This is a genomic window from Parasedimentitalea psychrophila (assembly GCF_030285785.1).
Classification (GTDB): domain Bacteria; phylum Pseudomonadota; class Alphaproteobacteria; order Rhodobacterales; family Rhodobacteraceae; genus Parasedimentitalea; species Parasedimentitalea psychrophila.
The window spans coordinates 2,155,062-2,212,732 of the sequence record NZ_CP127247.1 but is presented as its reverse complement, the minus strand read 5'-3'; the positions used below and the strand labels follow the sequence as shown (position 1 = coordinate 2,212,732).

Annotated in this window: 46 protein-coding genes, 5 tRNA genes, 3 rRNA genes and 6 pseudogenes (1 of these 60 only partly in view); 33 read left to right on the top strand and 27 right to left on the bottom strand. The window is 57.4% G+C overall.

Annotated elements, in window-relative coordinates; translation table 11 throughout:
- Window positions 1-208 precede the first annotated feature (208 nt).
- A complete protein-coding gene (locus QPJ95_RS10740; protein WP_270920512.1) occupies window positions 209-415 on the top strand; it encodes a cold-shock protein in 207 nt (68 codons plus the stop codon).
- Window positions 416-770: 355 nt separating this feature from the next.
- Window positions 771-1,298: a porin family protein gene (locus QPJ95_RS10735; RefSeq protein ID WP_270920513.1), complete on the top strand. Its 528-nt coding sequence runs from the start codon at window positions 771-773 to the stop codon at window positions 1,296-1,298.
- A gap of 774 nt (window positions 1,299-2,072) precedes the next feature.
- Here the strand turns inward: QPJ95_RS10735 and QPJ95_RS10730 are convergent.
- Entirely contained in the window at window positions 2,073-3,137 is a 1,065-nt protein-coding gene (locus QPJ95_RS10730; RefSeq protein ID WP_270920514.1) for a hypothetical protein, read from the bottom strand.
- A gap of 685 nt (window positions 3,138-3,822) precedes the next feature.
- On the opposite strand from QPJ95_RS10730, the pseudogene QPJ95_RS10725 reads away from it, so the two are divergent.
- The 8 genes and pseudogenes from QPJ95_RS10725 to QPJ95_RS10690 all read left to right on the top strand — a co-directional run bounded on the left by QPJ95_RS10725 (window position 3,823) and on the right by QPJ95_RS10690 (window position 9,719).
- Window positions 3,823-4,625, top strand: a pseudogene (locus QPJ95_RS10725) (integrase arm-type DNA-binding domain-containing protein).
- Between the two features lie 163 nt (window positions 4,626-4,788).
- Complete coding sequence (locus QPJ95_RS10720) at window positions 4,789-5,502, top strand: hypothetical protein (protein ID WP_270921286.1); 714 nt, start codon at window positions 4,789-4,791, stop codon at window positions 5,500-5,502.
- Between the two features lie 82 nt (window positions 5,503-5,584).
- Window positions 5,585-5,824, top strand: coding sequence for a helix-turn-helix transcriptional regulator (locus QPJ95_RS10715; protein ID WP_313851748.1), 240 nt, complete (start codon window positions 5,585-5,587; stop codon window positions 5,822-5,824).
- 136 nt (window positions 5,825-5,960) lie between these two features.
- Entirely contained in the window at window positions 5,961-6,182 is a 222-nt protein-coding gene (locus QPJ95_RS10710) for a hypothetical protein (RefSeq protein ID WP_270921285.1), read from the top strand.
- 175 nt (window positions 6,183-6,357) lie between these two features.
- Window positions 6,358-6,513 (top strand): hypothetical protein, encoded by a 156-nt coding sequence (locus QPJ95_RS10705; RefSeq protein ID WP_286018262.1) that lies wholly within the window; start codon window positions 6,358-6,360, stop codon window positions 6,511-6,513.
- On the top strand, window positions 6,510-7,505 hold the full coding sequence (locus QPJ95_RS10700) for a hypothetical protein (RefSeq protein WP_286018261.1): 996 nt from the start codon (window positions 6,510-6,512) through the stop codon (window positions 7,503-7,505). Before QPJ95_RS10705 ends, QPJ95_RS10700 begins: the two co-directional genes overlap by 4 nt.
- A 401-nt stretch (window positions 7,506-7,906) precedes the next feature.
- Window positions 7,907-9,336, top strand: a pseudogene (locus tag QPJ95_RS10695) (IS3 family transposase).
- Window positions 9,337-9,470: 134 nt separating this feature from the next.
- Window positions 9,471-9,719 (top strand): tyrosine-type recombinase/integrase, encoded by a 249-nt coding sequence (locus tag QPJ95_RS10690; RefSeq protein WP_286018260.1) that lies wholly within the window; start codon window positions 9,471-9,473, stop codon window positions 9,717-9,719.
- Between the two features lie 261 nt (window positions 9,720-9,980).
- On the opposite strand, the gene QPJ95_RS10685 is transcribed toward QPJ95_RS10690, so the two are convergent.
- On the bottom strand, window positions 9,981-11,402 hold the full coding sequence (locus tag QPJ95_RS10685) for a tetratricopeptide repeat protein (RefSeq protein WP_270921250.1): 1,422 nt from the start codon (window positions 11,400-11,402) through the stop codon (window positions 9,981-9,983).
- 3 nt (window positions 11,403-11,405) lie between these two features.
- The gene (locus tag QPJ95_RS10680; protein ID WP_270921251.1) at window positions 11,406-12,197 is read right to left on the bottom strand and encodes a thymidylate synthase; all 792 of its coding nucleotides are present in this window, start codon (window positions 12,195-12,197) and stop codon (window positions 11,406-11,408) included.
- Between the two features lie 628 nt (window positions 12,198-12,825).
- On the opposite strand from QPJ95_RS10680, the pseudogene QPJ95_RS10675 reads away from it, so the two are divergent.
- From QPJ95_RS10675 to QPJ95_RS10650, 7 genes and pseudogenes are all read left to right on the top strand, one after another.
- Window positions 12,826-14,023 (top strand): annotated as a pseudogene (locus tag QPJ95_RS10675) (IS30 family transposase).
- Window positions 14,024-14,106: 83 nt separating this feature from the next.
- A complete protein-coding gene (locus QPJ95_RS10670; RefSeq protein WP_270921275.1) occupies window positions 14,107-14,895 on the top strand; it encodes a hypothetical protein in 789 nt (262 codons plus the stop codon).
- A gap of 125 nt (window positions 14,896-15,020) precedes the next feature.
- Window positions 15,021-15,140 (top strand): annotated as a pseudogene (locus QPJ95_RS24180) (hypothetical protein); the annotation flags it as partial.
- A 91-nt stretch (window positions 15,141-15,231) separates the two neighbouring features.
- On the top strand, window positions 15,232-15,369 hold the full coding sequence (locus QPJ95_RS10665) for a hypothetical protein (RefSeq protein ID WP_270921276.1): 138 nt from the start codon (window positions 15,232-15,234) through the stop codon (window positions 15,367-15,369).
- A 394-nt stretch (window positions 15,370-15,763) separates the two neighbouring features.
- Window positions 15,764-16,210, top strand: coding sequence for a hypothetical protein (locus tag QPJ95_RS10660; RefSeq protein WP_286018259.1), 447 nt, complete (start codon window positions 15,764-15,766; stop codon window positions 16,208-16,210).
- A 49-nt stretch (window positions 16,211-16,259) separates the two neighbouring features.
- A protein-coding gene (locus QPJ95_RS10655) for an IS3 family transposase (RefSeq protein ID WP_286018159.1) occupies window positions 16,260-17,347 on the top strand; the annotation gives its coding sequence in 2 pieces (ribosomal slippage) (window positions 16,260-16,521 and window positions 16,521-17,347; 1,089 coding nt in all).
- Between the two features lie 41 nt (window positions 17,348-17,388).
- Window positions 17,389-18,413 (top strand): annotated as a pseudogene (locus QPJ95_RS10650) (IS3 family transposase); the annotation flags it as partial.
- Window positions 18,414-18,644: 231 nt separating this feature from the next.
- On the opposite strand, the gene QPJ95_RS10645 reads toward QPJ95_RS10650, so the two are convergent.
- From QPJ95_RS10645 to QPJ95_RS10615, 7 genes are all read right to left on the bottom strand, one after another.
- Window positions 18,645-18,721 (bottom strand) — tRNA-Met (locus tag QPJ95_RS10645).
- Window positions 18,722-18,857: 136 nt separating this feature from the next.
- Window positions 18,858-18,972, bottom strand: a 5S ribosomal RNA gene (gene rrf / locus QPJ95_RS10640).
- A 273-nt stretch (window positions 18,973-19,245) separates the two neighbouring features.
- Window positions 19,246-22,142, bottom strand: a 23S ribosomal RNA gene (locus QPJ95_RS10635).
- A 442-nt stretch (window positions 22,143-22,584) separates the two neighbouring features.
- Window positions 22,585-22,660, bottom strand: a tRNA-Ala gene (locus QPJ95_RS10630).
- Between the two features lie 201 nt (window positions 22,661-22,861).
- A tRNA-Ile gene (locus QPJ95_RS10625) sits at window positions 22,862-22,938 on the bottom strand.
- Window positions 22,939-23,205: 267 nt separating this feature from the next.
- A 16S ribosomal RNA gene (locus QPJ95_RS10620) occupies window positions 23,206-24,672 on the bottom strand.
- The 16S, 23S and 5S rRNA genes sit together here with 3 tRNA genes alongside, the layout of an rRNA operon.
- 646 nt (window positions 24,673-25,318) lie before the next feature.
- Window positions 25,319-25,525 (bottom strand): hypothetical protein, encoded by a 207-nt coding sequence (locus tag QPJ95_RS10615; RefSeq protein WP_270920072.1) that lies wholly within the window; start codon window positions 25,523-25,525, stop codon window positions 25,319-25,321.
- A gap of 225 nt (window positions 25,526-25,750) precedes the next feature.
- On the opposite strand from QPJ95_RS10615, the gene eda reads away from it, so the two are divergent.
- Window positions 25,751-26,434 (top strand): bifunctional 4-hydroxy-2-oxoglutarate aldolase/2-dehydro-3-deoxy-phosphogluconate aldolase, encoded by a 684-nt coding sequence (gene eda, locus QPJ95_RS10610; RefSeq protein WP_270920071.1) that lies wholly within the window; start codon window positions 25,751-25,753, stop codon window positions 26,432-26,434.
- A gap of 37 nt (window positions 26,435-26,471) precedes the next feature.
- Here the strand turns inward: eda and QPJ95_RS10605 are convergent, their stop codons facing one another.
- From QPJ95_RS10605 to QPJ95_RS10570, 8 genes are all read right to left on the bottom strand, one after another.
- Window positions 26,472-26,876 carry a (R)-mandelonitrile lyase gene (locus QPJ95_RS10605; protein ID WP_270920070.1) on the bottom strand — a complete coding sequence of 135 codons (405 nt, stop codon included), beginning with the start codon at window positions 26,874-26,876 and terminating at the stop codon, window positions 26,472-26,474.
- Window positions 26,877-27,177: 301 nt separating this feature from the next.
- Window positions 27,178-30,390, bottom strand: a complete 3,213-nt coding sequence (locus QPJ95_RS10600) for a 4Fe-4S dicluster domain-containing protein (protein ID WP_270920069.1) — start codon at window positions 30,388-30,390, stop codon at window positions 27,178-27,180.
- A gap of 255 nt (window positions 30,391-30,645) precedes the next feature.
- Window positions 30,646-31,419, bottom strand: coding sequence for a LamB/YcsF family protein (locus tag QPJ95_RS10595; RefSeq protein ID WP_270920068.1), 774 nt, complete (start codon window positions 31,417-31,419; stop codon window positions 30,646-30,648).
- A complete protein-coding gene (locus QPJ95_RS10590) occupies window positions 31,416-32,447 on the bottom strand; it encodes a 5-oxoprolinase subunit C family protein (RefSeq protein ID WP_270920067.1) in 1,032 nt (343 codons plus the stop codon). Before QPJ95_RS10590 ends, QPJ95_RS10595 begins: the two co-directional genes overlap by 4 nt.
- Entirely contained in the window at window positions 32,444-33,196 is a 753-nt protein-coding gene (locus QPJ95_RS10585) for a 5-oxoprolinase subunit B family protein (RefSeq protein ID WP_270920074.1), read from the bottom strand. Before QPJ95_RS10585 ends, QPJ95_RS10590 begins: the two co-directional genes overlap by 4 nt.
- Window positions 33,197-33,304: 108 nt before the next feature.
- Window positions 33,305-33,381: transfer RNA gene (locus QPJ95_RS10580), tRNA-Arg, on the bottom strand.
- A 145-nt stretch (window positions 33,382-33,526) separates the two neighbouring features.
- Window positions 33,527-34,501, bottom strand: a complete 975-nt coding sequence (denD, locus tag QPJ95_RS10575; RefSeq protein WP_270920066.1) for a D-erythronate dehydrogenase — start codon at window positions 34,499-34,501, stop codon at window positions 33,527-33,529.
- Window positions 34,498-35,391, bottom strand: coding sequence for an NAD(P)-dependent oxidoreductase (locus QPJ95_RS10570; RefSeq protein ID WP_270920065.1), 894 nt, complete (start codon window positions 35,389-35,391; stop codon window positions 34,498-34,500). Before QPJ95_RS10570 ends, denD begins: the two co-directional genes overlap by 4 nt.
- A gap of 328 nt (window positions 35,392-35,719) precedes the next feature.
- On the opposite strand from QPJ95_RS10570, the gene QPJ95_RS10565 reads away from it, so the two are divergent.
- The 3 genes from QPJ95_RS10565 to QPJ95_RS10555 all read left to right on the top strand — a co-directional run bounded on the left by QPJ95_RS10565 (window position 35,720) and on the right by QPJ95_RS10555 (window position 39,765).
- Window positions 35,720-37,507 (top strand): IlvD/Edd family dehydratase, encoded by a 1,788-nt coding sequence (locus tag QPJ95_RS10565; protein ID WP_270920064.1) that lies wholly within the window; start codon window positions 35,720-35,722, stop codon window positions 37,505-37,507.
- 71 nt (window positions 37,508-37,578) lie between these two features.
- The gene (locus tag QPJ95_RS10560; RefSeq protein ID WP_270920063.1) at window positions 37,579-38,319 is read left to right on the top strand and encodes a GntR family transcriptional regulator; all 741 of its coding nucleotides are present in this window, start codon (window positions 37,579-37,581) and stop codon (window positions 38,317-38,319) included.
- Window positions 38,320-38,547: 228 nt separating this feature from the next.
- Window positions 38,548-39,765: a hypothetical protein gene (locus tag QPJ95_RS10555; protein ID WP_270920062.1), complete on the top strand. Its 1,218-nt coding sequence runs from the start codon at window positions 38,548-38,550 to the stop codon at window positions 39,763-39,765.
- A gap of 66 nt (window positions 39,766-39,831) precedes the next feature.
- Here the strand turns inward: QPJ95_RS10555 and QPJ95_RS10550 are convergent.
- From QPJ95_RS10550 to QPJ95_RS10535, 4 genes are all read right to left on the bottom strand, one after another.
- Window positions 39,832-39,908, bottom strand: a tRNA-Arg gene (locus tag QPJ95_RS10550).
- 54 nt (window positions 39,909-39,962) lie between these two features.
- Window positions 39,963-41,348 (bottom strand): sensor histidine kinase, encoded by a 1,386-nt coding sequence (locus tag QPJ95_RS10545; protein ID WP_270920061.1) that lies wholly within the window; start codon window positions 41,346-41,348, stop codon window positions 39,963-39,965.
- Window positions 41,349-41,363: 15 nt separating this feature from the next.
- Window positions 41,364-42,782: a dihydrolipoyl dehydrogenase family protein gene (locus QPJ95_RS10540; protein ID WP_270920060.1), complete on the bottom strand. Its 1,419-nt coding sequence runs from the start codon at window positions 42,780-42,782 to the stop codon at window positions 41,364-41,366.
- Complete coding sequence (locus QPJ95_RS10535; RefSeq protein WP_270920059.1) at window positions 42,779-43,516, bottom strand: TVP38/TMEM64 family protein; 738 nt, start codon at window positions 43,514-43,516, stop codon at window positions 42,779-42,781. Before QPJ95_RS10535 ends, QPJ95_RS10540 begins: the two co-directional genes overlap by 4 nt.
- Window positions 43,517-43,845: 329 nt before the next feature.
- On the opposite strand from QPJ95_RS10535, the gene rpmH reads away from it, so the two are divergent.
- The 3 genes and pseudogenes from rpmH (at window position 43,846) to yidD (ending at window position 44,738) form a co-directional block, all read left to right on the top strand.
- Window positions 43,846-43,980 carry a 50S ribosomal protein L34 gene (rpmH, locus tag QPJ95_RS10530; RefSeq protein WP_127747158.1) on the top strand — a complete coding sequence of 45 codons (135 nt, stop codon included), beginning with the start codon at window positions 43,846-43,848 and terminating at the stop codon, window positions 43,978-43,980.
- A gap of 16 nt (window positions 43,981-43,996) precedes the next feature.
- A pseudogene (gene rnpA, locus QPJ95_RS10525) lies at window positions 43,997-44,438 on the top strand (ribonuclease P protein component).
- A gap of 60 nt (window positions 44,439-44,498) precedes the next feature.
- Window positions 44,499-44,738: a membrane protein insertion efficiency factor YidD gene (gene yidD, locus QPJ95_RS10520; protein ID WP_270920057.1), complete on the top strand. Its 240-nt coding sequence runs from the start codon at window positions 44,499-44,501 to the stop codon at window positions 44,736-44,738.
- Window positions 44,739-44,768: 30 nt separating this feature from the next.
- Here the strand turns inward: yidD and QPJ95_RS10515 are convergent, their stop codons facing one another.
- Window positions 44,769-45,260: a plastocyanin/azurin family copper-binding protein gene (locus tag QPJ95_RS10515; RefSeq protein WP_270920056.1), complete on the bottom strand. Its 492-nt coding sequence runs from the start codon at window positions 45,258-45,260 to the stop codon at window positions 44,769-44,771.
- 192 nt (window positions 45,261-45,452) lie between these two features.
- Between QPJ95_RS10515 and ttcA the strand changes: the two genes are divergently transcribed.
- The 5 genes from ttcA to yihA all read left to right on the top strand — a co-directional run bounded on the left by ttcA (window position 45,453) and on the right by yihA (window position 51,304).
- Entirely contained in the window at window positions 45,453-46,349 is an 897-nt protein-coding gene (ttcA, locus tag QPJ95_RS10510) for a tRNA 2-thiocytidine(32) synthetase TtcA (protein WP_270920055.1), read from the top strand.
- A 97-nt stretch (window positions 46,350-46,446) separates the two neighbouring features.
- The gene (locus QPJ95_RS10505) at window positions 46,447-47,964 is read left to right on the top strand and encodes a putative bifunctional diguanylate cyclase/phosphodiesterase (protein WP_270920054.1); all 1,518 of its coding nucleotides are present in this window, start codon (window positions 46,447-46,449) and stop codon (window positions 47,962-47,964) included.
- Between the two features lie 123 nt (window positions 47,965-48,087).
- Window positions 48,088-49,905: a membrane protein insertase YidC gene (gene yidC, locus QPJ95_RS10500; RefSeq protein ID WP_270920053.1), complete on the top strand. Its 1,818-nt coding sequence runs from the start codon at window positions 48,088-48,090 to the stop codon at window positions 49,903-49,905.
- Window positions 49,902-50,654, top strand: a complete 753-nt coding sequence (locus QPJ95_RS10495; protein ID WP_270920052.1) for an MOSC domain-containing protein — start codon at window positions 49,902-49,904, stop codon at window positions 50,652-50,654. Before yidC ends, QPJ95_RS10495 begins: the two co-directional genes overlap by 4 nt.
- Window positions 50,654-51,304 (top strand): ribosome biogenesis GTP-binding protein YihA/YsxC, encoded by a 651-nt coding sequence (gene yihA / locus QPJ95_RS10490; RefSeq protein ID WP_270920051.1) that lies wholly within the window; start codon window positions 50,654-50,656, stop codon window positions 51,302-51,304. The genes QPJ95_RS10495 and yihA overlap by 1 nt, the downstream gene beginning before the upstream one ends.
- Before the next feature lie 100 nt (window positions 51,305-51,404).
- Here yihA and QPJ95_RS10485 read toward each other — a convergent pair whose 3' ends face one another.
- Complete coding sequence (locus tag QPJ95_RS10485; protein ID WP_270920050.1) at window positions 51,405-52,133, bottom strand: SDR family NAD(P)-dependent oxidoreductase; 729 nt, start codon at window positions 52,131-52,133, stop codon at window positions 51,405-51,407.
- A gap of 119 nt (window positions 52,134-52,252) precedes the next feature.
- On the opposite strand from QPJ95_RS10485, the gene argB reads away from it, so the two are divergent.
- From argB to QPJ95_RS10465, 4 genes are all read left to right on the top strand, one after another.
- Window positions 52,253-53,116: an acetylglutamate kinase gene (gene argB / locus QPJ95_RS10480; RefSeq protein WP_270920049.1), complete on the top strand. Its 864-nt coding sequence runs from the start codon at window positions 52,253-52,255 to the stop codon at window positions 53,114-53,116.
- 100 nt (window positions 53,117-53,216) lie between these two features.
- The gene (locus tag QPJ95_RS10475; protein WP_270920048.1) at window positions 53,217-54,011 is read left to right on the top strand and encodes a sterol desaturase family protein; all 795 of its coding nucleotides are present in this window, start codon (window positions 53,217-53,219) and stop codon (window positions 54,009-54,011) included.
- A complete protein-coding gene (locus tag QPJ95_RS10470) occupies window positions 54,008-54,667 on the top strand; it encodes a ferredoxin (protein WP_270920047.1) in 660 nt (219 codons plus the stop codon). Before QPJ95_RS10475 ends, QPJ95_RS10470 begins: the two co-directional genes overlap by 4 nt.
- Window positions 54,664-55,161: a SixA phosphatase family protein gene (locus QPJ95_RS10465; protein ID WP_270920046.1), complete on the top strand. Its 498-nt coding sequence runs from the start codon at window positions 54,664-54,666 to the stop codon at window positions 55,159-55,161. The genes QPJ95_RS10470 and QPJ95_RS10465 overlap by 4 nt, the downstream gene beginning before the upstream one ends.
- Window positions 55,162-55,371: 210 nt before the next feature.
- Here the strand turns inward: QPJ95_RS10465 and QPJ95_RS10460 are convergent, their stop codons facing one another.
- The 3 genes in view from QPJ95_RS10460 to QPJ95_RS10450 are tightly spaced (at most 12 nt apart) and all read right to left on the bottom strand, a layout consistent with a single transcriptional unit that may run on beyond the window.
- Window positions 55,372-56,163, bottom strand: coding sequence for an amino acid ABC transporter ATP-binding protein (locus QPJ95_RS10460; protein WP_270920045.1), 792 nt, complete (start codon window positions 56,161-56,163; stop codon window positions 55,372-55,374).
- Between the two features lie 12 nt (window positions 56,164-56,175).
- Window positions 56,176-57,663, bottom strand: a complete 1,488-nt coding sequence (locus QPJ95_RS10455) for an amino acid ABC transporter permease (protein WP_270920044.1) — start codon at window positions 57,661-57,663, stop codon at window positions 56,176-56,178.
- 1 nt (window position 57,664) lies between these two features.
- Window positions 57,665-57,671: the 3' portion of an amino acid ABC transporter permease gene (locus QPJ95_RS10450; protein WP_270920043.1), read on the bottom strand. Its footprint extends 1,262 nt past the window's final position; the window shows 7 of its 1,269 coding nt (coding positions 1,263-1,269); its start codon lies beyond the right edge, outside the window; it ends in the stop codon at window positions 57,665-57,667.

Below are 57,671 nucleotides of genomic sequence, written 5' to 3'. Positions count from 1 at the left end.
TAGCAGCGTTTTCAGGCCTAAGCCGATCTGCGCCGACCGTTAATTAAATCCTTGAAAACTGCGCCGCCACCGCCCAAAATCACTCGGGCTAGCGTTTTTCTTTTTCGACCTACTGTCTCCCGTTCTTCGGCGTTCAGTCCTTCGATTCAGACCTGACACGCCGGGCTGCCGCACTCGCGCGGGCAGCAATCAAATGGAGACTACGGATATGGCCAGTGGCACCGTAAAATGGTTCAACTCTACTAAAGGCTTCGGCTTTATCGCACCCGATGGCGGCAGCAACGATGTATTCGTTCACATTTCCGCTGTTGAGCGTTCTGGCCTGACCGGCCTGGCCGACAACCAGAAAGTGACGTTTGACATCGAGCCCGGCCGTGACGGTCGTGAGTCCGCTGTGAACCTCGCACTGGCATAAGCCTTTACGACAATAGAGTTATTGAAACGCGGCCTCTGTTCTTGGGGCCGCGTTTCGCCTTTCTGACACAGTGTTCGGCCCGCTTTGCTGCCCTGGAAACACGCTAAAAATTGATCGTTACGTTGGCACCTAGAAGCGGCTGAGTTGTGCAACAGAGCCCATCAGCGCGCCAAATTATTATCAAGCCGACGTGAATAAATGCGCCACCATGCTACCCTTCTGAGATGAGCAAAGTGATATTCATGCCACAAAATCCTCAATTCTGCCCTTACAGCGCTGAGTCGAGGCAAACCGCATCATTAACGTGCCATATTTCTCTGGAATTTTGACATTTATAAATGATTGGATGTGAAAAATGAAAAGTATCGCAACAATAGTTTTGGCTACTACAATTCTGGGATTGCCAACTCTGGCGATCGCTGGCGAAGGGTGGACTGGGTTTTACCTGGGCGCTCATGTAGGCCCCACCGATGCCGAAGTCACCTTCGTTGGCAGCACGGAAAGCGATAGCTCAACAGCTTACGGCTTGCAGGCTGGCTACAATCACAGCCTGTCCAACAATTGGGTCATTGGTGGCGAACTAAGCTATGGCACCGCAAAACACTCCATTGGTGGTGATCCTCCATGGGACAGTGACTCTATTCGTTTGAAATTTAAAACGGGGTATGATCTGGGAACGACATTGGTTTACGGCATATTGGGCTATGTAAACATTGATGACGGGCTAGACAGCGAAGATGGCACGACGTTCGGCATAGGTATCAACTACAAAGCGACTGACACCATCATTCTTGGTGGGGAGATACTTCGTGATTCTGTCAATTTTTTCGGTTCTGACCTAGATGTGACGTCACTTCTCTTCAGCGTAGCGTATCAATTCTAGTTTTTTCAGAATAACACTGAATGAAACTTGAAATATTTATTCGCAGGCCAATAATCAGAGAAGTTTTGCGTCACTGGTTTAGTTTCCTCCAAGGCAATCCTAAACGATCAATGATCGGCGCTTCCCCATTTACCACTTTATTTTGGGATTTTCGGGGTGACACGCGTTGGGAAATGGCTGAATTTCTTTTTTCACGTGCAGCGAATGGCCGCAAAGCCAACATGGAAGACCCTGGGTGCGCTCAACCGCAACGTTGCCAAGGCCAAGCCGTCCATTCTGGGCGCTTTGCTAGATGCCTTGTTCTGCGACCTGGGGCGGACTGTCTCTGTGACGCTCACAGACGTCCCGAAAATGGCAGACTTCGCAAAATGGGTAGTGGTGAGCTGAGGGGCATTGCTGGACTCCCACGCGGCAGATCGAGCCCACAGCGACCAAGCCGCCATCGAGGCCCGCTTTGGCGCGGCCCTGCGCCGGGTCCAACCCGTGCTCAGGCGTCTGGGGCTAAACATAGGGTTCAGCCGCGAGGGAAAGGCAGGAATGCGGATGATCGAGTGGACAAGAAGTTAACGGCCAAACATCGGCACTACATTGCTGGGAATGCTCAAGCGCTCGACCTGCCAGGGTCGGGCGCTTTTCGTCTGCACCGTCCCGATTGGCTGACAGTTCTGACAGTGCTGTCATTAGTTGCTTGTACGAACTTTCATGCGTGGGCCGCTATCAGCTGAGTACAGGAACGTTGTTCGAAATTCGGTTCACTTCACACACCGGAAATGATCACTCCGGTAATAGTTCCGGAATTGAAGCCTCGCTCAGGCCCAGCAAGCCGTGCAATTCGGTAAGAGATTCTTCCGTCAAATCTCGGATGTCATGCGGTGCATAGGCTTCCGCCAATGCAATAGTTTGAGCATATTTTGACACGTCCAGATCATGTTCAACTTCCGCGATATTCGCTGCCAGCGCAGCCTGTTCGTCTTGCGCGGCAACTGTGCTGCCAATGCTCTCGGCCGTAGCCGCCAGGGCATCTTCATCATCGGGGTTTGTTGGGTCCAATCCGGTCATGGCAGCCGCAATCTCATCCACGTTTGCTTGATAATCGGCGGACTCCGGATCCAGCGCGTCGATCGCATCTGCAATTTCCTGCTCAGTCGCCGTTGCATCCTCGGTTATGTTCTCACCTACGAATTCTGAAGTGGAGGGAACTGTGTCATCGACTAGATCCAGAAGTTCTGAGAGCGTGTCGGTTAGCCCAATCACGTCAAGCGCCGCCTGTTCATAGCTTGCAATCTTGCCAACGCGACTGTTTGGGTCTGCGTTCAGGCGTGCCGTGGTGCTTGCATGGGCAGCGTTTAATCCCTTCAGGTTACTCGAAATCACACCTTGTTGGTTTGCAGAGACCTTGGCCGTCGGGCTATTGTTTTTTCGGCTTGGCCTTCGCTTGTTGCCAGAAAATACAGCATTGAATGCCTTTGAGATCGAAGACGCTGACAAACCATTTCGGTCTTTGCTATTGCCATTTCCAGCGTTGGCTGAGGCCCCTCGGCTATTGCCATTTCCACCGTTACCCTCGCCATTGCCTGCGCTGTTGCCGCTGCTGTTGCCATTGCCTCCGCTGTTGCCATTGCCTCCGCTGTTGCCATTGCCGCCACTGTTACCATTGCCGCCACCGTTGCCATTGCCGCCGCCGTTGCCATTGCCGCCGCCGCCGTTACCCTCGCCATTTTTGGCATAAGCAGCATCGGCCATAGCGGAGAGAACAAAAGTAGCTGTCGCTACTGGAGTGACACTTAAAGCAGTCGCAACCAGTGCGCAGGAAAGCGATGAAGAAACACCTCTAGACATAATCACCTCTCAGCAAGTTTTGGCGGCCAAAATATTTTGGTAGGTAGGCTCACGGATCAAGTATAAGCTCACAACTTAGCCCAGATATGTCCAAGTCCAGCCCCCAAGGAAATTCAGTCAGTGCAAGACGGGTGATGTTGTCGCATCGTCGAATATTCTGATCTGAAATTCCATTGGTACACGGGCAAATACGCGCGCATACATTCCGTAAAGACAGCAGAGTCGACGCAGTGCTATCTTCGCGGTGCCAATTGGGCCAGTAACAGTGAACGCGGCAAGGTCCGCAACCTGGTCTCCTGTGGTCCATGCCGAGAAGGTCCGCGATCCGCCCGAGGTGACTTGTCTCCACGGTGCTGTTGTTTGCTGCACGGTGCAGCATCGGCGTCGCACCGCGCGGGACAGCACAAACGCAGATGGCCACCCGAAGGTGGCGTTAAGTGTCTGTGTTTCTAGTATAAGTTTATGGTTGCGGGAGTAGGATTTGAACCTACGACCTTCAGGTTATGAGATAGCTTACAGGGAGTCGCACCAGCCACTCTATATTACGCCACCCTACCCTATCTTATTGTTTTTACTTATTTAGTCCTAACGAAACACGCGCTCCTTTTCTTCGTCTTACGCTGTGACTTGCTTCCAGCTGCTTCCACGGATGCGCCATGAGAACAAAGATAGACCGGAGAACACGATGCCAAAACTGACCAAACGCGTGGTAGATGCGCTGCAATCTGAGGCCAAGGACTACTTCGTCTGGGACAGCCAGATCGCCGGGTTTGGGCTGCGGGTGATGCCGTCCGGGGCCAAGACCTATCAGGCACAATATCGCAAAGGCGGGCGCACGCGGCGTGTGTCAGTTGGGCGGCACTGAAAAATCACTGTGGACGAGGCCCGCAAGCTTGCGAAAGAAATCATGGGACAGGTCGCCAAAGGCGAGAACCCAGCCGAGGATATCTCACTGCACCGTAAAGCCCCAACTGTTGCCGCACTCTGCGAACGCGTCTTTGAGGAACAGGCAAAACAGCGCTGCAAGCCAAGCACTCAAGGCGAGTATCGCCGCGCCATTGATCTGTTCATCAATCCCGCAATTGGCAGCTTCAAAACCGTCGACGAGGAGCGTCGTGACATTGCCGAGCTGCACCAAAAGTTCCGCGACAAACCCTATCAGGCAAACCATACGTTATTGCGGGCAAACTCCCTGGCCAATATGCCACCGACTTGCAGCACCCGTGGCGGCGCATTCGGGAACCGGCCGGTATACCCGACGTACGCATTCATGATTTGCGCCACACCTATGCGTCAAATGCAGTCTCATCGGGCATGCCAATTCAAATGGTGGGACGGCTTCTGGGCCATACGCAAATTCAGACCACCATGCGCTACGCGCATTTGGCAAACGATCCGGTAAACCGGGCAGCCGAAGAAAATGCGGAACGGTTGAATGCTCTAGTTGGTACACCGACCACCGAACGCGTCTTGCGTGTCGTTCGGTGAGATCAATAGGTGCTGGATATCTCCTACCCCGTGTATACCTGGGGTATAGGCAGCCTGCGGATAGCTCTACCCGGGGCATACCCCGCCCCACGTTTACTCTAACCAGAGCAAAAAGCGTCTTTGAGATGAGATGGCCAAAGAGAGGTTTTGTGTCTTGGACACTATGAATATTTGGAAGCGTTCTATTTGGCTCGAAAATTCCGCACGTACATTTGCCAAGCACTTTTACAAAGATGAATGGCAAGCCGCGTTGACGCAAAGGCGAGATAAGTCTTGGCCTGAAGTTGTTAAGGAAGCAGCAGCCCAAGGCAAGGAAGATGGCCATGAAGGCATGGAACTGTTCGCTTACAGTGTTCTCGAAGTAGGTAAACTTGATCGTCAAAAGAATGAGATCCTGGAAAGAGCCACCAAGGAAATCCTTCAAAGATTGCAGGACGGTAGATTTCGGGCTTTTGGCTTCGATCATCCGAGGACTATGGACACGATACCAGTTCAAATTCCACGAGATGCTTGGTGCGACAACACGAAGCTCGACAGTGACAAGCTCAGCTACCAATCCATGACACTTGTCGATGTACGCATTCGCATGGCACCGGAAAGCGTTGATACGGAGCCGAAAAAACAGCTTCGTGCGCAGCCAAAGAAAACCGGTCGTCCAACGATTAAGGACGATGTAGAGGCAGCTTTCCGTGCCCTGAATGCTCTTGGAGAAATTAACGTCAACCTGTCGGCGAAGGCGCATTTTGATTTAGTTAGGCAGCAACTGCACAACACCCATCCCCAAAAATATCCCGAGGACGGGAAGCCCGGAAACGAAGGCATTCGTCCACATTTTACTCTCCTTTTCAATGAATTGAAGGAAAACAGTAAACAGTAAACTCCAGCGGGATTTACTGATATTTTTACTGTTTTTGATTTGAGCCAGAACCAAAGCATCGAAGCGTAACTGGAGCAAACCGATGCACGAAATGGTTCAAAACCAAAAAACAAACCAAGCCGCCCTAGACTATCTGGACGGCTTTATTGACGAAACACGGGCCGCAGACTTTCTCTGCCAAAGTGTCCGGACACTGCAAAAATGGCGTGTCACCGGCTTTGGCCCCTCCTTCTACAAACCGGGGCGTTCCGTGCGGTATCGCCGCCGTGATCTGCGGGACTGGGCCGAGAGCCGTCGCCGGAAAAGTACTTCTCAACACTGAGTTTTGCCCGTGCGGGCTTGGCAGCACCGTACGGGATTTTGGGGCCGGATGGCTTCACTAAGGCGCGGGATCAAATGGTACTCCGCGCCTTTCCCACATTCAAATTCAACTTACCGATCAATCTAGGAGACAGACCATGCCCAATCTTCCTGCCCATAAAATCAAACTGGGCCTGACCACCGCAGCCATCTGGAAAAATGACGGATCATACTCGGTCGACATCACCCGGTCTTACAAAACCTGTGAAGGCGATTGGAAAAACACATCCGGTTTTTTCCATTCTGACCTTCTGAACATCGCCAAATGTGCGAAGCGGGCTGAAATCTGGATCAGTCGACAGCTTAGCACCCAGCAATAACACCCAAGCCGGGCACCAGCCCGGCCCCAAAACCTAAAGCTGCCCCGCCGGAGGCACCACTTACGGCGGGCAACACCCAATCAAACACTCCAAAAACCGCATCGCCACAACGGCGCAATTAAGGGGGGTCTTGTAACACCCCCCTCCACGAATACCAAAGCGAAGGACAGCGCAAATGAACGCGGAGATTCTGCATTCAGGCTTTGACGGGCTGAAATTCACCCTGCAAACCGACATCCCACCAAAGCTGCGCGCGGAACTGGCATCGGCCAAGGCCCACTCAAAAAAACCTACAGCGATTGCCTGGTTGATTTTGGATCTGTCACTTTGAGCGTCACCAACAAAGGCGCGCGGGGTTTTACTGCCCATACCGGTGATCATGGCGCATATTGGCTGTTTCAGGACCCAGAAGACCGCATTGCCAACAACCCCGGCATCACTGTTGATTTCCGGGCTTTCGGACTTGCGACCGGTGGCCTTGAAGGTGCTGAGCGGCATTTCAGAGACTGCATGGACGCCTTCGGGATAAACTACGCTGAAACCCAACTACGGATCGCGCGGGCAGATTTCGCGGTAGATTTTCTAGCCCCTTGGTTTGAGCCTGATCGCGACGCATTGGTGGTGCCACCAGGCACCAATGTCACCGAATATGCTGGCGTTGATGAAACCACGACCAATGCCATCGGCGCGCGCGTGAATGGTCTACGCGCAGGGGCGCTCGGCAACCGGCAGTTGGGGATTTATGACAAGCGGGCCGAAGTGATCCAAACAAACAAAATGGGGTGGCTGACAATCTGGAATGCCGCCCTCGTCGAAAAAGGAAAACCACAGCTTGATCTAAGCGACCGCGACCAAAGCCAAGTCTGGCGCTTTGAAATGCGTCTAGGCTCAAAACAGCTTCGCAATCGGTTTGAGATGCGTAACTGGCAGGATGTACATGACATCATCGGAGACGCCTTCACAGACGCGCTAGGCCGTATCCACTACACGGTCCCCACAACAGACCGCAATCGCGCCCGTTGGCCCGCCCATGGACTCTGGCAGCAATTTGAAGCCGTGATCAGCAATGATCTCCTGCAAAACTGCGCCGGGGTTCTACCCAGCGACGTGATTGAGGCGAACCGGGCCGCCAAAATGCGGGATTTGGACGCACTGCTTGTCGGGATATTCATCACCCGCGCGGCAATATCTGACGTATCAGGCGACGACTTCGACGACTTCATGGACAACCATGTGGAAGCGCTAATGCGGCAGGCGAAAGAGCATCCAGTTCCGGTCGAGGATCGGATTGGTAAAGCACGGGGGAAATACAGGTTGACTTGAGATAGTCATGAGAGGCGGAAAAATCCTTAGCTTATACTGCCGAGAAAATTCTAGTTTTCAACACAACCTTTTTTCGGGGGGATTACCCACCTTTTTAGAAAACTAAGGCTGATCGGTTGGCAACGCTTCCCACAGTAGCGGCAGAGTTTCATATGGACCGCACAATCACCCACAATATTTTGGACGCGCGTCCCGGCTAGACGAGTTGATGCCTTGGAATTATTAGTCAGAAACGCAGGTGATGGACGCTCTCACAAATACGAACGGACCGCACCGTTTTGCGCCGCTACCAGCCTGTAGCAAAATATAAAAAGGTGTCTGACGTCAGCGCCTATGGGTCCAAATAGCGTTATTTGATAAGAGAGTGTTTCTGGCTCATCGCAACCACTGAGGAGTGGAACATGAGACATACAACTGGAACAGGCAAAAGCCCTGGCGAGAAGATCGTCAAAGATATCAAGCGGGCCACCCCTGCCCGGCAGCACATGCGCAGCATGTGTGAGAGGGGCGCAAGCATTACTCATCCGAAGAGAAGATCAGGATCGTCCTGGATGGCCTTCGTGGCGAAGACAGCATTGCTGAGCTGTGCCGTCGTGAGGGCATTTCCCAAGGCATCTACTACAAATGGTCGAAAGACTTCATGGAAGCTGGCAAGAAGCGGCTGGCTGGCGATACTGCACGCGCTGCAAACACCGACGAAGTGAAGGATCTGCGCCGTGAAGCGCGTGATCTGAAGGAAGTTGTGGCGGAACAAACGCTCGAACTCCGTTTGCTTAAAAAAAGCATGTTCGACGGTGGGGACGGCCGCGAATGAGATACCTGTCACCCGGCAGGCGATTGCGTAGCAATCTGCCGAAAGGGGGCATCTGAGAAGTTAGAGATCATCAGGCTGGTTGAGGGATCGCATCTGTCGGCCCGCCTGACATTGGCCAAGTTGGGCATCCCACGCACCACTTTCTATCGTTGGTATGATAGGTATTTGCAGCGCGGCGAAGCTGGACTGCAGGATCAATCGCCGAAGCCCAAACTCGTCTGGAACCGTATTCCGGACGCGATACGGCGCAAGGTCGTGAAGTTGGCGCTGAACGAGACCGAGTTGTCGCCACGTGAACTGGCAGTGACGTTCACGGATCGAGAAAGCTATTTCGTATCAGAGGCTTCGACGTATCGGATCTTGAAGGCGCACGATCTGATCACCAGCCCCGCCTTCATCGTTATAAAGGCGGCGAGCGAGTTCAAAGACAAAACCACAGCCATCAACCAGTTGTGGCAGACGGACTTCACATATCTGAAGATCATCGGCTGGGGTTGGTTTTATCTCAGCACGATCTTGGACGATTACAGCCGGTACATCATCTCATGGAAGCTTTGCACGAACATGAGAACACAAGACGTCACTGATACGTTGGACTTGGCTTTGGAAGCATCGGGATGTGACCAAGTTCATGTCGTCCACAAGCCACGCCTGCTGAGTGATAACGGTTCCAGCTACGTCTCAGGGGAACTGGCGGAATGGCTGCAAGACAAGGGCATGAAGCACAGCCGTGGCGCGCCGTATCACCCGCAAACCCAAGGTAAGATCGAGCGGTGGCATCAAACCTTGAAGAACCGCATCTTGTTAGAGCACTACTTCCTGCCCGGTGATCTCGAAGCCCAGATCGAAGCCTTCGTCGATCACTACAATCATCACCGCTACCACGAGAGCCTGAACAACGTCACACCCGCCGACGTCTACTTCGGACGCGACAAAGCCATTCTACAACAAAGGGAAAGGATCAAACGTAAGACGCTCGAAACGCGGCGCTTGCATCACAGACAACGCGCCGCATAATGAAGCCAACCAGATGAGCCGAACTCTCTAGTAGTTTAACCTGCCATTGGTTCCAAAAACCCTGACGACGGACAGAGCGAAAACTGAATTCAGACAGCCCCTATGTGTTTGAAGGTACGGGAAAGAGCGGTCATTTGGCGGACCCCAAGAAGGCTTGGACTCGCATTTTGCAGGAAGCTGAAATTGAGAACCTACGCATCCACGACCTGCGTCGCACCTTGGGCAGCTATCAGGCGGCGACTGGAGCCAATGGATACATTATCGGAAAATCTCTGGGGCACCGCTCGCAGCAGTCCACAGCGATCTATGCACGGCTAAATCTTGATCCCGTCAGAGAGAGTGTGAACAAGGCAACGGAGTTGATGTTTTCGAAGGCAACATAGGGCGTATTCTGTTGAAAAACTCGGTGTTTGGCCAATTGAGTGCATTCCATCGGAACACTGCCCCGCTGGCGCACCATTCTGAGAATATTGTTTGCCAGAGGCGCGCTCACAAAACACTTGTTCTAATTAGTGGCAGCGTTTTTCCGGCAGGGGAGTTTTTCAACAGAATAGGCGGATTGCGGCCATTCGCTGCAGACAGATGCTATGGCAGCTATTCACGGAAACCTGATTTTGCAAAGGCGGAGGCTAGGGGAAATAGTTTCAAAATTTTGACTCAATCCCAAGAGAGAGTGAGAACTCCTTGGTCTCAAAGCGACTGTGGTTGGAGAATTTTCGGCCTGCTCTGAGTCGCAGTACAGGTGCGAAACCCGCATAATCATATCGTTCGAAAAGCATATTCACATCAGCATAGATTGACTTGTCTTGGCGCCCGTTAGTCAGAGGTGTGACGGGGAAGCCCGCCAAATATACTGGATAGTCGGAATATCCCAAGATCAATCCAGTGCTAAATCGGACGGAGCCCAAACTCTTGCCAAAATCATAGCCCAGCCGCACCGAAGCAGCACTGTGGCTTGAGTTTACATGGCCAGAGTCTGCGTCCCGAAGGCCCAATGTCAGCTTTAGCTTGTCGCCATTCTCCAGCCTGTGGCTTAGGCTGGTACCGAAACCTAGAATAGTGGCTTTGTAGGAAAGGCTGCGAGCATCAAAACGCTCTTCGACCATACCGTCTATCACTAGGCCAGTGTCAGGAGACAATTGCCAGCTGCGGCTGCCAGTGAACTTGGCTAAATTATAGTTCTCTTGCTCACCGTACCACGAGGTTCCGGTGGTCAAAGCGACCGAGGCAGCCCCCCTCTTTTGCGCTGGCCCAACTGCAAAGGCATGTCTCACAGAGAGTTCGGCATAGGTGGAGCCGAATTCCGAGTTTTCGGGCACCGTAGTGCCAGAAGCAGCAGCCAGAGCTGCGGCCAGATCCTTGGCACTGGAGGAGAGCGCTACCCGTTGGATATAGATACGTCCGCTCATACTGGTCAGGCTGCGCTGGCTCTGGCGTAGGCGTCGACTGGCAGTCAGATCGACTGTGCCTATCACACCAGAAAGCGCTACCGAACGCGGCCCGAACCGGCTGCCCAGGCTGGGGGTGCCATCGATGATTTCCAGCGTCGTGTCCGAACCGTTGTTGACATTGCTCGAGGGCTTCAGCTCGGTGCGGATGCGGAAAGCCCAGTGGTTAATCAGGCGCAGCGTCTGATAATCCTTGGCGATCAGCTCTTTTGAGTTCTCGTCTGGCGCGTGGATGGCAGTGCGACGCAGCCAGACCTGCGACAAGGTAGGGCTGCCACTGGCCAGCGCCAGGCGCGAGACCATCTGCGCGGCCTGGAATTTGTCACTGCCGGAGGTGGAAAAACGATAGGCCAGAACGGCGGATTTGCGGGCCTCTCTGGCATCATTCAGTTTGGCATGGGCGGCGGCCTGCAACAGATAGGCAAGGGGATCTTTGGGATCAGCCTGCAACAACGCCTTGGATAGCTGCAGCGTCAACTGCGGCTTACCGGTTTTCAGCGCATGCAGTGCCAGTGTCCGGCCCTGGTCCAATGTCAGATGCTGCTCGGCCTCGTCGGCGGCTGGCGCCGAGGCAAATATGTTGAGCACCAGAGCGAAGACGGCAAAGGCCGCCCGCATGGTTTAGGGCACCGGTTGATTGCAGAGCGGGTCGCTATTGGCGCCGCCGCATTGGCCAAGGACAAAGATGCCGTATTCCTCGATGTCCGGGATAGCGATGTGATCTTTGACATGAATGGAGCCGGCCACAGCCACAGCGTCGGTGCCTGAAAATATACCTCCGTATTCACCCACAGGGACGAGGCCGACGGAGGTGACGCCTTCAAAGGTGCCTGCCTCGGCAATGTCAGTGGGCTTCAGGCGCAGCGTTTCCACAATGGTCGTCGGATAATCCGTTATCTCGCGATCGTAGATTGTACCGTTGATCCGATTATCGGCAAAATCGGCGTTGATCAGAACTTGACCGGTGATTTCGGCGGCTTGAACCGGCAGAACATCGCCGGGGGTGCCCGGGGTGACGGGCAGCAAGTCACCGCCGTCGCCCGCTATGTTGAGTAGGCCGACATAAGTGCCGGCATAACTGACGATACCGCCCGAGAGTTGATCTGTGGTCGGCGCTGTATAGGCATCGGTGCGGCCGAAATTGGTCCCCGCCATGTAATAGCTGAACTGGCCACCGGTGGCGACGGCCACAGCAAAGGCCCCTTCAATCTGGCGCACATAGGCTGTTGTGTGACGATCCAGCGAGCTATCTTGAACAGTGTAGGCCTCGTATCCAGCTCGATCCAGCGCCGCATTGCGGATGTATGAAGCCTCGTAGGGGGTTTCATCCAACCCGACACCGGAGATGGTCAGAGTCTGGCTGGCACTATCGTAGCTGACACTATCCACGTCACTGGCCAATGCAGTCGGCACAACATTGCTAGGTGTGCCAGAACCTGTGCTAGGGCCAGAGCCTGTGCTGGGGGGAGTGTGGCCTCCGCCGCAGCCCGCAAGAGCGGCTAACGCCGCGAGTCCAAGCCAAAATCGCCTCATACACCCTAACCTCGCTATTTATTGTGAATTATCCCACTGCCAATTTGTTGTTGATTAATGTTATTTTAACCTTACTCAGGAGCTTGTAATAAAGTCAATTAAATTGACCGATAGACACCGTAGCCGAGGCCATTGCCTGAGCTTTGTTGGCATGTCTGCCTGTTGGGTCTATGTCCTGTATCCGGTGTGTTGGCCGAGACGCGCGAGCAGACCGATTCACAATAATTGCAAGACAAGGAACTGACCGTGGTATAGTGAGATGCTGAGGCGGTAGGGCATCGCTGATGATCTGATTTTGATCAAAGCCACAAACTCTTGCCGGTTGCCATTTCTAATCTCGTCAAGGTCTTCTGCTTCACTGTTAGAAGACATTCATTGCAATTCAGAAAATCGAAGATTTGTCTCTTTCCGTCCGTTCGCTGCGAACCGTTCGAAGGTCCTGTATGGGCGGCGGTTTCAACGGGTCGGCGCAACACTTTAGTCTTTATGGAAAGACGGAGTGTAAATCATGGCCTATCGCCGCAGACATTTTTTTACAGATAAACAGAAGTCAGAGATCTGGGATCGTTGGCAACGCGGAGAGTCGATGAGTTCGATTGGACGTGGTTTTGATCGCGCATCATCGTCGATTTATCCGCTGCTGGCGCGCACCGCTGGTATCCGTCCGCCAGATCGCATGAGGTCCCGTTTGGCTCTGAGTCTGGCTGAACGCGAGGAGATATCACGAGGCCTGACTGCGCAACTATCTGTGCGATCAATTGCGAGATCCTTGAAACGGTCTGCGTCGACCATCTGCCGCGAGATCCGGCGCAACGGTGGCGCCAAACTTTACCGTGCGGCTCAATCAGATGCAGCGGCATGGGCTCGCGCCCATCGCCCAAAGCCCTGCAAACTGGCAGGCAATATCTATCTATGTCCACTGCCCGGCAGTCGATACGAAGTATCGATGAGAGGGGGCGATATCGGCCAAGCTGGCCCGCAAATGGTCCCCGCAACAAATCGCAGGTTGGCTGATGCGCGCACATCCCGATGAGGAAGACAAACGGGTCTCTCACGAGACGATCTACCGAAGCCTATTTATCCAGGCACGCAATGTACTTAAGAAAGAGTTACTGTCGCACTTGCGGGCGACGCGATCCATTCGTCGCTCTCGCCACGCCACCATGAAGCGCAGCGGCCTTTGCCAAATCAAGGACACTATATCGATCCGACAAAGGCCGGCGGATGTGGAAGACCGTGCCGTTCCAGGACACTGGGAAGGCGATTTGATCGCCGGTTCTGGCAACAGCTTCATTGCCACGTTGGTCGAGCGACATACGCGTTATGTGATGCTGGCCAAGGTTGGCAGCAAAGACAGTCACAGCGTTGTTCAGGCGCTGATCAAGCAAGCTCACAAGTTACCAAAAGAACTCTACCGTTCACTGACATGGGATCGTGGAAGCGAGATGGCGGGGCACAAAAATTTTACCTTGGCGACTGATATCGACGTCTATTTCTGTGATCCACGATCACCGTGGCAACGCGGCACGAACGAAAATACCAACCGTTTGCAGCGACAGTACTTCCCAAGGGGCACAGATTTGTCGATACATAGTCAAGCAAAGCTGAGTGCCGTCGCAAGACAGCTCACTGAACGACCTCGAAAAACGCTAGGATATGAGACACCAGCCGAGCGTTTCAATGCATGTGTTGCGTCGACCCGTTGAAACCGCCGCCGAAAGCCACCAAGTATCACTGACAGCACTGTCAGCCTCTAGTATTTGAGCGTTAAATCCAGAACAAAGAGCGGATGACATTACAAGATTTGCCATCCGCTACCGCTTCCTGGCAGGTTTTACGCGACAGCCCGCACTTCCTAGAAAATCTGAGCCGCCTGTTTGACGAGGCGTTTTTGAATGATCTGGAACTGATTGCGGGTCCGCATGCCAACCGCAACGATTTACGCAAAGGGACAATCGCCGCAACTCGCGCATATTTGTTGGAAAGGCAGCACATGGAAGGGCGCAAACCCGGACAGCGCGAGTTTGCCCGAATGCAAAGCCTGAAGAAGAAATTGGGCAAACTCTCTAGAGAGCTAGAGCGCATTCATGCCTCCCCCATTTGTCGCGGCAAATTCGCCGATGCCATCGACCAACAACGGACGGCAAACTCGGGCAATCCCCCTAGCCTATCAAGCGTACTTGATACGCGTTTTGGTGGCGGCAACCCAGTGGCGCATATTGCCAGCTTCATCGACACTTTGCACCAAGCGGCAATTGCAGCCGCGCCCCAAGAAACAGATCACCTCGGGAATTGGCAGGTTGCCGACATGGCAGACGCAACACGCGAGCACGAGTTGCAGCAATGGGCTAAGCAACCAAAGAAACGGGAAAGTTCCCCACTGATGGCGCTCTCTAGGGCGTTTCACCCCTACTGGCTACGCAATTCACGACACCCTTTTACGGCGGGCAAGTACAGCAAAAAGACCAAGCAAAACGAATCCTATGCCGTTGAGGCAATTCTCCTGATCGCTCAAAAACGAGATCAAAGCACTACACGCGCAAATATTGTCACCGTCTTGGGTAAAGTTCCGCCATAGTTTTGCCTTAATTGGCCGCAGAAATCGACACTCATTCCCTACGTAGGAAATGGTTTTCGGTCTTTGCCTTTTCTGCAACTTCTTGCGGTTTCTTGTCCTAGCTTTCCCTTCATCGATCTAACTTGATGGAGGAAACCATGATCGCAAAACAGGCACATAGCCTACTCACCCCACAGGACATGGCCGAACGTCTTGGCGTATCAGTCACCACGCTTGCCACCTGGCGCTGCACCAAGCGCTATCCGCTGGCCTACGTCAAAGTTGGCCGGTTGGTCCGCTACCGTATGGGCGACGTTGAAGCATTTGAGATTTCGCGCCTTCAGGGGGTGGTTGCAAATGACTGGGAACTGGAAACCCATCGCGTTTGCCGCAATTGCGGAAGCCAGCCGAGTCAGCCTGTTTGCCTACCTGAACGGGTTGGGCCAAGGTCAGGCCGCACGCATTCTGGCACAGCGGTTTGGGGTGGCAGCATGAACGCCCTGCGAGACTTGCGGCCCCCAACAGCGGGCGCGGCTGATATCCAGCATATCTACCGCAACAAAACGGGTGCGCCCCCACTGATCGACCCATCATTTGGGTTGAGGGTGAGAAGTGTGCAGATGCGCTCACCGCTCTGGGGTATCTGGCATCCACCAGCTTTGGCGGCAGCAATGCCCTGGCAAAGACGGACCTTTCCCCGCTGGCAGGACGCTATGCCATCATCTGGCCGGATCACGATGAACTAGGGCAAGGCTATGCCGCCAAGCTGGCCGAACAGCTCGTTACCTTACATAGCGCAACACCACTTATCCTTCCGATCACAGATGCCTTAGTTAAGGCGCATAATCACCAGGGCGCGCTTCCTAACTATTTACCTAAAGGCTGGGACGTGGCGGATGCCATTGCCGCTGGCTGGAGGTGCTGTGAGATCGACGCCTTGGTTAATAGGATGGCTTACAACTTGCCGGATGCCACCGCCGCTTACTTAGTTAGTAAGGCGGGACCCGCCGCGAATGACACACAGGCCCCGGCTAGTAGAATTACCCCCACCGAGGGCGCGTCCCTACCTATACGTGAAGATGCAGCCGTCAGCGCCGGAATTGTCGACGGATTTGAGGCTTGGAAAACACCACAGGGCGAGCCCTATATTACACTACGTAGGAAAGGGCATTTTGAGCACTGGGCAACCGGGGCCAAAACCTTCCGCGATTATCTGGCCTATCAACACTACGTAAGCGAAGGTAAAGCGCCCTCAAATTCTGCCCTGGATGACAAGCGGCGGATGTTCGAAGGCGTCGCCAAGTTTGAAGGGGAGGGTAATCCCCCCCGAAACTAAGGGGATGTGGAAGTAGAATTTTCTCGGCAGAATGCATGAGGAGATTTTGATGAAGATGACGAGATATAGCGAACCCCAAATTCTTGCGATCCTACGCCAAGCCGAAGGCGGTGTGCCTGTAACGGAGCTGTGCCGCGAGCACGGGATGAGCAACGCGTCGTTCTACAAATGGCGATCAAAATACGGTGGTATGGACGCGTCGATGATCAGCCAAATGAAGGCGCTTGAAGACGAGAACCGGCGGCTGAAAAAGATGTATGCCGAGATGAGCATGCAAGCAGAATTACTGAAGGAAGCCCTGGGAAAAAAGTGATCCGGCCAGCCTTACGACGGGGTCTGGCCGAGAAAGCGGTGGCGCGCCACGGTATCAGCATTGCGCTGGCCTGCCGCACGTTTGATGTCAGTGAGACGTGCTATCGTTACAGCCCGCTCTTGAGCGATGAGAACGAAGAGATTGCCGATCTGCTGGTTGGGCTGACGGCCGCACGGAAGACTTGGGGGTTTGGGCTATGTTTCCTGCATCTACGTAACGTGCAAGGTCATTCGTGGAACCACAAAAGGGTTTACCGGATTTACTGCGAACTGGAACTGAACTTGCGGATCAAACCTCGGAAACGGTTAAAGCGGGACAAACCCGATGCGCTGGCAGTGCCGGACGCCCCGAACATGACCTGGTCGATGGACTTCATGGCGGATCGCCTCGGGGATGGTCGGGCGTTTCGGCTCTTGAACGTGCTGGATGATTTTAACCGCGAGGGTTTGGGCATCGAGGTCGATTTTTCTTTGCCAGCCGAACGGGTTATTCGCAGCCTTAATCGGATCATTGAATGGCGTGGGAAACCAGGAACCATTCGGGTCGATAATGGGCCGGAGTACATCAGTGGTAAGCTGCTGGAATGGGCTGAGAAACAAGGTATTATCATCCAGTACATTCAACCCGGAAAGCCGCAGCAGAACGCTTACATCGAGCGCTATAATCGCACCGTCAGGCATGAATGGTTGGACCAACATATCATCGAAAACATAGAGGAGGCACAGGACTTTGCCACACAATGGCTATGGACTTACAATAATGACCGCCCGAATATGGGCCTCGGCGGCATCACACCCGCAATGAAACTGAAAATGGCCGCGTAAATTCTACGACCGCCCCCTGTTAAAAATGGGGGGATTACCGTGTGCCTGTAACGGAGCTGTGCCGCGAGCACGGGATGAGCAACGCGTCGTTCTACAAATGGCGATCAAAATACGGTGGTATGGACGCGTCGATGATCAGCCAAATGAAGGCGCTTGAAGACGAGAACCGGCGGCTGAAAAAGATGTATGCCGAGATGAGCATGCAAGCAGAATTACTGAAGGAAGCCCTGGGAAAAAAGTGATCCGGCCAGCCTTACGACGGGGTCTGGCCGAGAAAGCGGTGGCGCGCCACGGTATCAGCATTGCGCTGGCCTGCCGCACGTTTGATGTCAGTGAGACGTGCTATCGTTACAGCCCGCTCTTGAGCGATGAGAACGAAGAGATTGCCGATCTGCTGGTTGGGCTGACGGCCGCACGGAAGACTTGGGGGTTTGGGCTATGTTTCCTGCATCTACGTAACGTGCAAGGTCATTCGTGGAACCACAAAAGGGTTTACCGGATTTACTGCGAACTGGAACTGAACTTGCGGATCAAACCTCGGAAACGGTTAAAGCGGGACAAACCCGATGCGCTGGCAGTGCCGGACGCCCCGAACATGACCTGGTCGATGGACTTCATGGCGGATCGCCTCGGGGATGGTCGGGCGTTTCGGCTCTTGAACGTGCTGGATGATTTTAACCGCGAGGGTTTGGGCATCGAGGTCGATTTTTCTTTGCCAGCCGAACGGGTTATTCGCAGCCTTAATCGGATCATTGAATGGCGTGGGAAACCAGGAACCATTCGGGTCGATAATGGGCCGGAGTACATCAGTGGTAAGCTGCTGGAATGGGCTGAGAAACAAGGTATTATCATCCAGTACATTCAACCCGGAAAGCCGCAGCAGAACGCTTACATCGAGCGCTATAATCGCACCGTCAGGCATGAATGGTTGGACCAACATATCATCGAAAACATAGAGGAGGCACAGGACTTTGCCACACAATGGCTATGGACTTACAATAATGACCGCCCGAATATGGGCCTCGGCGGCATCACACCCGCAATGAAACTGAAAATGGCCGCGTAAATTCTACGACCGCCCCCTGTTAAAAATGGGGGGATTACCCTGGGAGCTGCCGTTAGACGTGATTGGCACGAATGGCCGCTGATGGGCCGTTAACCCCTTACCCGCCTGTTTGCACCTGTTGCACGGTAGCCACGCTTCGAACTGGCTCCGCATGCTTCCACACGCGAAACCTAAACGCAAACAACCCCGCCGAAGCGGGGTGTAACGTGTTGTAATTTGTCTGTGTTATATTGGTTGCGGGAGTAGGATTTGAACCTACGACCTTCAGGTTATGAGCCTGACGAGCTACCGGGCTGCTCCATCCCGCGACAGTTTTGTTTGGGCTACCGCTTACGCTGCTTGAGCCCAGGTCAGTCTCTCTTGCGATGTGCGGCGAGACTGTGGTGCTTCAGGACGATGGTTTGTTCTGAAGGTATTGTTTGTTATCGTTGGGGATTTTTCTAGGTTTGGCGGTGCCCTACTCTCCCACACCTTAAGATGCAGTACCATCGGCGCAACAGTGCTTAACTTCCGGGTTCGGGATGGGACCGGGTGTTTCACTTGCGCTATGACCACCAAACCGAGGAAAATCCCCGCTTTGGAGAGATATACGGCGAGCTTGCAGAGCAAGCGCGCCGAGCAGGAGACAGTGTCTTTGCGAAGCAAAGGCGCGTTCCTGCATCAACTCCGGAGTGTTTGCCGACGGCAAGTCACTCCGTTTTGTCCAAGTCTTGTATAGTCTGATACGTGTCTTGCCGCCAGTTATGGCGACCTTAAGACACGGTTGGAATGTATGCTTTGATTGTCGTTCACAGAGTTTTTGTTATTGCTAACAGTCTGTCTATTACTGGATCAAATCAAGCCTATCGGGCAATTAGTACCAGTCAACTGAACGTGTTACCACGCTTACATCTCTGGCCTATCGACGAGGTGGTCTACCTCGGCCCTCAGGGATACCTTGTTTTGAGGGGGGCTTCCCGCTTAGATGCCTTCAGCGGTTATCCTGTCCGAACATAGCTACCCAGCACTGCCGTTGGCACGACAACTGGTCCACCAGTGGTTCGTTCACCCCGGTCCTCTCGTACTAGGGGCAACTCCTCTCAAGTATCCTACACCCACGGCAGATAGGGACCGAACTGTCTCACGACGTTCTAAACCCAGCTCACGTACCTCTTTAAACGGCGAACAGCCGTACCCTTGGGACCTGCTCCAGCCCCAGGATGAGATGAGCCGACATCGAGGTGCCAAACACTGCCGTCGATATGGACTCTTGGGCAGTATCAGCCTGTTATCCCCGGCGTACCTTTTATCCGTTGAGCGATGGCCCTTCCACTCGGGACCACCGGATCACTATGACCGACTTTCGTCTCTGCTCGACTTGTCAGTCTCGCAGTCAGGCTGGCTTCTGCCATTGCACTCAACGACCGATTTCCGACCGGTCTGAGCCAACCTTCGCGCGCCTCCGTTACGCTTTAGGAGGCGACCGCCCCAGTCAAACTACCCGCCACACAGGGTCCCGGATCCGGATAACGGACCGCGGTTAGACATCAAGCAGAGCAAGGGTGGTATCTCAAGGGAGGCTCCACCAAAACTAGCGTTTTGGTTTCGAAGCCCACCACCTATCCTGCACATGCTCGGCCTAATGCCAATGTGAAGCTGTAGTAAAGGTGCACGGGGTCTTTCCGTCTAACCGCGGGAAGCCTGCATCTTGACAGGCAATTCAATTTCGCTGAGTCTATGTTGGAGACAGCGGGGAAGTCGTTACGCCATTCGTGCAGGTCGGAACTTACCCGACAAGGAATTTCGCTACCTTAGGACCGTTATAGTTACGGCCGCCGTTTACCTGGGCTTCAATTCAGAGCTCTCACCCCTCCTTTTAACCTTCAGGCACCGGGCAGGCGTCAGACCCTATACGTCGTCTTACGACTTCGCAGAGCCCTGTGTTTTTAATAAACAGTCGCCACCCCCTGGTTTGTGCCCCCAGCTTCCACTTGCGTAGAAACCGGGCCTCCTTCTCGCGAACTTACGGAGGTATTTTGCCGAGTTCCTTCAACATAGTTCTCTCAAGCGCCTTGGTATTCTCTACCTATCCACCTGTGTCGGTTTAGGGTACGATCTCATGGAAGGGCTATTTCCAGGGACCTCTCAGCAGCCCATTCAATCCGATAAGGATGAACTACCTCTGAGATCCGTCACCACTTCCTGGCCCAGGAATATTAACCTGGTTCCCATCGACTACGCCTTTCGGCCTCGCCTTAGGGGTCGGCTTACCCTGCTCAGATTAGCTTTAAGCAGGAACCCTTGGATTTTCGGCGAGAGTGTCTCTCACACTCTTTGTCGCTACTCATGTCATCATTCTCACTAGTGATCTCTCCACCGGATGGCTTACGCCCCGGCTTCATCGAAAGATCCGGTCCTCCAAAATGCCCCGAAGGACACTAAAGAGGATAGGATCTATGTCACACTACGCTCTGCTACCATGCACTTACGTGCATCCTCGGCTTCGGCTCATGGCTTGAGCCCCGTTACATCTTCGCCGCAGGACAACTTATTTAGACCAGTGAGCTGTTACGCTATCTTTAAAGGATGGCTGCTTCTAAGCCAACCTCCTGGTTGTTTTGGTCGTCCCACCTGCTTTCCCACTTAGCCATGAATTAGGGGCCTTAGCCGGAGGTCAGGGTTGTTTCCCTCTTCACTACGGACGTTAGCATCCGCAGTGTGTCTGCCATCTAGTACTCCTCGGTATTCGGAGTTTGGTTAGGGTCAGTAAGGCTGTATGCCCCCATTGCCCATCCAGTGCTCTACCCCCGAGGGTATTCGGATGACGCTCTACCTAAATAGATTTCGCAGAGAACCAGCTATCTCCGAGTTTGATTGGCCTTTCACCCCTTGGCACAGCTCATCCCGATCTTTTTCAACAGATGTGGGTTCGGTCCTCCAGTGCATGTTACTGCACCTTCAACCTGGCCATGCCAAGATCACTCGGTTTCGGGTCTGATCCCACAAACTCATGCGCCCTATTAAGACTCGCTTTCGCTGCGCCTACACCTAACGGCTTAAGCTTGCTTGTGAGACCAAGTCGATGACCCATTATACAAAAGGTACGCTGTCAGGCCTCCGGATCCGAAGATCATTGGGGCCCTCCAACTGATTGTAGGCGTTCGGTTTCAGGTACTGTTTCACTCCCCTCGTCGGGGTGCTTTTCACCTTTCCCTCACGGTACTGGTTCACTATCGGTCAGTAAGGAGTACTTAGCCTTCGAAGGTGGTCCTCCGATCTTCAGACAGAATTTCACGTGTTCCGCCCTACTTAATACGTCCATCAGAGCTTAGAATACGGGACTATCACCCGCTATGGTCATGCTTCCCAACATGTTCTTCTCACTCATCTGGCTCGGCTGGTCCCCGTTCGCTCGCCGCTACTAGGGGAGTATCATATTGATTTCCTTTCCTCCGGGTACTTAGATGTTTCAGTTCCCCGGGTTTGCCTTTTTAACCCTATGTATTCAGGTTAAAAATACCTGGTTTACCAACTTATTTTGCCCTACCGCGCGGAGCGCTACTTGAGGGCGAACCCTTTCGTAGTCTCAACAAAGTAGTATAAATAAGAAAGTATCAGGTGGGTTGCCCCATTCAGAAATTCATGGATCAAAGCTTATTCTCAGCTCCCCATGACTTATCGCAGAGTATCACGTCTTTCATCGCCTCTTACTGCCAAGGCATTCACCAAACGCCCTTTTCGCGCTTGATTTGATCCAGAAATAGAAAGACTTGCGTCAATCAGAGAACAGAAGCTGGTAAGAAACTGTTCCCATATATCTCTGATATCAAAAGCATACTTTCCCGCTCGCACCATAGTAATGATGCGAACAATTTGAGCACGTCCCGTATGCAATCACCATCCGTGCGGGAGGTGACTGAAGAACGTACTCGGGTTAGTTTACTTGACTTGGACAACACCGTCGTTTCAGTCCGGCATACCCATAAACATCCGAGGAAACAGATGTCGTACAGGCTTGCATCACGCCCCCGAAGGGAAGATCAGCACCAATCTGAGGTCTCTCCCTTACTCGGGCGACCAACAGTATTGTTGATTATATCTCTCTAAACGATGTCAAGGCTTCTTGCGAAGCCACGTCCGATTGGACGTTCAAACATTCAAAGGAATGCTTGAAGATCTAATCAAAGTAAATTGGTGGAGCCTAGGAGGATCGAACTCCTGACCTCCTGAATGCAAATCAGGCGCTCTCCCAGCTGAGCTAAGGCCCCAGTTAATTTGCGCCGCAAATTGACTGGGCGTGCTGGCAGCCGACTTTCAGGGAAAGTCTGCGAGAAGCACTCAGTCATGTTCTGCGAGGCAGGGTGTAATCCTGAGACCCGCTGTCGGGACAGTCCACTGCGTAGACTACCCTGTCGCTTGTCACCAAGAGGACCTGTTATTCCCACTTGTCCGCGAAGCGGAAAGTGGGGTGGTGGGTCGAGGAGGACTTGAACCTCCGACCTCACGCTTATCAGGCGTGCGCTCTAACCACCTGAGCTACCGACCCGATTTTCATTCTGCATAAGCAAAACAAAACCAGTGTGCGAGCAGCACTCAGTGGTTATGTCACCGAACAGCTGCCGATAACGGCTGCTGCCGCGTGTTTCTGAAGAGATATGAGGACGGCCTGGCTCTGTCTGAGATCTTGCGATCCCAAACTGAGACTTGCGTCTCTATGATCATACACCCATTTCGGGCGCCGCTTCGTGAGAAGCGGAGATCTGCTAAGTGTTTCACGAGATCAGCAAGCTGATCTGGCTAGAAACATCCTTAGAAAGGAGGTGATCCAGCCGCAGGTTCCCCTACGGCTACCTTGTTACGACTTCACCCCAGTCGCTGAACCCACCGTGGTCCGCTGCCTCCTGTTGCCAGGTTGGCGCACGGCCTTCGGGTAGACCCAACTCCCATGGTGTGACGGGCGGTGTGTACAAGGCCCGGGAACGTATTCACCGCGTCATGCTGTTACGCGATTACTAGCGATTCCGACTTCATGGGGTCGAGTTGCAGACCCCAATCCGAACTGAGACAGTTTTTTGGGATTAACCCATTGTCACTGCCATTGTAGCACGTGTGTAGCCCAACCCGTAAGGGCCATGAGGACTTGACGTCATCCACACCTTCCTCCCGCTTATCACGGGCAGTTTCTCTAGAGTGCCCAGCTTAACCTGCTGGCAACTAAAGATGTGGGTTGCGCTCGTTGCCGGACTTAACCGAACATCTCACGACACGAGCTGACGACAGCCATGCAGCACCTGTCACTATGTCCCGAAGGAAGGCTCCATCTCTGGAGTTGTCATAGGATGTCAAGGGTTGGTAAGGTTCTGCGCGTTGCTTCGAATTAAACCACATGCTCCACCGCTTGTGCGGGCCCCCGTCAATTCCTTTGAGTTTTAATCTTGCGACCGTACTCCCCAGGCGGAATGCTTAATCCGTTAGGTGTGTCACCGAATAGCATGCTACCCGACGACTGGCATTCATCGTTTACGGTGTGGACTACCAGGGTATCTAATCCTGTTTGCTCCCCACACTTTCGTACCTCAGCGTCAGTATCGAGCCAGTGAGCCGCCTTCGCCACTGGTGTTCCTCCGAATATCTACGAATTTCACCTCTACACTCGGAATTCCACTCACCTCTCTCGAACTCTAGACCAGGAGTTTATGAGGCAGTTCCAGGGTTGAGCCCTGGGATTTCACCCCATACTTTCTGATCCGCCTACGTACGCTTTACGCCCAGTAATTCCGAACAACGCTAGTCCCCTCCGTATTACCGCGGCTGCTGGCACGGAGTTAGCCGGGACTTCTTTACTAGATACTGTCATTATCATCTCTAGCGAAAGTGCTTTACGACCCTAAGGCCTTCATCACACACGCGGCATGGCTGGATCAGGCTTGCGCCCATTGTCCAAGATTCCCCACTGCTGCCTCCCGTAGGAGTCTGGGCCGTGTCTCAGTCCCAGTGTTGCTGATCATCCTCTAAAACCAGCTAAAGATCGTAGACTTGGTAGGCCATTACCCCACCAACTATCTAATCTTACGCGGGCTGATCCTTCTCCGATAAATCTTTCCCCAAAAGGGCGTATACGGTATTACTCTCAGTTTCCCGAGGCTATTCCGTAGAGAAGGGTACATTCCCACGCGTTACTAACCCGTCCGCCGCTCGATCCCGAAGGATTGCGCTCGACTTGCATGTGTTAGGCCTGCCGCCAGCGTTCGTTCTGAGCCAGGATCAAACTCTCAAGTTGAAACGATCTTGCGATCGTGTCCTTGACGTCGAACCTCTGCACATATCGTCCCATTGTTCAAATGGGACAGTTTAACCGTTTGGTTGTGCTTCAGTTTCAAAAGAAACCGAAACCCTCCAAACAGTGAAGCTGACACTGGTCATCGGTTCGTATGCATATACGACCCTACCAGCGTTGATATATGCACAGGTTGATCCATCGAATGAACCAAACCGCCCACATATCTCTTCAGATATATAAATTTTCAAAGAGCAACAGACCAAAGGTCCTAGGCCCGTAAGCCCCAGAGACCAAAATCAAACCGATGCGCCAATCTCTCAGCACGCCCGCTTCAACCCCAATCTCCATCCCCCGTCTCTCCGAAGCGTCCCCGGTAGCACATCTGCGCCGCCGGTAGGGGGGGTTCTAGGGTTATCGCACCCAGCCCGCAACAGCTAAATTACGCAAACAGCATCTTTTTTCCAAACGAGTGAATAAATTCATGAAATCAATCAACTACAGAGACTTCCTCCGTATTTTGACCGCGTTATCGCAGGGGAAAACCTGGCCTGAAACGGGCCCACCCCCATCGGACCACCAGATCTTGTGGAAAGCGTCAGCGCAGCCACTAGAAACCCGCAACTGAGCCGCGCCGTTTCATCACCATTCAGGCAAAACCGAGACCCTGCGGATCGCTCAGTGTCGCCGTCGCTGAAGTCACCCGCATGCGAATCGCCCCCTGTCCGGCCTCGCAAGCGCCGCCACCGGCGAACCGACTGCCGGTCTGAGCGGCGCTGCCAGGCCGCCGGATGATCGGGGCTCGTCGGCACTGCCGGGCCATTTGATCGCCTCTCACCCAAAGCTCATCAGGCATTTACCTTTTGCCCACATGCCCTAGCTCCTGACTCGAAGGTGGGCATGGACATGACGCAGACATGATGCAATCGGCGCTGACAGCAGAGGCACCGAATTTGGCGTGCCTAAACGGGGCCATGGCTGCGCAGGGCAGCAGGCTTTGTGCGCCATTGATCGCTTTGGTCCATGCAACGACATCGGCGCGAACGCATCCCCAACCAACCGCAACTGTCGGGGCCCGCTGATGACCCGAGCCATCGCACAAAACAAAACCCGGCCAACGCCCTCCATGCATATGCTCTGCCATCAGGCCCCGGTGATCCCGGTGCTGGTGATCAAGGACTTGGCCCATGCGGTGCCGCTGGCCGAAGCCCTGGTTGCAGGCGGATTGCCGGTGCTGGAGGTGACTCTGCGCAGCGCGGTGGCGCTGCAGGCGATATCCCTGATGGTCCGGGTGCCCGGAGCCACGATCGGGGCGGGCACCGTGCTGAACCCAAAACAGGCCCGCGAGGCCAAGCAGGCCGGCGCCACATTTGCGGTCTCCCCCGGCGCCACCCCTCCTGTGATCGACTGCTGCGAAGACCTGGACCTGCCGCTGCTGCCGGGCGCCGCAAGTGCCACCGAGGTCATGCACCTGCTGGATCGTGGCTTTGATCTGATGAAATTCTTCCCCGCCGCTGCCGCCGGAGGTCTGGCCGCCCTGCGCGCCTTTGGGGCGCCGCTGCCACAGGTTCATTTTTGCCCGGCTGGAGGTCTCTCGCAGGAGAACGCCCGGGACTATCTGGCGCTGGCAAATGTGGCCTGTGTTGGCGGCAGCTGGGTGGCTCCAGCCCAGATGATCATAGAGGAGCGCTGGGGTGAAATCCGCCAATTGGCCCATCAGGCACGACAGCTGGGAAACCACCGGGCGGGCCGACGCTCACTCTGAGCTGCGTCGCCGCTGGCGCTCGGGCTCATGCTCAGGCTCATCTTGGGGGCGCCAGATAGTCCTCATCGGGCACATGCTCCATCCAGGTGGTCACAAAACCACTTTCGGCTTCCTGTATGGCAATTTGCTGCAATCCTGAGCCTGGCGCGGCCCCATGCCAGTGCTCTTGCCCCGGAGCGATCCAAACCGTATCTCCGGCACCCAGAACCTGTGGTGGCGCGTCACGACGGCCGATCAATCCAGCCCCCGAGATCACATAGACAGTTTGACCCAACGGATGACTGTGCCAGGCGGTGCGGGCGCCCGGCTCAAAGGTGACCCGGACAGATCGGTTTCTGGATGGCGCCGGTGCGGCGAGGATCGGCTCCAGCCAAACCTGACCTAAAAACCAATCTGGATCGCCGCGCTTGGACGGTCGCGAACCGGTGGGAAATAATTCCATGCTTCTCTCAAAATATATTGGTGGCAAAATAAAGTCTGCCGCGGGATGCCAAGACTGTCCCTGCGGCGGCATGGCCTGTCAAGTCAGGTATATCCGCCCTTTGTACACCCGCCCGAATACCCCCCTGCCCTTTGTGGCCCCGCCCAAGCACCCTGCCCGAGCACCCTGCACAAATTGATCTCAAAACGACCCCCAAGCGCTGCGCCGCGCCAAGCCCCGCTTGGCGCCCGGCCCAACGGCGGACCGGGCATCTTTGATGCAGGGGGCCGCGGGCGGGAGCCGTTGGTCGCTTCGCCAAGAGCTATAGGTCGACAACAATCACCCCATCCCGATCAGCGGCGCGCGACTGACACAGCACCACTTCGGTCTGCTGCTGGGCTTTGGACAGGACAAAATCCCGGTGCTCAACCGCACCAGAGACCAGCCCACATTTGCAAACGCCGCAGATACCGTCGGCGCATTTCACATCCACATGCACTCCCGCTTCAGCCAACACATCCGTTGCCGACCGATCCGCCGGGATCAGGATCTGCCGCCCCGAGCGCGCCAGTTTCAGGGTGAAATCATGGTTTTCATATTCGGGCAGCTCCGGCACCGAAAAGAACTCCAGATGCCGCGCCTGCTCCGGGAACCCTTGGCGTTCAGCCGCTGTCATCACCGCATCCATGTAACGATCGGGACCGCAGGTATAGAGATGCCAGCCGTCGCGGTAGCCGCTCAATACCGCGTCCAGATCCGCCCGCCCGCCCTGGTCCGAGACATGCAGCGTGACATGCTCTGCCCAGGGCATCGCGGCAAGTTCGTCCACATAACCAGCCCCGGACCGGGAGGAGAGTGAATAATGCAGCTCAAACGCCCGACCCTTGGCATAGAGCTCATGCGCCATGGCAATCATCGGGGTGATGCCAATGCCGCCACCCATCAGGAAACTCTTGCTGGCGCTGTCATCCAGCGGGAAGTGATTGATCGGCTTGGAAATGAAAATCCGCCGCCCCTCGGCGAAAATTCGGTGCAGCAGCGCTGATCCCCCCCGGCCCTGCTCTTCGCGCAGCACCCCGATCTGATAGCGACTGCGGTCCGCCGGATCACCCGACATCGAATATTGCCGCAGGAACTCCGGCGCCACCACGATATCCAGATGCGCCCCCGCCGCCCAGTCGGGCAGGTCCGAGCCGTCAAGACTGCGGAACTCATACTTAGTGACATCGGGACTCATGGCTTTGGCCGCTGATATCACCACCGGCAGCACCGGACTGTCAGAGCCGCTACTATAGATATGCTGCCAATCGCCGCTCTCACCCCGCGCCCTGCGCGCCTTGTAGTCCTCGGCCGTGATCATTGCCTGATAGGCCTCGATCCCGGCCTCGCGGTCCATTGGGAACGGGTAAGGCCAGGGATGCGGCGCCAGATTGGCCGGATAGACCGCCAGTGTCTGATCTCCGTGGACCAGTTTCAGATCCTTTTGCAGGGCACGGGCGTTGACCGGGTGGCGGGCTGGGCGATAGCCACCGTCCTCTTGCATCTCCAGATCCCACCACCATTTCTTGACCGGGTTCATTTCGCCGTTGCCGACCATATCGTCCAGCCTGGCCAGCGCCGGCGCCGCCTTGGGCAGGTTCATTGCCGCCCATCGAAACGGTTTCTCGGCAAACAGCCCTTCCAGATTCCACGGGCAGGTCTTCATACAGCGGCCACACATCGCCCCGCCCGGAGTGGTGATCCGGTAGGTGGTGCATTTCTGGCTGTCGCTCTTCCAGATCTCATAGCCGTTGAACATCTTCTTGGGGCCGGCGGTGATCGCCCCCGCTGGACATTCACGGGCGCATTTATTGCAACTTTCACAGAACGTCTGCAGGCCAAAATCAATCGGCCTGTCATGTGCCATCGGCATGTCGGTGGTGACAACGCCCGACTTCAGCCGTGGCCCCAGAAACGGGTTCAGGATCACCTCGCCAATGCGGCTGACCTCGCCCAGCCCGGACAATAGCAGCAGCGGCGGTTGCAGCACCTCGCCGTCCATCACCGAATGCGCCTTGGCCTTGTAGCCCAGATTGCGGATCTGGCGGGCAATCACCCCGCCCAGCAATGAGAACCGCAAATAGGCGCGCATCGACTGCGCCACCGCGATCCAGTCATCGCCCGAGGTGCCGTCGGTGGTCTCAAACCCCTGATCGACAATCATGCTGATCGCCTGATCATGCTCGGGTACAATCTCGGCGCCGGTGGCATCGTGGCTGTACCAGGTCCAGTCCGGGCAGCGGCTGATACCAACCGCATCAATCCCCAGCCAATAGCTGGCCGCCTTGATATTGGCGGCGTTGCGCGCGGCATCACTTGGCCGCGGACCGATGGCAGACTCGCCATCCTGCAACAGCACAAAGGCCCCCAGCATCCGCCGCTGCGCCATCGAGGGCGCTGCCTTGCGGACATAAAACCCGCCGGTCGCAGCCTTTTGGTTGCCCTTGCCCATGTCGCCGAACTGCGCCCGGGCAAACATGTCAGACCGCTTCGGCACCCGCGCCACATGCGCTTCGTCGATATAAGTGGTTGGCGCCTCTACCCGGGTCAGTGTCTCAAACGGGTGCGCCCCATCCTTATAGTCCCGGTTGCGATACGGATCGACATTCAACGCCGAGCGCTGCGAGCCGAGACCGAGCCACCAGCGCGGGCCCTTGATCTGCATCAGCGGCTGCTGATCCATCGCCACCAAAGGCAAATCCATCGCCAGATCAAAATCGGTGGTCACCACTGCAATACCAAAGCGGCTGCCTAAATAGGGGTTCACCAGCTGACCATCTTCAACCGTAGCCAAGCCCGCCGCCACCGCCAGCTGGTTCAGATCCACATCCGACGAGGTGCCGGTATGCGCCTTGGCGTCCCAGCCCAGCAACCGGATGTAATTGGCCAGCACAACGGCGGTTTCACTGGCGCGCAGGCAGGCGCGATGGTCCTGCGCATCCTGCAGCCACTCGCAGCCCGCCTCATCCGTCTTTGGGTCGCGCTGCATGTCATAGAGAAACACAATGGCGCGCGAATGATCACCAATGGTGGTTGGCGGCGCCACCATCGCCTCTTTCAGATCCGCCATGATCAAATCGATGCCGGCTGCCAATGTCTTGGTCTGCCGGGTTTTCAGGTCTTGCGCCAAGCGGTCAATGTCAGGGTTGCGGTAAGGCAAATCCAGCCGCGCCGAGGCCACCATCGGGCCAATCCCCACCATCGCCGCATCCGAGAAATAGCCAAACCCCTTGATATGCTCAGCCCGCTCGGTCGGGTCACTCGGACAGTCGGCGCGGGCCTTGTTGACCATGCCATCGCGGATGGCATCCATCATCGCCTGATATTCGCCCATCGCATTGACGATCGAGGCCGGCAGCTTTGGGCGGCGAAAATTCAGCGGCTGGAATCGCGGCACGCCATCCAGATCAGGCATCCCCCCGCGCGCCAGCCGTTCCAGCGGGAAAGGCCCCAGATGCACCGGGCGGTTTTTATCCGAGAAGAACTGAAAGCTCATTGCGCATTGTCCTGACAGTCAATTGATAGGTCGAGACCTTGTACTATGCAGAACAGCTCTTTGGGTAGCATCCAATATCCAATTTTTGATAAATCAGCGCAACTCATTGAAATAAAGCCAAACAATATTAATCTTTACTCACAATAATCCCCAAAATGACACTATGGGCAACGCCCGGATCTGGATTGACGCCAAAGCCCGCCACCGGAAGAGGGGGCGGGCTAAGTCCAGATATTCAGCCCCGCCGCCCGGTAATCAGCCCCGCCGTTCGGTAAACTGGGCGATATCAATGCCACCCGCCGTCAGGCTGTCGCGCACCGATCCAGCCAATGCCACAGCAGTCGGAGTGTCCCCATGCAGGCAAATCGTGTCGATTGAGGTCGGGATGCGCTTGCCGCTTTCGGTAATGATCGCGCCTTCTTGCACCATCTGCAGAATACGCGGGCCAGCCACTGCCGGATCATGAATCACCGCGCCGGGAATGGAGCGATCAACCAGCGTTGCGTCATCATTATACGCGCGATCGGCAAAGATCTCTCCGGCCCAGTTGCAGCCCAGATCCCGCACCACATCCTCCATCGCGGTGGCCGCCAGCACCATGATGATGATCTCCGGGTCCACCTCCAGCGCCGCCTCGTAACAGGCCCGCGCCATATCGCCGTCAACGCTGCACATATTGGCCAGCGCCCCGTGTAGTTTCAGATGCCGGACCTTGCCGCCCAGCGCCGCCGCCATGCCGCGCGAGGCCCCCAGCTGATAACGCACCAGGTTCTTCAGGTTGGCCTCGGACAGCTTCATGTTGCGCCGCCCAAACCCCTGCAGATCGGCAAATCCGGGGTGTGATCCGATGCCGGTGCCGCAGGTGATTGCCCGGGTCATGGTGGCCGCCATCACGTCCGGGTCACCGGCATGAAAGCCACAGGCGATATTGGCCGAGGAGATTATGTCCAGCAGCGCCGCATCATCGCCCATGGTCCAGGGACCAAAGCTTTCGCCCATGTCGGCATTCAAATCGACCGATTTACTCATCTGTTCTCTCCAGTGTCGAAAGGATCAGCGCCAGCCGAGACGGCGCCGCTGATCAATTGGTAGGATAATAGATCTGCCATCTCAGCGGGGTCGCGGACCAGCGGCGCGCAACGGGACGGCAGCGTTTTTACCTGAGCGTCGTATCGGGCCTGTATCTCCAGCCCGTCCTGCAACGTCACCCATTCAAACCGCAGCGCCGCGCCCTGGCCGGCCTGCGCCACCCGCGCCAGATCACAGGGCAGCACGGTGCCAATACGGGGATAGCCGCCGGTGGTCTGACACTCGCGCAGCAGCACAAAGGGCTTGCCGTCGCCGGTCATCTGCACATCACCGGGCGCGATCACCTCGGACAGGATGTTCAACTGCCCCGCAGCCGAAAAACCGGCCCCGTCCGAGACCATTTCCACCCCCATGCGGTTGGCCCGGCCACCGCGCGCAAACGCGGTCTCGCCAAAACGCGCCAGAACCGCATCCGGGAACAGGCTGCTCTGAAAGCTCTCGACGATGCGCAACACGCCGCCCGCGAACCGGTCCTCGGGCGTAATCCCCAGACCCGTCTCGCGGCCAGTGTCCGGCCCGGCGGGCAGCAGATCCCCCGCCTGTGCCGCCCGGCCAATCCCGCCCATCAAATGCACCGCCCGCGATCCCAGCAAGGGATCTGTCGCAATGCCGCCGCCCAGATGCAGGTAGCCATAGACCCCACGGCGGGCGGCTCCGATCACCAGTTTCTGCCCGGCTGCAACCTGATGCGAAGCATTCCAGGCCAGGGCGACACCCTCCAGTGTTGCCTGCATCGGCGCCCCGGTCAGCGCGATACGCAGCGCCCCGGTTGCCTCAAACGTGCCGCCAATGCCGCCCATTTCCAGCGCCGCCAGCCCGGCATCCTGTCGCAGCAGCGCCGCACCCTCAGCCAGCGCCAGCACATCCGCAGCACCACCCTGTGAAATGCCGCGCTCCAGCAACCCCGGCCGCCCCATATCCTGTACCGAAACAACCGGCCCGGCCTGCAACACCCGAAAGCCGCTCATGACGTAATCTCGGACACAATAGCGCCGCCGTTGTCCGGGTCTTCCTCGCGCAGGCGCAAAAGATCAGCCCGCGCCACCGGCTCAAATATCAACTCGTCCCCCGCCCGCAGGGCAAAGGGATCTTCACGCTCGGGGCGAAACAGCCGCATGCCGGTCTGTCCAACGTGCCGCCAGCCGGTTGGGGCCGGCGCGGTGAACAGCACAAACTGCCGGATCGCCTGCACCAATGCGCCCGACGGCACCCTTGGTGTCAGCGCAGTCTGGCGCGGCAGGTCCCATTCCTCGCCCAAGGTGCCCAAATAAGGCTGCGAGGCGGCAAAGCCGATGGTCAGCACCCGCACCCGCGCCGAGCCGAGACTGTCAATCGCCTGCGCCTCGCTCATCCCGGCAGCATCGGCGGCCTCAGCCAGTTGCGGTGCCAGATCGGTGCCATAGACCGTCGGTACCCGCCAGAACCGTCGCCCCTCGGGCAGCGGCGCGCCATACCAGTCTTGATCGCTCAACAGGCTCTCCAGCTGCGCCCGCAGCTGATCATGGGACAGGGAGCTCGGGTCAAACCGCACAAACACTGATGCCAGCGAGGTCGAGGTTTCAATCACGCCCTCTATCGCCACCTGCGCCAGCGCCGCCTGAAAACCCAGTGTCGCCCGGTTCGATGGCTCGCTCAGTGCATCTGCAAATGACACCAACATGCCCTGCAGCCCAACCGTCCGTATCACCGGAAATTTCAACTGCTCGTGCCTGCCCATATCCGCTCCCCGCATCGTTGCGCCAGCGTTGCGATGCGGATACCACAGTGTCAACACGGGAAACATCCGGGCTGCGCATAGATCACAAAGATTGGCGGGTTGGGAAAATGGTGCACCCGAGAGGATTCGAACCTCTGACCCCCTGATTCGTAGTCAGGTACTCTATCCAGCTGAGCTACGGGTGCACTATGGCCGCGTTTAGTAGCAGCCGCGAACAGGCGCAACCCCTAAGCTGGCAAAAAGTTGCGAACCTTTGGGCGGGGGCGCCAAACACAGCGTTTTTTCCAAAATCGTAAACCAAGACGACGCGCCCCCGCAGGCCGTCATCTATCAGCTGTGGCCCAGATCCTCGTCGATGTAGGTCTGGATGATGTCGCAAAAGCTGGTTTCTGAGCGAAAGCCCAGCGCAGTGGCGCGGGCACTGTCAAAATCCTGCGGCCAGCCGCCGACGATTCTGGCAATCTCCGGGTCTTCAACAGAACTGATCAATGCAACGGTGCCAGCGCCGGCAATGTCGCTCAGGGCTTCGATTTGCTCTGCCACGGTGCAGGACAGACCCGGCATATTCAGGCTCAACCGCCCCTCCAGCAGGCCTGTGTCCAGCGAGGCCGCATGGCTCAGGAAACCAACCGCCGACCGGGGCGAGGCATGGTAGTGGCGCAGGCTGTCAGACACCGGCAGAATGACCTTGCGGCCATTCAAAGGCTCGCGGATGATGCTGGAGAAAAACGACGACGCCGCCTTGTTCGCCTTGCCGGGCCTCACACAGATCGTCGGCAACCGGATAGAGACCCCATCGACATAGCCCTTGCGGCTAAAGTCGCTCAGCATCAACTCAAAGATCGCCTTTTGCGCGCCGTATGAGGTCAGCGGAGAGGACAGGAAGTCATCGCTAATCTGATCCGGGAACGGGGCCCCGAACACCGCAATCGAAGACGAAAAGACAACCCGCGGCTGATAACTGCCGCCGCTTGCCTCGTGTTCCCCGCGCAGCGCCTCAAGCAGGGACCAGCCGGCAAACATGTTCACCTGCCACCCCTTGTCGAAATCCTGCTCAGCCTCGCCCGAGACAATAGCAGCCAGATGAAACACGATGTCAGGCCGGGTCGCCGCCAGCCCGGTTGCGGCGCCATTGCCAGTCAGATTGCCAACGATCCGCCGATGCGCCTCAGCACAGTTTGACGGAAAGCCCACATCATACAGAGTGACCTCGGCCACCTGCCCCTGCCAGCCGTCCGCAGCCAACTGGCGCGCCAGTTTCTGGCCAATCATACCACCACCGCCGATGATCAAAATCTTGGTCATTGATCAGTACCCTTTCTGTTGTTGTGTTTGCGCAGTTCCAGATACAGCCCCGAATGATCAAGATCGCCGCCACCCATCTCCTCGCATAGATGGGCAAACCTGTGGCGCATGGCCCGCGACATCGGCAGGTCCAGACCCAGCAATGCCGCCTGTTCCAACAGGTTATCCAGATCCTTGAGCTGAATCCGCGACAGACCACCCGGCGCAAAGTTGCGCGTCGTCATCCGTTCTCCGTGTTGCTGCAGGATGGTGCTATCGGCAAACCCGCCCTTTAGCGCGTCGCGCACCGCCGCCGGATCGGCGCCACCCTCTTCCAGCAGCAGCATGGCCTCGGCCACCGCGCCAATTGTGCTGGCGACAATCCCTTGATTGGCCAGCTTGGCCAGCTGCCCGGCGCCCGATGGCCCCACATAGACCACTCGCCCCATCGCCTGCAAAACCAGTGTCGCGGCGTCGAATACCTCCCGATCACCGCCAACCATGATTGCCAATGTTCCAGCTTCGGCGCCCTTGGTGCCCCCCGACACCGGAGCGTCCAGATGTTTCACCCCCAGCCCATGCAGGTGATCCCGCTGCGCCCGCGCCTCATCTGGCTTGACCGAACTCATTTCCAACCAGACTGCGCCCTTGCCCAAGGCATTTTCCACACTTGGGTCTGCGACAATGGCACCCGTCACCGATCCATCGCTTAACATGCTGATGATAAAATCAGCCCCCTTCACCACCTCAGGCAGAGAGCCGCAGAACAGCGCGCCATCTGCGACCAATGCCTCAGCCTTTGCCGCACTGCGGTTCCAGACCTGAACCGGGTATCCGGCAGCCAGCAGATTGCGCACCATCGGCGCCCCCATCAGTCCCGTCCCCAGCAAGGCAATTGTAGGCTTTGTCATAGTCTCTCCAGTCAATTTGAAACCTTCAGTCCGCCGCAGCGCACAGGCTGTGACTTATCCCTTGGCTTGAGCCCGCAATCAACGTGCCCTTGCCGATTAAGTCCAGAAAACCCTGCTGCTCCCCACCTTAGTCGCGCGATCACTCCCTCCCCCACATTAGCACACTAGTATTTTAGTTCACTTTGGAATAGCCATAGTAGAAACGGAGGGGAAATTCAGGTCACCATCTCGCCCAGCGCGTTTCTGTGACAACCGGCCTTATTGCCTTAAAACCATGCACCGCCCCTGGTCCGGCTAACGAAACACTCAAAACCAAAGGAGTGCCAACATGTCCGGCACCAAACCGCAACTGCGCTCGCAGAAATGGTTCAACAACCCCGAAGACCCCGAGATGACGGCGCTCTATCTTGAGCGTTACCTGAACTACGGGCTGACCCGCGAAGAATTGCAGTCCGGCAAGCCGATCATCGGCATTGCCCAGACCGGATCAGACCTGAGCCCCTGCAACCGTCACCACATCGAGCTGACCAAGCGGGTGCGCGACGGCATCATTGCCAATGGCGGCACTCCGATTGAAATCCCGGTGCATCCGATCCAGGAGACCGGCAAGCGCCCCACCGCGATGCTGGACCGCAACCTGGCCTATCTCAGCCTGGTGGAAACCCTGTTTGGCTATCCGATTGACGGCGTGGTGCTGAACATCGGCTGTGACAAAACCACCCCGGCGCTGCTGATGGCGGCGGCCACCGTCAACATCCCGGCGATTGCCCTGTCGGTTGGCCCGATGCTGAATGGCTGGTTCCGTGGTGAGCGCACCGGCTCGGGCACCATCGTCTGGAAAGCCCGCGAATTGCTGGCAGCCGGTGATATCGACGACGACGGCTTTCTGGAACTGGTCGCCTCCTCGGCCACCTCGGTCGGGTTCTGCAACACCATGGGCACCGCCAGCACGATGAACTCGCTGGCCGAAGCCCTGGGCATGCAATTGCCCGGCTCAGCGGCGATCCCGGCGGCCTATCGCCATCGCGGCCAGATCAGCTATCACACCGGTCAGCGCATTGTTGACATGGTGCACGAGGACCTGAAGCCGACCGACATCATGACCCGCGAGGCCTTTGAAAACGCCATTGTGGTCAACTCGGCGATTGGCGGATCCACCAACGCGCCAATCCACCTGAACGCCATTGCCAAACATCTGAAAATCGAACTGACCAACGACGACTGGCAAACCCTTGGTCACAAGGTGCCGCTGCTGGTCAACCTGCAGCCCGCCGGCGAATACCTGGGCGAGGATTTCTTCCGCGCTGGCGGTGTGCCCGCGGTGATTGGCGAGCTGATGCAGGCCGATCTGTTGCCGCACCCCAATGCGGTGACCGCCAATGCCAAATCCATCGGTGAAAACTGTAGCGACAAACGCTCCATCACCGCCGAGGTGATCCACCCCGTGGCCGCGCCGCTAGGGGCCGAGGCGGGTTTCATCAACCTCAGCGGCAACCTGTTCGACAGCGCGATCATGAAAACCAGCGTCATCTCGACCGAGTTCCGCGACCGCTATCTGTCTTCGCCCACCGACCCCAACGCCTTTGAAGGCCGCGCCGTGGTGTTTGACGGGCCAGAGCAATTCCACGCCACCATCGACGACGCGGCGCTGAACATCGACGAACACTGTGTGTTGATCATGCGCGGCGCCGGTCCCATCGGCTATCCCGGTGGCGCCGAGGTGGTGAACATGCGGCCACCCGCCTATCTGCTGAAGAAAGGTATCCACGCGCTGCCCTGCCTTGGCGATGGCCGCCAGTCCGGCACCTCCGGCTCACCCTCGATCCTGAATGCCTCGCCCGAGGCGGCGGATGGCGGCGGACTGGGACTGGTGCAAAACGGTGATCGCATTCGCATCGACCTGAACGCCTGCACCGCCAATATGCTGGTCGACGAGGCTGAGATTGAAAAGCGCCGCGCGGCGCTGCCGGCCGATGCCTATACACCGCCCAGCCAGACCCCCTGGCAAGAGCTGTTCCGCGAAAAGGTCCGCCCCTTCTCGGAGGGGATGATCTTGGACGGGGCGGATGAGTTCCAGGACATCGCCCATGGCACCATGCCACGCGACAACCATTAACACCGGTCGCAAAGCGTGAAATCAGTGCGTTACGGGCTCCTGCCCGTGACGCAACAGGCAATGCGACGAACATGTTAGATGCAGTGAGTAAAGGCGACGTGATGCAACAGGACAAGGACACTATGCCCCAATTGCTGCCGCTGGACCAATTTAGCGGCTCTCTGTCGACACGGGTGCATCTTGTTCTAAAGGACGCCATTCTGTCGCTGGTCTACCGGCCCGGCGAGATTCTGCGCAAGACGACAATCTGCGACACTCTTGGCGTCTCTCGCTCACCGGTCTCCGAAGCCGTCACCAAGCTCGCCGCCGAAGGGCTGGTCGATATTGTACCCCAGGCTGGCACCTTTGTGTCGCGGTTTTCAATGGACGACATCCGCGAAGGCGCATTCCTGCGTGAGGCACTGGAAATGGCCGCCGTTGAACATGTGGCCCTGAATATAACCGAACCGCAGATCGTATTGTTGCGACGAAACCTGCGCATGCAAGAGGCGCTGGCCGAAGATGGCGACATCGAGGGATTTCTGCAGGTGGACACGGACATGCACAATCTGATCATGTCGTTTACCGGCTTCAAACGATTGGCCCTATTGGCGGATACCGCCTGGACACAGGTGCTGCGGGCCAGACACCTGCACATGCCGACACCGGGCCGCATGCAATCCGCAATCAAAGAACACACCGCCATTGTTGCCGCAATTATCGCCCGCGACCCCGAGGCCGCCAAGCTGGCAACCCGCAATCACGTGCGGCTGCTGGTCAAATATATCGAGCCGATCGAAGCGGAGCGGCCCGACCTGTTCAAGCCCCGCTAGCAAAACCGCGCATGAGCCATGGGCCGATCCAGGCCTGATCGCCGGCGCAAAGATCAAAAACAGCGCCCTCGTTCAAGCTGCGTCGCTCGCGCATTAAACAACCTTTACATGAATCCGATCTGGGCCTAAAATCATCACCACATTCAAAAGACATTTACTTAGATCATTTCAACTTGGGTCAGGCGCGTTGACACATATTCATCTTTGACGCTCCAATGGGATTTTATCATGAGCAAATCAGGGACATTGATTGAGAAAAAGGTAAAGGCCTTTGCCAGCGGCATGGAAACCCGGATGACGGCATTGCGCACCGCCAAGGTCAAAGAGATCGACAAACGTCTCGAAGCCGAGGCTAAGAAAGCAAAGAAACCGACCTCCAAGACACAAAAAACCGGCGCAGCAGCGACCGTCCCCTCAGGCGAAGACATGGTGATGAAGCTCACCTTCATCATGTCCAAGGGGCCGTCCACCAAGGGGCGCACCGCCAAGCAACAGGCAACCGAGGTGGCCGAAGGCGACAGCTGGACCTGTTCCGGCAGCCACATGAACGACAGCGCCCGACACATCAACATGTACACCCACGGTCCGGGCAAATCGGGCAAGAAATATATGGTCGATCCCAAAAAGGCGTTTGGCAGCAAAGAGGAACACATCTGCAATCTCGCCAAGTTCAAATCCGAATGGGTCGCGGAGATGAAGAAGCAAGATCTGCGCAATCACGGGACCGGAACAGGCTATGGCGACGGAGATGATTATCACCTCGAATTGCCAGACTCCCGGATCCCCAGAGCCGACACCGAATGTGTGGCCTGCGTAGACGAATACTGCCGGCTGGTGGTGATGGAGGGTTACAAGAACAACACAAAATTTGAGAAGAGCTGGGCGGGTTCAGTCAAGGCTCCAATGGCAAAATACCTCAAGGAAAAGGCGACTGCAGACAAGGCCAAGCGTATTGAAGAGCTCAAGAAAATGCGCTTCAAAGGCAAGCTCAGCGCCTCCGGCAAGCTGTTTTCAAACGCCACCAAAACCACCAAAGCCTCGGTGAAGACAAGCGGGGCAATCATGCCACCCAAGGAGATCCAGGCCGAGGCGGGAAAAATGAGCCACATCCCTCTGGTGCTGATCGCCACCCCCAAAAAAGGCACCTTTACGGATGTCTTCCTCGCCACCTCTCTCAGCCTGGCGCTGGTCAAGTATCAAAACCTTGAGCAGGTTTTTGTGAAGGAAGTCCGCCTGGACGGCATCCTGTCGATGAAAGGGTTATTGAGTCGCGCCGCCGCAGCAAGCGCATCGGTGAAAATCGACGTGACACTGGCAGATGGAACGGACCCCACCGGCAAAGCCACGGTCGAGTATTCAGTCGATGGTCTGGGGCCGGATGATCACAAGGGGAAAATCATTTTTGACATCAAGGGATCAAGCTCAAAAATCTTGCAGATGACATGACCTGCGGACGGTTCAGCAGGGGTGATAAATCACACCGTTTCCAAGGCCAAATCTGATTGGTGGAAATGGTGCACCCGAGAGGATTCGAACCTCTGACCCCCTGATTCGTAGTCAGGTACTCTATCCAGCTGAGCTACGGGTGCACTATGGCCGGGATTTAGTCTGACCAGCGCAGATGAGCAACCCCAAAAACGAATTTAAATGGTGCCATCGCCTTTCGGCAGGCAGACGTCGAAAATCGTGCCCTCGGCTCCGGTCTGACGCAGGCTGACCGAGCCACCGTGGCCGCGTGCCAGCTCGGCGGCAATCGCCAGCCCCAGCCCCGACCCACCCTTACGGGCACCGCCGTGAAACGGCGTGAACAGGTTCTCCTGGGCCCGCTTGGGCAATCCCGGTCCAGTATCGCTGACCGAGATCCACCAGGCCTCGGCATCCTCAAACGCCGAGATCGTCACGGTGCCTGCCTCCCCGGTCGCGGCAATCGCTTGGCCGGCGTTGCGCACCAGGTTCATCACAATGCGATAGATCTGCTCGGGGTCGGCGCGCAGCTCCAGCTCGGCAGGCACCGCGCTGACAATCTCGATCCGGCCATCCGCAGACACGATGCGCTCAGCCTCGATCAGATCCCCGATCACCTCGCTCAGCTTGATCACGGTCAGTGTCGGCGCAGGTTCTTCAGCGCGGCCAAACGCCAATGTGCTTTCGCACAGCGACACCGCGCGGGTCATCGAGTTCACCAGCTTCGGCGCCAGACGCCGCACCAGAGGGTCTTCGCTCATTTCAATCCGGTCGGTGAACAGCTGTGCCGAGGTCAGGATATTGCGCAGGTCATGGCTGATCTTGGCTACTGCCTCGCCCAGCTGGGCCAGCCGCTGTTTTTGCTTCAACGCCTGTGTCAGCTCGGTCTGCAACTGCAACAATGCCTCTTCGGCCTCGCGCAGCTCGGTCACCCCGGCCGAGGGCTGAATAATGCCGCGGGCGTCTTCGGGGGCGGCGGCATAGCGCTGCATATAGCCCACCACCACCTTGATCGGCTTGACCAGAAAGGCGCGCACCGCGACGAACAGCAAAACTGCGGTAAAGATCGAGATCACCGCCGAGAGCAGCAGAATGCGCACCCCGTAGTCGATCATCGCCATCCGCAATGGCGCCGTCTCCATTGTCACCTCGATCAGCAGCCCAGCCTCACGCACCGGCGCGCCGATCACCCGGATGATCTGGTTGCCCGGAGTCACCAGCCGCCGCATGGCATCGCCGATCAGCACAAGGGGACTGGCCATGCGCAGATCATAGGTGGCTTCGATGGGCTGCGGGATAGGCGACGACAGCATCAACTGGCGCATCGCATCGCGGCGCAACACCACGTTGAACACCCCCGCATTGGCCAGCAGTTCAGCCTCCAGCTCGGTCTCCAGCATATCATCCGCCAGCAGCACCAGCGAGGCGATCTGCGCCCGCTCCAGCCGCGTCAGCAGGTAATCCTCGCGGAACCGCGCAATCGAGGGCACAAAGATCAGAATTTCGGCCAGCATCACGAACACTGTGGTCAGGATCAGAAATCGACCTGAAAGCGAGTTTAGCATTTCGCCCTTTCCGGCTCAGGGAATCCAGCGCTGCACAAACCGGACCGCACGTTTAACAAACTGACTATCAAAAAGCCGGGGCGAGAAATAGGCCCCAGCGACGCGCTTATTGATCTCGCCAATTGTTGGATAGGGCGACACCATTGCTGCAATCTGGCCCATCTTCAGCCCATTAGCCAGAGCCAGTGACCAGGTGCCGATCAGCTCGCCCGCCTGATGGCCGACAATCGAGACCCCCACCGGGCGTCCCTTGACCACCATCACCTTGATAAACCCGCCGGTTTTGCGTTCGGCCAGAGCGCGATCATTGTGGTGATAGTCGAATCGCACCACCTCTAGCGTCACCCCATGAATATCGCGCGCTTGTGCCTCGGTCAGCCCCACCTGCGCCAGTTCCGGGTCGGTGTAGGTGACCCAGGGGATATGGCTGGTCCTGGCCTTGGAGGGCAGGCCAAACAAGGCGGATCGGATGATCACCCCGGCCTGATACCCGGCCACATGGGTGAACTGCATACCGCCAGCCACATCGCCAATGGCATAGATCCGTTTGTTGCTGCTGCGCAGTTGCTCATCGACCTGAATACCGCTGCGGCTGGTCTCAACGCCCGCAGCCGCAAGGTTCAGCCGGTTTGTATTGGCCTTGCGCCCCACCGCCATCAGCAGATGCGAACCCCTGAAGGTGCTGCCAGTGTTGACCTCAACCTCAATTGCCCCGGCCGAGCCACCGATCTTGCTGACCATCGCCCCCTCGGCGATATCGACGCCCTCATCGCGCAGGCTGTCCAAAACCACCCGCGCCAGTTCCGGGTCATCCTTGCCCAGCGCCCGCTGGCCCTCAATCACCGTCACCTTGCACCCCAGCCGCACATGCGCCTGCGCCATTTCCATGCCAACCGGGCCACCACCGATGATCAGCAGGTGCTCGGGCTTCTCACGCAGATCAAACAGGGTTTCATTGGTGACATAGGGCACAGTGTTTAGCCCCGGTATCGGCGGCACCAGCGGCGACGATCCGGTGGCAATCACCACCCGGCGCGCGGTGATGATGGCATCTCCGGCCTGGACCTGCGTCGGTGAGATGAAATGGCCAAACTCGCGGATCACCCGCACCCCAAAGCCCTCGAATCGCTCCTGACTGTCCATCGGCGCAATGCTGGCGACCACCTCGGCGACGTGATCCATAACAGCGGCGTAATCCACTTGCGGCAGCTGATTCGCGACGCCAAAGCCCGCGCTGTGGCCCTGCCCATAGGCCGCCTTGGCGCTGGCGATCAGAGATTTAGAGGGAACACAGCCATAATTCAGGCAATCGCCGCCCATCTTGTGGCCTTCCAGCAGCACCACGTCCGCGCCCATCTGGGCAGCCCCGGCCGCAACCGACAACCCGCCCGAGCCGGCCCCAATGACCAGCAAATCACATTTCAGCTGTTTCATGATCCGCTCTCTTTCTTGCCGCGCAGGGTGTTGATCAGGATGGGCAGCGCCGCCAGCGCGCTCAGCGCCAATATAGGGCCGATGATATGCGGTTCCCAGAGCAGGCTCAGATCCGGCTCACCGCCCCGGTCAAACACCTCGCCCAGGCCGACGCCAATCCAGGTGAAAACAATACCGCCAGGAATAATGCCCAGCGCGGTGGTCCACAGGAAGGTGCGAAACCGTACCCCCACCAGGGCCGGCAGCAGGTTGGCCACAAAAAACGGCACCGCGGGCACCAGCCGAATCAGCAACAGCACCGAGACCTCGTTTTCACGCAAACCGGTCTTGAAGCTCTGCAACCGCCCTTCCGACGCCTCCAGCTTGGCCGTTAGCATCTCGCCCAGCCCCCAGCGCGCCGCCAGAAAGATCGCCGCCGCGCCGATGGTCGCTGCGGTGATGTTGAACAGAGTGCCCGCAACCAGCCCGAACAGAAAGCCGCCAGTGACCGAGGCCACCGCGGCACCGGGCAGTGAAAAGGCGACGATGAGGATATAGACCCCGATGAACAGCGCCGCCAATCCCCAGAAATTCTGATCCCGGTAGGCCAGCAGCGATTCGCGATTGTCGCGCAGCGTCTCAAAGCTCAGGTAGTCCCGCAGGGTAAAGGCGCCGATCACCGCCACGCTGAGGACGATCAGCAACGGCAGGTGCCGGATTATCGGGCGTTTGGGGTCATCGCTTGTCTGTGTCATCGCTACTTGGTCTCCAGTTCAGTCCCTTGCTACGCATAAAATAGGGTCGAGGCGAGTGACGCTGCAGGTCAATCACGCTGCAGTGACCTGTGACCCTCGATTTGTGAGAAAGGTTTCAGCCGGGCCAGCCCATACTGTTGAGCATCGGCACTGAAAGGCGCCTTCAGCCTCCTCCCCTCAGGTTTTCGGCCAAAAATATTGCATTCAGAGCGAAAACCCACACCACAGGGTTTGACTCGCGCGGCAATCCCTTCTAATGACCGGGCTTCGAGATAGACACTTCGAGGGCTTCACTTTGCCCTCGACACAATTAAATGGAGACCGGAGCGATGAAACGCACCTTTCAGCCTTCGAACCTGGTTCGTAAACGTCGCCACGGTTTTCGTGCGCGCATGGCCACTAAGGCAGGCCGCAAGATCCTGAATGCACGTCGTGCACACGGCCGCAAAGAACTGAGCGCATAAACGCGCACTCAGTTTTCTGACGGATTTTAAACCGCCGGAGGCCCCTCTGGGTTGGCATTGCCAACCTTGGGAAACGCCTCCGGCGGTTTCCGTTTGCCCACCGTGTCTCTCAGTTGCCATAGGTCAATATGCAAGTCCTCTCTAAACGCAGTGAATTCCTCGCCGCTGCCCGCGCCCGCAGGCAGGGGTCAAAGGGCATGATGGTGCAGGGTCGCAACCGTCGCGACGAGGACGGCATCCGGGTTGGCTTTACCTGCTCCAAGAAGGTCGGCAACGCCGTCGCCCGCAACCGGGCCAAACGCCGGTTGCGCGAGGTGGCGCGGATCGTGCTGTCCGCTCACGGGCTCCCCGGCTGGGACTATGTGCTGATCGGCCGCGCTACGGAGACCGCCGCGCGACCCTTTGACCAACTACAGGGCGACCTGATCCAGGCGCTGAAAAAGATTCATGGAAAATAATTTCTCTGGCAGCGCGCGCGCCACCTTTTCCAGACCGATAGCAGCCCCTATCTAACGCCTATGAACCTGCTGGCCCATATCATCGCCCTGCCCGTGCGCGCCTACCGGCTGATCTTCAGCCCCTGGGTTGGCTTCAATTGTCGCTATCAGCCGACCTGCTCCGCCTACGCACTCGAATCTCTTGAAAAACACGGGGCGCTAGAGGGCAGTTGGCTGGCCGCCAAACGCATTGGCCGCTGCCACCCCTTTGGCAGCGATGGCTATGACCCGGTGCCCGACAGATCTGATGACCACCCCTGATAACCTGGCCTTCTGAGCCGACCTGCGATCTCAGTTCTGCGTCGAAGACAGCTCAAACAGATCCCGAAACGCCTGTTTTTCACGATCACTGGCTCTCATGGCGCCAAGGCTCTCGTCGATACTGGTGACGCCACCGCCACCGCCGACAATCACCAGCATGGCCATGCCGTACATCCCGTGCCGATTGCAACGCATCCCGTAGACCCCCGGTTCATCAAACCGCACCTCGACACGGGGTTTGTTCGAGATCGAAATCGGCGCCATCTCGGCGCTCCAGAGCTGCGGCACCGAATGGACGGTGTGCTGCCCCCGACTGTTCACAAAGACCACAGCTTCACCGGGCTCAAGACGGACCAGCGGCGGGTCAAAGCGGAACATGCCGGTGGCTGCCGTCGCCATCGGATCGGTCACCTGATTCACCTCATGTGACATGCCCAGCGACATATCAACAACAACGTCCTCCGACAGCGCCGGAGTCCCCAGCAGGGCAGCGCCCACAAGCCATGCGACAATGGTTTTCATAATGGTCACCTGTGCGGCAGCAACGCCGCCACAATAGGTTGCAGTTGCCCCCTGGCTAACACGGTCAGAGCCGCACCGACGTTGAGATGGCGCAACTTCGCATCTGACACCCGGTCTCGGGTCAGGCAAAGGCCGCTCTGGCCAATCGGGTTTTTCCTTGGCAAATTACCCCCCAACCGCTAGGGGCGCGACATGTTTGATACAGATTCCAATGCCATCCACCCGCTGTTTGCCGGGGCCCCCTCAACCACCGGCTTTAATAAGCTGCGCAAGCGCATCGTGCGGCACACCCGCGAGGCGATTGAGCAATACGGCATGATCGAACAGGGCGCCCGTGACCCCGGCGCCAAGCCGCAGAAATGGCTGGTCTGCCTGTCGGGTGGCAAGGACAGCTATACTCTGCTGGCGGTTCTTCATGAGCTCAAATGGCGTGGATTGCTGCCGGTCGATCTGCTGGCCTGCAATCTGGATCAGGGGCAACCGGGGTTTCCGGCCACCGTGCTGCCCGAATTTCTGGCGAAGATGGGCGTGCCGCACCGGATCGAATATAAAGACACCTATAGTGTGGTGATGGATAAGATCCCCGCCGGGCGCACCTTTTGTTCGCTCTGCTCGCGCCTGCGGCGTGGCAACCTGTACCGCGTTGCCCGCGAAGAGGGCTGCTCTGCCGTGGTATTGGGCCACCACCGCGACGACATCCTGGAAACCTTTTTCATGAACCTGTTCCACGGCGGCCGTCTGGCCACAATGCCGCCCAAACTGGTCAATGAAGAGGGCGATCTGTTTGTTTACCGCCCACTAGCCCATGTGGCCGAGGCGGATTGCGACAAGTTCGCCCGCGCCATGAACTATCCAATCATCCCCTGTGATCTCTGTGGCAGTCAGGATGGATTGCAGCGCCAGCAGGTGAAACAGATTCTCGACGGCTGGGAATCAAACAGCCCCGGACGCCGCCAGGTAATGTTCCGGGCGCTTATGAATGCCCGGCCGTCGCATCTGCTGGACCCGAAACTGTTCGATTTCCCGGGGCTGGAGCTGAAAAACACCACGCCTGACACAAAATCAGACGAAATTCCCGACCTGCGTTAACAGACGAGTCAGACCCATAGGCCTATTGTCAAAACAACGCGTCGTATGCGTTTAGGCGAAAGGTCACTTTATGCTCCATCCGAATTCAGGTCACCTGATGCGAATTCGACGCAAAATCACTCCGATTTTGCTTGGCCCGCCGATGCTTGCCTTTCTGCCTGCAGTCACCCTCGCCACATTCTGGCTGGGCGGCGAGGTCGCCTTGCTGACCGTTGCCCTGGGGATGCCCGTGCTGTTTGCCGCTCTTGGCGTCTTTGGCGGCGCCAAAATATCCTATGTTCCGCGCGACAGCGTCACCGGCATGCTGTTGCGTGAAGGGTTCGAATTTGTGCTGGAACAGGTGCATATTGAGACCGACGACACCAACCTGAGATCGGCAGTGATGGTGCTGGAAATCGACGATTACAAAGACCTTGTTTCCCGGCACGGTCAGGCCGCCGGCGATTCCGTGGTGCAACGCTGCGGCGAAAGGATCATCGAGACCCTGCGGGACAAAGATACCGTCGCCCGCATTGGCGACAGTAAATTCGCGATTTGCCTGACCCCGGTGCAACAGCTGGACCTTGAGCTCACTGTTCAATTGGCCGGACGGTTGCAAGCGGCACTGGAACACCCAATCCCGCTGGACGGGGCGTCGATTTACCTCTCCTGTTCCATTGGCTTTTGCATGCGCAGCCGGGCGCCGGGACGTAGTCCAGCAGAGTGGTTCACCGCCGCAACCGCCGCGCTGGGTGAGGCTCAGCACAATGGCCCTTCGGGTATCCGTGCCTATTCGGCTGATATTCACCGCCGCACCAAAGCCCGCAGTGACCTGCGCGAAGATGCTGCCGCCGCCTTGGAAGGCGGCCAGATCCAACCCTGGTTCCAACCTCAGATCTCGACGGACACCGGCAAGGTCAGCGGCTTTGAGGCGCTGGCGCGCTGGTCGCACCCGGTGCATGGCATGATTCCGCCCGCAACCTTCCTGCCCGCACTGGAAGAGGCCGGGCTGATGGAGCAACTCAGCCAGGTGATGCTGTATCACGCCCTGACCGCGCTCAAGGCCTGGGATGCTGCCGGTATCGAAGTGCCGACAGTTGGGGTGAATTTTGCGATGGACGAGCTGAAAAACCCCGGTCTGGTGGACCGTGTCAAATGGGAAATGGAACGGTTCGAACTGGCCCCTGCCCGGCTGGCCGTTGAAATTCTTGAAACCGTGGTCAGCGATTCCCCCGATGACATCATCACCCGCAATATAATTGGCCTCGGCGCCCTTGGCTGCCAGATTGACCTGGATGACTTTGGCACCGGCCACGCCTCCATTGCCTCGGTGCGCCGCTTCAATATCTCCCGCATCAAGATCGACCGCTCCTTTGTGATGAAGGCCGATCGCGATCCCGAACAGCAAAAACTGATCGGCGCGATCCTGACCATGGCCGAACGGCTGGAGCTGGAAACCCTGGCCGAAGGGGTGGAAACCGTAGGCGAGCATGCCTTGCTGGCGCAGTTGGGCTGCGACCATGTTCAGGGCTTTGGCATTGGCCGCCCGATGCCGTTTGATCAGACCCTAGACTGGATCACCGCGCACCAGGCAAAGCTGCAGGACGCCCCGGTGATCGGCAAACTGCGCAGTTAATCGCGTTTGAATCCCCCTATTGGGGCACAATGAAGCGTCGATACCCTCGAATCTGCTTGACCTTTGGGGTTCATCTCTGTTGAACCACACCCTGTAATTCCATGTACAAGGTTGCAGTCCCAAATGGACGATCAGAACAAGAATCTAATACTCGCAACTGTGCTCAGCTTCCTGGTGATCCTCGGTTGGTATACCTTTTTTCCACCGCCAGAGCCGGTCCCTGCCATTGATCCCGTGGCCACCGAAACCCTGGCCGAGGGCAACTCTGCCGGCGCCCCGGCAGTTGGCGCCACCGCAACGGCCGATGCCACCGCGACCGCCCAGGCCGCCGAGGCCGAAGCCCCCAGCGCACCGCGGATCAACATCGACACCCCACGCCTGTCCGGCAGCATCTCGCTGCAGGGGGGCCGTATCGACGATCTGTCGCTGAAAGATTACCACGTCTCGATCGAAGACGATGCCGAAATCGTCAAGATGCTGTCGCCTGTGGGCGAAGCCGGCGCCTATTACGCGCTCTATGGCTGGGCTCCGGGCTCCGGTCTGGCCGCCGATGACGTTCCCGGTGCCAACACCATCTGGCAGGCGCAGGGCGATAACATCCTGACCCCAGACACCCCGGTCGCCATGACCTGGGACAATGGCAGCGGCCTGACCTTCTCGCGCCGCATTGCGATCGACGAAGACTATATGTTCAGCGTCACCCAGTCGGTGACCAATAACAGCAGCGCCCCGGTGGCTCTGGCCCCCTACGGCACCCTGGCCCGGCATGGCGAACCTGCGGATCTGAAGAACTTCTTCATCCTGCACGAAGGCGCCATCAGCATGACCGATGGCACCCTGAGCGAAACCAAATATGGCAATATGCCCGATCTTGACGTGAATGCGCGCGAGGGCGTACCGGCCGAGGTGTTCCAGGTCGAGGCCAATGGCTGGGTCGGCTTCACCGATCACTATTGGATGTCGACGCTGATCCCGGCCAGCGGCCAGGCCTTCCGTTCAATCGCCAAATACGACGAGCGCCGCGATATCTACCAAACCGACATTGTGCTGCCGACGATGACCGTTGCCGCTGGCCAGACCTCCGAAGTCACCAGCCAGTTGTTTGCCGGCGCCAAGGAATGGGCCACCATCCGCGCCTACGAGGCAGACGGTGTGGCTGGCTACATCAACAGTATCGACTGGGGCTGGTTCTTCTTCCTGACCAAGCCGATCTTCTGGCTGCTGCACAATCTCAACCAGATCATTGGCAACATGGGCGTCTCGATCATCGTCCTGACCCTGATCATCAAGGCAATTCTGTTCCCTCTGGCCTACAAATCCTACGTCTCGATGGCCAAGATGAAGGAACTGCAGCCGCAGATGGAAGAGCTGAAGAAAAAGGCCGGCGATGACCGCCAGGCGGTGCAGAAGGGCATGATGGAGCTGTACAAGAAGGAAAAGGTCAACCCCGCCGCGGGCTGCCTGCCAATCCTGATGCAGATCCCGATCTTCTTCTCGCTGTACAAGGTGATCTTTGTAACATTCGAGCTGCGCCAGGCGCCGTTCTTTGGTCCGTTCCAGGATCTCAGCATGCCGGACCCGACCTCGATCATGAACCTGTATGGTCTGCTTCCATGGGGCGCGCCTGATCCCGGAACCCTGATGGCCACCGTGCTGATCGGTATTCTGCCTCTGCTGCTGGGTGTCTCGATGTTCCTGCAGCAAAAGCTGAACCCGGCACCGACCGATCCGACACAGCAGATGATCTTTGCCTGGATGCCCTGGGTGTTCATGTTCATGCTGGGCGGTTTTGCCTCGGGGCTGGTGGTCTACTGGATTGCCAACAACACGATCACCTTTACCCAGCAGTATCTGATCATGCGCAGTCAGGGCTACACGCCTGACATCTTCGGCAATATCAAATCCGGCTTCAAGAAAACGCCAAAGACGGATAAAAAATGACATGCCAAGTGACTGACATCTGGCGGCACCCGATCAAATCACATGGTCGGGAGCCGCTGGACAGCGTTACCTTGATCGCCGGGCACACCATGCCCGGCGATCGTGTTTGGGCGGTCGCGCATGAGGCCTCCAGGGCGGACACTACCAAATGGGTGCCCTGCGCCAATTTCAGCCGTGGCTCCAAGGCGCCAGAGCTGATGGCGATCAACGCCCAGTTGGACGATGTCACTGGCCGCGTCACCCTGCGCCATCCCAATCGCCCGGAACTTGCGTTCTCGCCCGGGTCGGCAGAGGATCTGCCCGGGTTTCTGGACTGGGTGAAACCGCTGATGCCCACCAACCGCGCCGCATCAGCCCGGATCATTCGGGTGCCCGACCGTGGCATGACCGATACCGACTACCCCTCGGTGACCCTGTGCAACTGGGCGTCTCACCGGGCCGTGGAAACCGCGATGGGCCAGGAGTTGTCGCCGCTGCGCTGGCGCGGCAATATCTGGTTTGACCTGGGCACCGCCTGGGCGGAACATGATTGGATTGACCGCAGGGTGCAAATCGGCGAAGCGGTGTTCAAGATACGTGAGCGAGTCGTGCGCTGTCTGGCGACGACCGCCAATCCCAAAACCGGCGTACGTGACGCCGACACACTTAAGGTTCTGAAAGACACCTGGGGCCATCAGGATTTCTCGGTCTATGCCGAAGTGATCCGGGGCGGTGCAATCAAAACCGGCGACGCAGTAAAGGTGCTCTGATGCAAATTCAATTTACCCTGGCCGAAACGCCAGACGATTTCACAGCCGAAAAGGGCCGCAAGCTGTTTGCCGGCGAGTCCGAGTTTGTCAAAGGTGTGGTGGCGATGTCCGGCCTGCCGCCTGCCGACCGTATGGAGGTCTGCTTTGCCGGCCGCTCCAATGTGGGCAAGTCCAGCCTGATCAACGCGCTGACCGGCACCAAAGGTCTGGCACGGGCCTCGAACACCCCGGGCCGCACCCAGGAAATCAACTATTTCACCCAAGGCCCCGATCACTATCTGGTCGACCTTCCCGGCTATGGCTATGCCAACGCGCCGCTGCCGGTGGTGGAAAAATGGCAGCGCCTGCTGAAACAGTATCTGTCCGGCCGCCAGACCCTGCGCCGGGCCTTTGTGCTGATTGATGCGCGCCACGGGATGAAACCGGTGGACGAGGAAATCATGTCGCTGCTCGACAGTTCAGCGGTGACTTTTCAGTGCGTGCTGACCAAGGCCGACAAGGTCAAGGACAAGGACCTCGATGCGATGCTGACCCAGGTGCGCAGCAAACTGGCGACCCACCCGGCGGCCTATCCTGAAATGGTGCTGACCTCCTCCGAAAAAGGCGATGGCATTGCCACCCTGCGCTCCATCATTGTTGGGCTGGTCTGACCGGTGAGCCGCGCGCTGTCCGAACCAAAATGACCTGAGGCCCAGCCTGTTTTCAAGCGGGGCCTCAGCCGTCACAATACTTTGCTAAAGCCCGGAAGCCCTAAACGTGCTGGGCGCCGTTGACCTCGATCTCGGCGCCGGAAATATACGAGCTGTCCTGCGAACACAGGAAAAAGATCGCCGCCGCCACTTCCTCGGGCTGCCCCAAACGCTGCATTGGCAGCTTGTCGACAATCTTGTCGGTGCCCGGTGACAGAATCGCCGTTTCCACCTCTCCCGGCGCAATTGCGTTGACCCGCACCCCCAGAGGGCCAAAGTCATGCGCCATTTCCCGCGTCAGCGCCGCCAGGGCGGCCTTGGAGGTGGCATAGGCGGCGCCGGCAAAGGGATGCACCCGACTGCCCGCAATTGACGTTACATTGACGACAGAGCCCTTGGCCGCCGCCAGTTCATCCTTCAACCCACGCGCCAGCACCACCGAGGCAAAGAAATTGACGTGGAAGACCTTGCCCCAGTCCATCAGATCGGTGTCCAGCGTGCTCAACCGCTCGCCGTTTGGGCCCTTGGGGGAAATTCCGGCATTGTTCACCAATGCATCCAGCTGCCCGTCCAGCAGATCCTGGATCAGGCCCACGGCATTGATGGTGCCTGCCGGATCACCCAGATCGACCTGCACGTGATTTTCCTGGCCACCGCCCCAGGGACATTCTTTGGGAAACGGATGGCGTGAGCAGGTAATCACCCGCCAGCCTTCGCTGTTAAATCGACGCACGGTGGCATGACCGATGCCACGGCTGGCTCCTGTCAGCAGCATTGTCTTCTGGCGCATGTTCCGGTCCTCACCTTTGATCGTGCTGGCGACCCTAACACCACAGCCCCCAACTGCAACGCAACACTTGGCACAGCAGCCAGAACCGCGTAACAGATGCGGTCAAAGGGACCCCAGCGATGAAGAAACAGAAAATGAACCGCGATTGGATTGCCACCGCCGCCACCCTGTCCAGCGCGCTGCCGTATCTGCAGCGCTATGACGGCGCCATTGTCGTGATCAAGCTGGGTGGCCACGCCATGGGCAGCGACGAGGCCATGGAGGTCTTTGCCCGCGATATCGTGCTGATGCAGCAGGTCGGTGTGAATCCGGTGATCGTGCATGGCGGCGGCCCGATGATCAATGCGATGCTGAAACGGCTGGATATTCAATCCGAATTCGTTGACGGCAAGCGGGTCACCGATCAAGCCACCGTCGAGGTGGTCGAGATGGTGCTCTCCGGTCTGGTCAACAAACGCATCGTTCAGGCCATCAACGCCCAGGGCGGCAATGCGGTGGGCCTGTCCGGCAAGGACGCCAACCTGATCACCTGTGACCAGACCAACCCGGATCTTGGCTTTGTCGGCACCCCAACCGAGATAGACCCGACCCTGCTGCACAATCTCTTTGCCAATGACATGATCCCGGTGATTGCACCTTTGGGCGCTGGCCGCGCCGGCGAGACCTTTAACATCAACGGCGACACCGCCGCCGGCGCCATTGCTTCCGCGCTCAAGGCCGACCGGTTGCTGCTGCTGACCGATGTATCCGGCGTCAAGGATGACAGCGGCGAAGTGGTGACCGAGCTGAAGGCCGGGCAAATTCGCCAGATGACCCGGGACGGGGTGATTGCCGGCGGCATGATTCCCAAAACCGAAACCGCACTGGAGGCCATCGACGGTGGCGTGCGGGCGGTGGTCATTCTGGACGGGCGGGCGCCCAATGCGGTGCTGCTGGAACTGTTCACCGAACACGGTGCCGGGTCGCTGATCCGCCCCGACTAAATTGCTTTGGCGGGTGAAAAGCCCGCCATCTGCCGCCTTTTGACAACAACGTGTCTGCAGCGGGCTTGCGTTTTTCTTTTACATGCGCATTTCTGAATACATGGAACATGAAACCACCCTTCGTCTTACCGTTTTTCTGGGGCTGTTTGCCCTGTTTGCCGTGGCTGAGCAGCTGGTCCCCCGCAGGCCACGCCAGCAGCCGCGTCGGCGGCGATGGCGGACCAATCTGATGATCACTGTCGTCAACACTTTGACCCTGCGGGCGCTGGCTATCGGCTTGCCCTTGCTGGCGGTCGGCGCCGCGATCACCGCCCAGAGCCAGGGATGGGGCCTGTTCAACATGGTGGAACTGCCACCGGCGCTTGAGGTGGTTCTGGCGATCCTGATCCTTGATCTGGCGATCTGGCTGCAACATCTGATCACCCACAAAATTCCGCTGCTGTGGCGGCTGCACCGGGTGCATCACGCAGACCGCGATATGGACGTGACCACCGCCCTGCGCTTTCACCCGGTGGAAATTGCCCTGTCCATGCTGCTGAAGATCGGTCTTATCTACGGGCTGGGGCCCTCGGCCGTTGCGGTGGTGCTGTTTGAGATCATGCTGAACGGAACCGCGATGTTCAACCACTCCAACCTCCGCCTGCCGCTGCCGCTTGATCGCATTTTGCGGCGGTTGCTGGTCACCCCGGACATGCACCGGGTGCACCACTCGACCCTGCGCGCCGAGCACGACAGCAATTATGGCTTTGCACTGTCGATCTGGGATCACCTGTTCGGCACCTATATCGCCCAGCCCGCCAAGGGCCACAACCAGATGACTGTTGGCCTGCAATGGCAGGACGACCGCCCGGCTCGGCTGGGCTGGAGCCTGCTGCTGCCGTTCAAACGCAAATGACCTATGACCAGCTGCGCACCGAGGTTCAGGCACAGGGGCTGGAGATCCAGGGCAGTCTGCACCCGCGTCACTCCCCGGTCGCCGAGCTGGAGGGCGGCAGCTTGATCCTGCTGGGCACCGCCGGTGCGTTTTGGCCCGCCTTCACAGCCTCACCCGAGCATCACGATGGCAGCCCCGATCCGGTGGATCGCTGGTCACTGCGGGTGATCGGCCGCCTGGCACAGCGATTCGCTGCCACAGCTCATTTCCCCTTTGGTGGACCGCCCTACACCCCCTTTATCAATTGGGCCCTGGCCTCTGGCCGGGCCTTTACTTCGCCCTTGCAGATGATGGTGCAGGATCAGGTGGGGCTGATGATCTCTTTTCGGGGGGCGCTGCACTTTGCCGAGGAAATCGACATTCCACCGCCTCTGCGTGGCCCGGCACCCTGCGACACCTGTGCCGACAAACCTTGCCTAACCGCGTGCCCTGTCAATGCTTTTGTCGATGGAGGCCCCTATCAGTTACAGGCCTGTCACCAGCACTTGGACCGCGCCGAGGGCGCAACCTGCATGGCGCAGGGCTGCCTGGCAAGGCGCGCTTGTCCGCTCAGCCAGGGCGCAAATCGAGATTTTTTGCAATCGTCGCATCATATGCGCTATTTTCATAGCATATGACCTGTACATTGATTCTGACTCGCCATGCCAAATCCGCCTGGGACAGCACTGCGCCCAGCGACCACGCGCGCCCTCTGAACAACCGGGGCCGTCACTCTGCCACGGCGCTGGGTCACTGGTTGCGCGAAATGGGGCACCTGCCAGATCAGGTGATCTCCTCGCCTTCGCAACGCACCCGCGAGACCTTTGAACGGATGCAATTGCAATCCCCTGCGGTGTTTGTGGAACGGCTGTACCACGCCAGTGCCGAGATCATCTTTCAGGTGCTCAGCGAGGCCGAACGCCCCTGCACCATGATCTTGGGTCATAACCCCGGCATCGGCTCGTTTGCCCGCGCCATCGCCCATGAGGTGCCAGAGCACCCACGATTTTTCAACTACCCAACCGGGGCGACCCTGGTTCTGGAGTTCGACATTGCCCGCTGGGGAGATCTGCAGTGGGGCAGCGGCAAACTGGTGGATTTTGCAATCCCGCGCGATCTTTTGGTGATCTAACCCCCGATGGACAATGTCCCGTGGTGCGTGCAAGCACACACCCTACGCTGCACAGGACGCATCCGTTTGCTGCAGCTGTAGGGTGTGTGCTTGCACGCACCACGGCTGGCACAGGAACCAGTGGCCAGTCCCGCCGACAAAAAGCGCCGGAAACAAAAAGGGCCGGGCATTGTGCCCGGCCTTTCTCATTGTCGCGTGAGCCGACCAGGATCAGTGACCGAGGATCTGGCTCAGGAACAGTTTGGTGCGTTCGCTCTTTGGATTGTTAAAGAATTCTTCCGGTTCGTTCTGTTCGACGATCTGACCGGCATCCATAAAGATAACCCGGTTCGCCACCTGACGGGCAAAGCCCATCTCATGGGTCACCACCAGCATGGTCATGCCCTCCTCGGCCAGTTCGATCATGGTGTCGAGCACCTCTTTGATCATCTCTGGATCCAGGGCCGATGTGGGTTCATCAAACAGCATGATGCGCGGTTTCATGCACAGAGAGCGGGCAATCGCCACCCGCTGCTGCTGACCACCGGAGAGCTGTCCGGGGTATTTCAGCGCCTGTTCCGGGATCTTCACCTTTTCCAGGAAGTGCATCGCCGTTTCTTCGGCTTCTTTCTTGGGTGTTTTACGCACCCAGATCGGGGCCAGAGTCAGGTTCTCCAGGATCGTCAGATGCGGGAACAGATTGAAGTGCTGGAACACCATCCCCACTTCGCGGCGGATCTTGTCGATGTTTTTCAGATCGTTCGACAGAACGGTCCCATCGACAGTGATCTTGCCCTGCTGGTGCTCTTCCAGCGCGTTCAGGCAGCGGATCAGGGTTGATTTCCCCGAGCCCGAAGGCCCGGCGATCACAATCCGTTCGCCTTGGTTGACGGTCAGGTTGATGTCACGCAGCACGTGAAACGACCCAAACCATTTGTTCATATTTGAAATTTCAATCGCAACCTCATCCGAGACTTGCATCTTGGAGCGATCGATTGTGCGTGCGGTAGCCTGTTCAGACATATGTTGAACTCCTTAACGGTGGCCAGTCTGAAGCTTGCGCTCCAGATACATGGAATAACGGGACATGGAGAAACAGACGATGAAGAACAGGAATGCGATGAACGCGAACAGTTCCCAATAGATGCCGTTCCAGGAGGTATCGGCGCGGATGGCACTGGCCAGTCCGATCACGTCAAACAACCCGATGATTGACACCAGTGTCGTATCCTTAAAGATCCCGATGAATGTGCTTACAATGCCCGGAATGGAAACCTTCAGCGCCTGCGGCATGATGATCAGCCGCTGTGCCTGCCAGTAATCCAGACCCAGACTGTCGGCGCCTTCGTATTGTCCACGCGGCAGCGCCGCCAGCCCGCCCCGGATCACTTCGGCCATATAGGCCGCCGAGAACAGGGTCATCATGATCATCACCCGCAGGATGATGTCAAAATTGGTGCCAGGCGGCATGAAGATGTTCAGCAGCAGCGAGGCCACAAACAACAGCGTGATCAGCGGCACACCGCGAATGAACTCGATGAAGCCAACGCAGAGGAACTTGACGACCACCAGATCAGACTGACGGCCCAAGGCCAGCACCACACCAATTGGCAGCGAACAGCCAATCGCCACAACGCCCAGCAGGATCGCTAGCATGAAGCCACCAAACTGCCTTGATTGCACCGCTTCGATACCGATGGGAAGCACCGAAGACAGGGCAGAAGACACATAACCAGACAGCACCAACCACCAGATAACCGCAGCCGCAACGGCCGCAATCATCGTCAAAAGTTCGCTCATATAGGCCCTGCCGAAGCGAAGGACCAAATAACCGATCACAAAACCAAAAGCCGTACAGATTGCCGGCCAAATGGTTCCGCCCCACATCAGCCAGGGCATCAGGAAGGGATAGATGGCGGTGAACATCAGAGGATTGGGCAGGCGTTTTGCGCCCTGAGCAATCTGCTCAGCCCGATCCGCGCCCGAAAGTGTCACCAGTTGATAGCCAATCACCAGAGTGGCGCCAGCAAAGCCCGCACGCAGGATCCAGACAAAAATCGACGCATCCATCAACACCGCAGTGACAAAGAAGGCCAGAACCAGCAGGAACCAGTTCATCCGGCGGGAGATCATGTTGAACAGGATTGGCGTCATCGCCACCAGCAACAAGACCAGAGACAGGATTGGGCGCCCGTACAGATCACTTGGATAGAAGCCAAACAACAACTGCAGCCAGCGCTCATTGATGACCCCCCAGCAGGCATGACCATGGGTTTGCCCCCAGGTCGCCGTCATGATCTCGCGGCATTCGGTCAGGGAGCCGCCGTTCCAGACGGATTGGAACACCCAGGGCAGAATGCCGGACAGCACAAAATAGATCGCAAAGAGCGACAGCACGGTCAGAATGCCATTGATCCAGCTCGAGAACAGATTATGCCGCAACCAGCCAATAACACCAACCTCAGACCCAGGTGGGTCTTGCTCTGGCAGCATCTCTGTGCGGACAAAAGAAACATCACTCATATTACCGC

Excerpts from the sequence above, each read along its gene's own strand:
- eda (WP_270920071.1), top strand. The coding sequence starts at position 25,751 with ATGACCCGAGCCATCGCACAAAACAAAACCCGGCCAACGCCCTCCATG.
- argB (WP_270920049.1), top strand. The coding sequence starts at position 52,253 with ATGAAGAAACAGAAAATGAACCGCGATTGGATTGCCACCGCCGCCACC.
- QPJ95_RS10565 (WP_270920064.1), top strand. The coding sequence starts at position 35,720 with ATGTCCGGCACCAAACCGCAACTGCGCTCGCAGAAATGGTTCAACAAC.
- yidD (WP_270920057.1), top strand. The coding sequence starts at position 44,499 with ATGAACCTGCTGGCCCATATCATCGCCCTGCCCGTGCGCGCCTACCGG.
- denD (WP_270920066.1), bottom strand. The coding sequence starts at position 34,501 with ATGACCAAGATTTTGATCATCGGCGGTGGTGGTATGATTGGCCAGAAA.
- QPJ95_RS10730 (WP_270920514.1), bottom strand. The coding sequence starts at position 3,137 with ATGTCTAGAGGTGTTTCTTCATCGCTTTCCTGCGCACTGGTTGCGACT.
- QPJ95_RS10495 (WP_270920052.1), top strand. The coding sequence starts at position 49,902 with ATGACATGCCAAGTGACTGACATCTGGCGGCACCCGATCAAATCACAT.
- QPJ95_RS10475 (WP_270920048.1), top strand. The coding sequence starts at position 53,217 with ATGGAACATGAAACCACCCTTCGTCTTACCGTTTTTCTGGGGCTGTTT.
- QPJ95_RS10735 (WP_270920513.1), top strand. The coding sequence starts at position 771 with ATGAAAAGTATCGCAACAATAGTTTTGGCTACTACAATTCTGGGATTG.
- QPJ95_RS10615 (WP_270920072.1), bottom strand. The coding sequence starts at position 25,525 with ATGCCTGATGAGCTTTGGGTGAGAGGCGATCAAATGGCCCGGCAGTGC.
- QPJ95_RS10595 (WP_270920068.1), bottom strand. The coding sequence starts at position 31,419 with ATGAGTAAATCGGTCGATTTGAATGCCGACATGGGCGAAAGCTTTGGT.
- QPJ95_RS10545 (WP_270920061.1), bottom strand. The coding sequence starts at position 41,348 with ATGCTAAACTCGCTTTCAGGTCGATTTCTGATCCTGACCACAGTGTTC.
- yidC (WP_270920053.1), top strand. The coding sequence starts at position 48,088 with ATGGACGATCAGAACAAGAATCTAATACTCGCAACTGTGCTCAGCTTC.
- yihA (WP_270920051.1), top strand. The coding sequence starts at position 50,654 with ATGCAAATTCAATTTACCCTGGCCGAAACGCCAGACGATTTCACAGCC.
- QPJ95_RS10470 (WP_270920047.1), top strand. The coding sequence starts at position 54,008 with ATGACCTATGACCAGCTGCGCACCGAGGTTCAGGCACAGGGGCTGGAG.
- QPJ95_RS10590 (WP_270920067.1), bottom strand. The coding sequence starts at position 32,447 with ATGAGCGGCTTTCGGGTGTTGCAGGCCGGGCCGGTTGTTTCGGTACAG.
- QPJ95_RS10505 (WP_270920054.1), top strand. The coding sequence starts at position 46,447 with ATGCGAATTCGACGCAAAATCACTCCGATTTTGCTTGGCCCGCCGATG.
- ttcA (WP_270920055.1), top strand. The coding sequence starts at position 45,453 with ATGTTTGATACAGATTCCAATGCCATCCACCCGCTGTTTGCCGGGGCC.
- QPJ95_RS10540 (WP_270920060.1), bottom strand. The coding sequence starts at position 42,782 with ATGAAACAGCTGAAATGTGATTTGCTGGTCATTGGGGCCGGCTCGGGC.
- QPJ95_RS10685 (WP_270921250.1), bottom strand. The coding sequence starts at position 11,402 with ATGCGGGCGGCCTTTGCCGTCTTCGCTCTGGTGCTCAACATATTTGCC.
- QPJ95_RS10455 (WP_270920044.1), bottom strand. The coding sequence starts at position 57,663 with ATGAGTGATGTTTCTTTTGTCCGCACAGAGATGCTGCCAGAGCAAGAC.
- QPJ95_RS10465 (WP_270920046.1), top strand. The coding sequence starts at position 54,664 with ATGACCTGTACATTGATTCTGACTCGCCATGCCAAATCCGCCTGGGAC.
- QPJ95_RS10720 (WP_270921286.1), top strand. The coding sequence starts at position 4,789 with ATGAATATTTGGAAGCGTTCTATTTGGCTCGAAAATTCCGCACGTACA.
- QPJ95_RS10560 (WP_270920063.1), top strand. The coding sequence starts at position 37,579 with ATGTTAGATGCAGTGAGTAAAGGCGACGTGATGCAACAGGACAAGGAC.
- QPJ95_RS10600 (WP_270920069.1), bottom strand. The coding sequence starts at position 30,390 with ATGAGCTTTCAGTTCTTCTCGGATAAAAACCGCCCGGTGCATCTGGGG.
- QPJ95_RS10515 (WP_270920056.1), bottom strand. The coding sequence starts at position 45,260 with ATGAAAACCATTGTCGCATGGCTTGTGGGCGCTGCCCTGCTGGGGACT.
- QPJ95_RS10555 (WP_270920062.1), top strand. The coding sequence starts at position 38,548 with ATGAGCAAATCAGGGACATTGATTGAGAAAAAGGTAAAGGCCTTTGCC.
- QPJ95_RS10665 (WP_270921276.1), top strand. The coding sequence starts at position 15,232 with ATGACTGGGAACTGGAAACCCATCGCGTTTGCCGCAATTGCGGAAGCC.
- QPJ95_RS10570 (WP_270920065.1), bottom strand. The coding sequence starts at position 35,391 with ATGACAAAGCCTACAATTGCCTTGCTGGGGACGGGACTGATGGGGGCG.
- QPJ95_RS10485 (WP_270920050.1), bottom strand. The coding sequence starts at position 52,133 with ATGCGCCAGAAGACAATGCTGCTGACAGGAGCCAGCCGTGGCATCGGT.
- QPJ95_RS10585 (WP_270920074.1), bottom strand. The coding sequence starts at position 33,196 with ATGGGCAGGCACGAGCAGTTGAAATTTCCGGTGATACGGACGGTTGGG.
- QPJ95_RS10710 (WP_270921285.1), top strand. The coding sequence starts at position 5,961 with ATGCCCAATCTTCCTGCCCATAAAATCAAACTGGGCCTGACCACCGCA.
- QPJ95_RS10670 (WP_270921275.1), top strand. The coding sequence starts at position 14,107 with ATGACATTACAAGATTTGCCATCCGCTACCGCTTCCTGGCAGGTTTTA.
- QPJ95_RS10740 (WP_270920512.1), top strand. The coding sequence starts at position 209 with ATGGCCAGTGGCACCGTAAAATGGTTCAACTCTACTAAAGGCTTCGGC.
- QPJ95_RS10460 (WP_270920045.1), bottom strand. The coding sequence starts at position 56,163 with ATGTCTGAACAGGCTACCGCACGCACAATCGATCGCTCCAAGATGCAA.
- QPJ95_RS10715 (WP_313851748.1), top strand. The coding sequence starts at position 5,585 with ATGCACGAAATGGTTCAAAACCAAAAAACAAACCAAGCCGCCCTAGAC.
- rpmH (WP_127747158.1), top strand. The coding sequence starts at position 43,846 with ATGAAACGCACCTTTCAGCCTTCGAACCTGGTTCGTAAACGTCGCCAC.
- QPJ95_RS10535 (WP_270920059.1), bottom strand. The coding sequence starts at position 43,516 with ATGACACAGACAAGCGATGACCCCAAACGCCCGATAATCCGGCACCTG.
- QPJ95_RS10705 (WP_286018262.1), top strand. The coding sequence starts at position 6,358 with ATGAACGCGGAGATTCTGCATTCAGGCTTTGACGGGCTGAAATTCACC.
- QPJ95_RS10605 (WP_270920070.1), bottom strand. The coding sequence starts at position 26,876 with ATGGAATTATTTCCCACCGGTTCGCGACCGTCCAAGCGCGGCGATCCA.